The 57,671-nt window shown below is 39.1% G+C and carries 54 protein-coding genes (2 of these 54 cut by a window edge); 30 read left to right on the forward strand and 24 right to left on the reverse strand.

Annotated features, from left to right (window positions below; all coding sequences use genetic code 11):
- From SJ312_RS07335 to SJ312_RS07355, 5 genes are all read left to right on the forward strand, one after another.
- Positions 1–856 carry the 3' portion of a hypothetical protein gene (locus tag SJ312_RS07335; RefSeq protein WP_131680578.1) on the forward strand. It extends 194 nt beyond the left edge of the window, so 856 of the gene's 1,050 nt are visible here — the last part of the coding sequence; the start codon falls outside the window, past its left edge; it ends in the stop codon at positions 854–856.
- A 96-nt stretch (positions 857–952) separates the two neighbouring features.
- Complete coding sequence (locus SJ312_RS07340; protein WP_243154751.1) at positions 953–1,132, forward strand: hypothetical protein; 180 nt, start codon at positions 953–955, stop codon at positions 1,130–1,132.
- Positions 1,133–1,221: 89 nt separating this feature from the next.
- Positions 1,222–1,638 (forward strand): antirestriction protein, encoded by a 417-nt coding sequence (locus SJ312_RS07345; RefSeq protein ID WP_094963071.1) that lies wholly within the window; start codon positions 1,222–1,224, stop codon positions 1,636–1,638.
- Between the two features lie 240 nt (positions 1,639–1,878).
- Entirely contained in the window at positions 1,879–2,313 is a 435-nt protein-coding gene (locus tag SJ312_RS07350) for an antirestriction protein (RefSeq protein ID WP_131680580.1), read from the forward strand.
- A gap of 101 nt (positions 2,314–2,414) precedes the next feature.
- The gene (locus tag SJ312_RS07355) at positions 2,415–3,251 is read left to right on the forward strand and encodes a DUF932 domain-containing protein (RefSeq protein ID WP_131680581.1); all 837 of its coding nucleotides are present in this window, start codon (positions 2,415–2,417) and stop codon (positions 3,249–3,251) included.
- A 512-nt stretch (positions 3,252–3,763) separates the two neighbouring features.
- Here the strand turns inward: SJ312_RS07355 and SJ312_RS07360 are convergent.
- Together SJ312_RS07360 and SJ312_RS07365 are read right to left on the reverse strand one after the other, a co-directional pair.
- The gene (locus SJ312_RS07360) at positions 3,764–4,594 is read right to left on the reverse strand and encodes an IS3 family transposase (protein WP_165879660.1); all 831 of its coding nucleotides are present in this window, start codon (positions 4,592–4,594) and stop codon (positions 3,764–3,766) included.
- 112 nt (positions 4,595–4,706) lie between these two features.
- Positions 4,707–4,904, reverse strand: a complete 198-nt coding sequence (locus SJ312_RS07365; protein WP_243750198.1) for a hypothetical protein — start codon at positions 4,902–4,904, stop codon at positions 4,707–4,709.
- 582 nt (positions 4,905–5,486) lie between these two features.
- On the opposite strand from SJ312_RS07365, the gene SJ312_RS07370 reads away from it, so the two are divergent.
- The 9 genes from SJ312_RS07370 (at position 5,487) to SJ312_RS07410 (ending at position 15,625) form a co-directional block, all read left to right on the forward strand.
- On the forward strand, positions 5,487–6,230 hold the full coding sequence (locus SJ312_RS07370) for a glycosyltransferase family 25 protein (protein WP_115166924.1): 744 nt from the start codon (positions 5,487–5,489) through the stop codon (positions 6,228–6,230).
- A gap of 278 nt (positions 6,231–6,508) precedes the next feature.
- Positions 6,509–7,528 carry a glycosyltransferase gene (locus tag SJ312_RS07375; protein WP_165879619.1) on the forward strand — a complete coding sequence of 340 codons (1,020 nt, stop codon included), beginning with the start codon at positions 6,509–6,511 and terminating at the stop codon, positions 7,526–7,528.
- A 766-nt stretch (positions 7,529–8,294) separates the two neighbouring features.
- On the forward strand, positions 8,295–8,981 hold the full coding sequence (locus tag SJ312_RS07380; RefSeq protein WP_165879621.1) for an outer membrane protein: 687 nt from the start codon (positions 8,295–8,297) through the stop codon (positions 8,979–8,981).
- A gap of 424 nt (positions 8,982–9,405) precedes the next feature.
- Complete coding sequence (locus SJ312_RS07385; RefSeq protein ID WP_165879624.1) at positions 9,406–10,680, forward strand: MASE1 domain-containing protein; 1,275 nt, start codon at positions 9,406–9,408, stop codon at positions 10,678–10,680.
- A 27-nt stretch (positions 10,681–10,707) separates the two neighbouring features.
- Positions 10,708–12,009 carry an HdeD family acid-resistance protein gene (locus SJ312_RS07390; RefSeq protein ID WP_165879626.1) on the forward strand — a complete coding sequence of 434 codons (1,302 nt, stop codon included), beginning with the start codon at positions 10,708–10,710 and terminating at the stop codon, positions 12,007–12,009.
- A gap of 91 nt (positions 12,010–12,100) precedes the next feature.
- Entirely contained in the window at positions 12,101–12,433 is a 333-nt protein-coding gene (locus SJ312_RS07395) for a DMT family transporter (protein ID WP_371021498.1), read from the forward strand.
- Positions 12,434–12,727: 294 nt separating this feature from the next.
- A complete protein-coding gene (locus tag SJ312_RS07400; RefSeq protein WP_110592608.1) occupies positions 12,728–13,093 on the forward strand; it encodes a GtrA family protein in 366 nt (121 codons plus the stop codon).
- Positions 13,090–14,028, forward strand: coding sequence for a glycosyltransferase family 2 protein (locus SJ312_RS07405; RefSeq protein ID WP_319867322.1), 939 nt, complete (start codon positions 13,090–13,092; stop codon positions 14,026–14,028). The genes SJ312_RS07400 and SJ312_RS07405 overlap by 4 nt, the downstream gene beginning before the upstream one ends.
- Positions 14,021–15,625: a DUF6056 family protein gene (locus tag SJ312_RS07410; protein WP_319867323.1), complete on the forward strand. Its 1,605-nt coding sequence runs from the start codon at positions 14,021–14,023 to the stop codon at positions 15,623–15,625. Before SJ312_RS07405 ends, SJ312_RS07410 begins: the two co-directional genes overlap by 8 nt.
- A gap of 182 nt (positions 15,626–15,807) precedes the next feature.
- Here the strand turns inward: SJ312_RS07410 and SJ312_RS07415 are convergent, their stop codons facing one another.
- The 5 genes from SJ312_RS07415 to SJ312_RS07435 are packed head-to-tail and all read right to left on the reverse strand — an operon-like array spanning position 15,808 to position 21,293.
- A complete protein-coding gene (locus SJ312_RS07415; RefSeq protein WP_153673879.1) occupies positions 15,808–16,947 on the reverse strand; it encodes a Gfo/Idh/MocA family protein in 1,140 nt (379 codons plus the stop codon).
- Between the two features lie 11 nt (positions 16,948–16,958).
- Complete coding sequence (locus tag SJ312_RS07420; RefSeq protein ID WP_319867325.1) at positions 16,959–18,023, reverse strand: sugar phosphate isomerase/epimerase family protein; 1,065 nt, start codon at positions 18,021–18,023, stop codon at positions 16,959–16,961.
- Positions 18,020–19,096 carry a Gfo/Idh/MocA family oxidoreductase gene (locus SJ312_RS07425; RefSeq protein ID WP_319867327.1) on the reverse strand — a complete coding sequence of 359 codons (1,077 nt, stop codon included), beginning with the start codon at positions 19,094–19,096 and terminating at the stop codon, positions 18,020–18,022. Before SJ312_RS07425 ends, SJ312_RS07420 begins: the two co-directional genes overlap by 4 nt.
- A 1-nt stretch (position 19,097) precedes the next feature.
- Complete coding sequence (locus SJ312_RS07430; protein WP_004261658.1) at positions 19,098–20,348, reverse strand: MFS transporter; 1,251 nt, start codon at positions 20,346–20,348, stop codon at positions 19,098–19,100.
- Positions 20,349–20,375: 27 nt separating this feature from the next.
- Positions 20,376–21,293 (reverse strand): GNAT family N-acetyltransferase, encoded by a 918-nt coding sequence (locus SJ312_RS07435; RefSeq protein ID WP_153673877.1) that lies wholly within the window; start codon positions 21,291–21,293, stop codon positions 20,376–20,378.
- A gap of 269 nt (positions 21,294–21,562) precedes the next feature.
- On the opposite strand from SJ312_RS07435, the gene SJ312_RS07440 reads away from it, so the two are divergent.
- Positions 21,563–22,543: a LacI family DNA-binding transcriptional regulator gene (locus tag SJ312_RS07440; protein ID WP_004261663.1), complete on the forward strand. Its 981-nt coding sequence runs from the start codon at positions 21,563–21,565 to the stop codon at positions 22,541–22,543.
- A 234-nt stretch (positions 22,544–22,777) separates the two neighbouring features.
- On the opposite strand, the gene fhuB is transcribed toward SJ312_RS07440, so the two are convergent.
- From fhuB to galE, 10 genes are all read right to left on the reverse strand, one after another.
- Positions 22,778–24,748 (reverse strand): Fe(3+)-hydroxamate ABC transporter permease FhuB, encoded by a 1,971-nt coding sequence (gene fhuB, locus SJ312_RS07445; RefSeq protein ID WP_319867328.1) that lies wholly within the window; start codon positions 24,746–24,748, stop codon positions 22,778–22,780.
- The gene (locus SJ312_RS07450; RefSeq protein WP_319867329.1) at positions 24,738–25,664 is read right to left on the reverse strand and encodes an iron-siderophore ABC transporter substrate-binding protein; all 927 of its coding nucleotides are present in this window, start codon (positions 25,662–25,664) and stop codon (positions 24,738–24,740) included. The genes fhuB and SJ312_RS07450 overlap by 11 nt, the downstream gene beginning before the upstream one ends.
- Positions 25,655–26,437 carry an ABC transporter ATP-binding protein gene (locus tag SJ312_RS07455; RefSeq protein ID WP_004261670.1) on the reverse strand — a complete coding sequence of 261 codons (783 nt, stop codon included), beginning with the start codon at positions 26,435–26,437 and terminating at the stop codon, positions 25,655–25,657. Before SJ312_RS07455 ends, SJ312_RS07450 begins: the two co-directional genes overlap by 10 nt.
- 48 nt (positions 26,438–26,485) lie before the next feature.
- Positions 26,486–28,561, reverse strand: coding sequence for a TonB-dependent siderophore receptor (locus SJ312_RS07460; protein ID WP_319867331.1), 2,076 nt, complete (start codon positions 28,559–28,561; stop codon positions 26,486–26,488).
- A 288-nt stretch (positions 28,562–28,849) separates the two neighbouring features.
- On the reverse strand, positions 28,850–30,481 hold the full coding sequence (locus SJ312_RS07465) for a sodium/sugar symporter (protein ID WP_094962103.1): 1,632 nt from the start codon (positions 30,479–30,481) through the stop codon (positions 28,850–28,852).
- Between the two features lie 263 nt (positions 30,482–30,744).
- Positions 30,745–31,749: a substrate-binding domain-containing protein gene (locus SJ312_RS07470; protein WP_004261677.1), complete on the reverse strand. Its 1,005-nt coding sequence runs from the start codon at positions 31,747–31,749 to the stop codon at positions 30,745–30,747.
- A 153-nt stretch (positions 31,750–31,902) separates the two neighbouring features.
- Positions 31,903–32,934 (reverse strand): galactose-1-epimerase, encoded by a 1,032-nt coding sequence (galM, locus tag SJ312_RS07475; RefSeq protein WP_319867334.1) that lies wholly within the window; start codon positions 32,932–32,934, stop codon positions 31,903–31,905.
- Positions 32,935–32,969: 35 nt separating this feature from the next.
- Positions 32,970–34,124 carry a galactokinase gene (gene galK, locus SJ312_RS07480; RefSeq protein ID WP_004261683.1) on the reverse strand — a complete coding sequence of 385 codons (1,155 nt, stop codon included), beginning with the start codon at positions 34,122–34,124 and terminating at the stop codon, positions 32,970–32,972.
- 68 nt (positions 34,125–34,192) lie between these two features.
- Complete coding sequence (locus SJ312_RS07485; RefSeq protein ID WP_110592124.1) at positions 34,193–35,257, reverse strand: UDP-glucose--hexose-1-phosphate uridylyltransferase; 1,065 nt, start codon at positions 35,255–35,257, stop codon at positions 34,193–34,195.
- A 12-nt stretch (positions 35,258–35,269) separates the two neighbouring features.
- On the reverse strand, positions 35,270–36,295 hold the full coding sequence (galE, locus tag SJ312_RS07490) for a UDP-glucose 4-epimerase GalE (protein WP_319867335.1): 1,026 nt from the start codon (positions 36,293–36,295) through the stop codon (positions 35,270–35,272).
- Between the two features lie 493 nt (positions 36,296–36,788).
- On the opposite strand from galE, the gene SJ312_RS07495 reads away from it, so the two are divergent.
- From SJ312_RS07495 to SJ312_RS07515, 5 genes are all read left to right on the forward strand, one after another.
- Positions 36,789–37,502, forward strand: a complete 714-nt coding sequence (locus SJ312_RS07495) for an IclR family transcriptional regulator (RefSeq protein WP_004261689.1) — start codon at positions 36,789–36,791, stop codon at positions 37,500–37,502.
- A gap of 63 nt (positions 37,503–37,565) precedes the next feature.
- Positions 37,566–39,194 carry an OPT/YSL family transporter gene (locus SJ312_RS07500; RefSeq protein WP_319867338.1) on the forward strand — a complete coding sequence of 543 codons (1,629 nt, stop codon included), beginning with the start codon at positions 37,566–37,568 and terminating at the stop codon, positions 39,192–39,194.
- Between the two features lie 17 nt (positions 39,195–39,211).
- Positions 39,212–40,417, forward strand: a complete 1,206-nt coding sequence (locus tag SJ312_RS07505; RefSeq protein WP_319867339.1) for an aminotransferase class V-fold PLP-dependent enzyme — start codon at positions 39,212–39,214, stop codon at positions 40,415–40,417.
- On the forward strand, positions 40,410–41,135 hold the full coding sequence (pepE, locus tag SJ312_RS07510) for a dipeptidase PepE (RefSeq protein ID WP_137018934.1): 726 nt from the start codon (positions 40,410–40,412) through the stop codon (positions 41,133–41,135). The genes SJ312_RS07505 and pepE overlap by 8 nt, the downstream gene beginning before the upstream one ends.
- The gene (locus SJ312_RS07515) at positions 41,135–42,079 is read left to right on the forward strand and encodes a DUF1177 domain-containing protein (RefSeq protein ID WP_004261693.1); all 945 of its coding nucleotides are present in this window, start codon (positions 41,135–41,137) and stop codon (positions 42,077–42,079) included. Before pepE ends, SJ312_RS07515 begins: the two co-directional genes overlap by 1 nt.
- A 201-nt stretch (positions 42,080–42,280) precedes the next feature.
- On the opposite strand, the gene SJ312_RS07520 is transcribed toward SJ312_RS07515, so the two are convergent.
- A complete protein-coding gene (locus SJ312_RS07520; RefSeq protein ID WP_110592128.1) occupies positions 42,281–42,910 on the reverse strand; it encodes an NAD(P)H-binding protein in 630 nt (209 codons plus the stop codon).
- Between the two features lie 209 nt (positions 42,911–43,119).
- Between SJ312_RS07520 and hemP the strand changes: the two genes are divergently transcribed.
- The 8 genes from hemP (at position 43,120) to SJ312_RS07560 (ending at position 50,442) form a co-directional block, all read left to right on the forward strand.
- On the forward strand, positions 43,120–43,293 hold the full coding sequence (hemP, locus tag SJ312_RS07525; RefSeq protein WP_226617232.1) for a hemin uptake protein HemP: 174 nt from the start codon (positions 43,120–43,122) through the stop codon (positions 43,291–43,293).
- A gap of 430 nt (positions 43,294–43,723) precedes the next feature.
- The gene (locus SJ312_RS07530; protein WP_319867342.1) at positions 43,724–45,739 is read left to right on the forward strand and encodes a TonB-dependent hemoglobin/transferrin/lactoferrin family receptor; all 2,016 of its coding nucleotides are present in this window, start codon (positions 43,724–43,726) and stop codon (positions 45,737–45,739) included.
- 25 nt (positions 45,740–45,764) lie between these two features.
- Positions 45,765–46,814, forward strand: a complete 1,050-nt coding sequence (locus tag SJ312_RS07535; RefSeq protein ID WP_094962092.1) for a hemin-degrading factor — start codon at positions 45,765–45,767, stop codon at positions 46,812–46,814.
- 16 nt (positions 46,815–46,830) lie between these two features.
- Positions 46,831–47,652, forward strand: a complete 822-nt coding sequence (locus SJ312_RS07540) for a heme/hemin ABC transporter substrate-binding protein (protein WP_094962091.1) — start codon at positions 46,831–46,833, stop codon at positions 47,650–47,652.
- Positions 47,649–48,650: a FecCD family ABC transporter permease gene (locus SJ312_RS07545; protein ID WP_094962090.1), complete on the forward strand. Its 1,002-nt coding sequence runs from the start codon at positions 47,649–47,651 to the stop codon at positions 48,648–48,650. The genes SJ312_RS07540 and SJ312_RS07545 overlap by 4 nt, the downstream gene beginning before the upstream one ends.
- A 2-nt stretch (positions 48,651–48,652) precedes the next feature.
- Complete coding sequence (locus tag SJ312_RS07550) at positions 48,653–49,441, forward strand: heme ABC transporter ATP-binding protein (RefSeq protein WP_036958448.1); 789 nt, start codon at positions 48,653–48,655, stop codon at positions 49,439–49,441.
- 304 nt (positions 49,442–49,745) lie between these two features.
- The gene (locus SJ312_RS07555) at positions 49,746–49,958 is read left to right on the forward strand and encodes a HEAT repeat domain-containing protein (RefSeq protein WP_004261718.1); all 213 of its coding nucleotides are present in this window, start codon (positions 49,746–49,748) and stop codon (positions 49,956–49,958) included.
- 265 nt (positions 49,959–50,223) lie between these two features.
- Positions 50,224–50,442 carry a HEAT repeat domain-containing protein gene (locus SJ312_RS07560; RefSeq protein ID WP_004261720.1) on the forward strand — a complete coding sequence of 73 codons (219 nt, stop codon included), beginning with the start codon at positions 50,224–50,226 and terminating at the stop codon, positions 50,440–50,442.
- Between the two features lie 104 nt (positions 50,443–50,546).
- Here the strand turns inward: SJ312_RS07560 and fghA are convergent, their stop codons facing one another.
- The 5 genes from fghA to SJ312_RS07585 all read right to left on the reverse strand — a co-directional run bounded on the left by fghA (position 50,547) and on the right by SJ312_RS07585 (position 54,420).
- Complete coding sequence (gene fghA, locus SJ312_RS07565) at positions 50,547–51,383, reverse strand: S-formylglutathione hydrolase (protein ID WP_036958450.1); 837 nt, start codon at positions 51,381–51,383, stop codon at positions 50,547–50,549.
- Between the two features lie 10 nt (positions 51,384–51,393).
- The gene (locus SJ312_RS07570; protein WP_004261726.1) at positions 51,394–52,506 is read right to left on the reverse strand and encodes an S-(hydroxymethyl)glutathione dehydrogenase/class III alcohol dehydrogenase; all 1,113 of its coding nucleotides are present in this window, start codon (positions 52,504–52,506) and stop codon (positions 51,394–51,396) included.
- A 17-nt stretch (positions 52,507–52,523) separates the two neighbouring features.
- The gene (gene frmR / locus SJ312_RS07575) at positions 52,524–52,796 is read right to left on the reverse strand and encodes a formaldehyde-responsive transcriptional repressor FrmR (RefSeq protein WP_004261729.1); all 273 of its coding nucleotides are present in this window, start codon (positions 52,794–52,796) and stop codon (positions 52,524–52,526) included.
- Between the two features lie 192 nt (positions 52,797–52,988).
- Positions 52,989–53,906, reverse strand: a complete 918-nt coding sequence (locus SJ312_RS07580) for a bestrophin family protein (RefSeq protein ID WP_136134908.1) — start codon at positions 53,904–53,906, stop codon at positions 52,989–52,991.
- Positions 53,907–54,093: 187 nt separating this feature from the next.
- The gene (locus SJ312_RS07585) at positions 54,094–54,420 is read right to left on the reverse strand and encodes a DUF1090 family protein (RefSeq protein WP_004261735.1); all 327 of its coding nucleotides are present in this window, start codon (positions 54,418–54,420) and stop codon (positions 54,094–54,096) included.
- Between the two features lie 556 nt (positions 54,421–54,976).
- Here SJ312_RS07585 and SJ312_RS07590 point away from each other — a divergent pair.
- The gene (locus SJ312_RS07590) at positions 54,977–56,074 is read left to right on the forward strand and encodes a fatty acid desaturase family protein (RefSeq protein WP_096863325.1); all 1,098 of its coding nucleotides are present in this window, start codon (positions 54,977–54,979) and stop codon (positions 56,072–56,074) included.
- Positions 56,075–56,447: 373 nt separating this feature from the next.
- Positions 56,448–57,392, forward strand: coding sequence for an ATP-grasp fold amidoligase family protein (locus tag SJ312_RS07595; RefSeq protein ID WP_036958454.1), 945 nt, complete (start codon positions 56,448–56,450; stop codon positions 57,390–57,392).
- Between the two features lie 71 nt (positions 57,393–57,463).
- On the opposite strand, the gene SJ312_RS07600 is transcribed toward SJ312_RS07595, so the two are convergent.
- Positions 57,464–57,671 carry the end of an MFS transporter gene (locus SJ312_RS07600; RefSeq protein ID WP_004261743.1) on the reverse strand. The gene runs 935 nt beyond the window's last position, so the window shows 208 of its 1,143 coding nt (coding positions 936–1,143); the start codon falls outside the window, past its right edge — the gene reads right to left on this strand; the stop codon is at positions 57,464–57,466.

The following is a 57,671-nucleotide window of genomic DNA, read 5'->3' on the forward strand; positions in this document are numbered from 1 at the left end:
AACCTTAACGGATGAACAAGAAAGGCCCTTGGTGGTCTATAAGTGTCAGTTAGCTAAAGGGGCATTACAAAACGCCATTAACCACGATTTAAATAACTGGTATCAAACGGCAATAGACGGTATGACTAAATTCATACCGCGCTTTGCCAATGCGGAAACACCGAAAACAGATTCAACCCTTGAGGAGCAGAGGCTTACACAGGTTTTACAGCTCATCACAACACTGTCCCAACATGACTGGTCATTGCTCAGAGGCAATGTTGACCAGCCCTATGCAATGACGACACCGATTGCATTTAATGCCGGTTATACTCCGTCAGAGGAAGCCGAGCGCCAGCTTAAAGCATGGAATACGTTAACGGAGACATTGAATGACCACGCCCCTGATGTTGGCCTGTATTTATTACCGTGGTTAAACCAAACGGAAAATGTCGAGGCAATGCTCCGGAAAAAGGTCTCTGAGCTTCAGCAACACAATGCCAATGCGTTAACACAATTTAGACACCAGCAAAATGAAGCCATTCAAATCACGGAGCAATACATCACAGACCTAAAACGTGCACAACAAAATGCACACGACTGGTCAATCACCCAAGTTTTTATTTGGAGCCTCGTTAACCCTGAAAAGCCTGTTCTAACGCATGTTCTGTATAACCTAGAGGATAAACAAGGGCAGGAGGATTTTACCCCTATGATGGAAAAAACATTGAGCCGTTTAGCAAGAACAGATGCCGTCGCATGGGCGTATCAAGGTAAACTTGAAACCCCTCAAATTATTAACGGAATAGCAAAAGCGTTATTTTACTACCAAACACAATCCTTTCAAAAACCGGATATCGCCCGATATCAATACTGAGTTTTCACACACTATTCGGCGTTCATATTCAATGAACGCCTGACTAAAGGGTAATCTATGTCCATTTTTAAACTTATCGCCACCTCTGTGAGTGTTGTGACACTGGTGTCTATCACCTACTACGCCCAGAAGACGGTCAATGAACAACTTGCGCTTGAAGGCAAGTATTCCGACACGGAAATTCAAGCGGCTCGACTTGGGGCGACGCTTGCTTGCACAACCTTATTGGGGGGAGCCATTGAACGACTACTCAACGGGCTATTTAGTGACCACTAAAACTCAACTATTTCAATGTAGATTCAACATAACGGCAGACCAATCGGTCTGCCTTTTTTATTTCGTAACATCCACAAAAGGGCTTTTTTATGACACTTAAACCCATCATCTCAACACCCGCTTCCAACCGCCAGCGCACGCATTTTTGGCAAACTCATTTTGGCAACGTTAAAGGCTTTTCAACCTTTGAAGTGGTGATTTTTACTACCATGGGCCAGTTTTGTGAGGACTACCACGGCGGGTATTGGGAATATTGCACTTTATCTAATGGCGGCGCTTTTATTTATCCCGATTTGAATCAAGAGGAGCTTACGCTATTCAACCCGCATAATGGCAATGAAGCGAACGTTAGCTGTGAAGCGGCAGGCATTGCTGTGTGTTTGATGATGTACAGTTTATGGTCATTTCAAACGGAAAGTGACATCCTCGTCGATCGCTTTTATCAATTGCGTGATTATGCGGCGCAACATCCAGAACGTTCCGCCATTTTCCATCTAATCGATTAACCACGTCCTTATTTACGCCTTCGTATTATCTGATTCATTATAAAAGCATCATCAGACTAACCCATTAATTAACTTACATTTATTTTTATATCTATATTATTTTAGTGAATCAATCATCAGAATGCGTCACTAAAAATGATACTCAATATACCTATCATTTCGAGAAAGCTCTGCACCGCAAGGTGTAGGGCTTTTTTGTTTATTACTGTCTATCAATATCGACTGAATTGGAGTTCTATTATGTTTACTTTACAAGAGCAAGAATCAACGGTTATCAAAACCAACCTCGTCAATTCCCGTGGTCGTAGTACCTTCTGGCGTTTTTACTTTGGTACTGTGCCAGACTGGCAACGTATTGAAGGCGATATCTTTAATCTGATGGATAAGATGTGTGAGGTCTATCAAGGTGCTTTCTGGGAGTTCAGTATGCTGACTAATGGCGGCGCATTTATCTGGCCTGATATGCTCGAAACCTCCCTGCAAATGTTTAACCCGCATAACGGAAATGAAGCTGAGTTAAGCCCGGAGGCAGCTGGTATTGCAGTCTGTTTACTGGTGTATAGCATCTGGTCATTTAAAACCGAAAGCCCTGTGCTGGTGGAATATTTTTACCTGTTGCGTGATTACGCTATACAGCATCCGGAGCAAGCTCAAATCTTTCGCCTAATTGACTAAGTTATTGATAACGCATTAATACAGCGTCCACCAGCTTATCACCTCACTTATTTCCTTTATCTTATTTTAATTTATCAGTGTTATCACTGAGGAGAACCCCTATGTCTCGTTTAGCCTCCCGCTTTGGTGCGGCGAATAGCATTCGTCGTGACCGCCCGTTAACGATTGAAGAGTTGTTCCGTACTGTACCCAGTGTTTTCTCTGAAGAAAAACACGAATCCAGAAGTGACCGATATACTTACATCCCAACCATTACCTTACTCGATAGCCTTCAAAAAGAAGGTTTTTATCCATTCTTTGCCTGCCAGACTCGTGTACGTGATGTTAGCCGTCGAGAGCACACCAAGCATATGTTACGGCTACGTCGTCATGACCAAATTACGGGAATACAAGTTCCTGAAATTATTCTTTTAAATAGCCATGATGGTTCAAGTAGTTATCAAATGTTGCCGGGTCTATTTAGAGCTGTATGTTCGAACGGTTTAGTTTGTGGAGATACCTTTGGTGAAGTGCGTGTCCCTCACAAAGGTGATGTTGTTGGTAAGGTGATTGAAGGGGCTTATGAAGTTTTAGAAACGTTTGATACGGTAGCGGAAAAGCGCGAACAAATGCAATCTCTCATGTTACCTCCACCAGCACAGCAAGCCTTAGCACATGCGGCTTTGACTTATCGTTTTGGTGAAGAGCATCAACCTATTACCGAAGCGCAAATATTACAGCCTCGCCGTTGGGAGGATAAGAAAGATGATCTGTGGACGGTATATCAACGTTTACAGGAGAATTTAATCAAGGGAGGATTATCGGGTAGGAACGCTAAAGGCAAGCGAGCTCGCACTCGCTCGGTGAATGGTATTGATGGGGATATTAAATTGAATAAGGCGCTGTGGGTGATGACAGAAAAGATGCATGAACATTTTGCTGGAAGAGAGAGGATGTAAAAATGGGGGCACATTGTTTTTCATAAAATGATGTGCTGCTATTTATTTGTTGATAGCTTTATTTTTTTGTTAAGCCGAGATTATTCTTCCAAAATATGCTGGTGTGTATGATTGTAGTTTTTAGATATGCTGTTTATCTCAACAAGTATTCGAAAAAATGATTTGCTATCAAACAAAAAGAAGATGGAGCTACCTTTTAGTTCTAGCTCCTATTAACACAAGTCACAGAATCAAAAGCAAAGTAGTAATTTCTACATAACATGATAAAATACCAAACAATAGTGAACAACTGCCTCATTAACTCAAAGGCACAAAAATCAATCAAAATATTTTTAGGCACCTTATTAGGCACTTTTGAAAAGTTGAATTGAACATTAGCACTATAAAATCATTTAGTTAAGCGACGAATTCAGACTCCGCCAGCACGTGAAATACCGCGCACTTAAGAGTTACTAAAAGCCCACTTCATTCAGGTCATTCTGAAGTGACCCCATAAAGTTGGACACTTTTAGTTAAGCGGCTTGCAAGGCCTGATTTCGATATTCAACCGGAGTCAGGCCTTTTAATTTGACTTTGATCCGCTTGCTATTGTAGTACTCTATGTATTCGTCAATTTTATCAATGAGTTCATCTGCATTTTGAAAATGATGACCATGATACATTTCTGATTTTAATAACCCGAAAAAATTTTCAGCAACGGCATTATCTAAACAGTTACCCTTATTTGACATACTTTGTTTAATCCCATTATCAGCGAGTTGTTTCTGATAGCTAGGGTTTCGGTATTGCCAACCTTGATCACTGTGTAATAACGGTTTTTGTGCTTTGGCTAATCGAGATAATCCACTTTTTAGCATCTCTATAACCAACGTTAAGCGTGTGTTTTTAGCCACTTTATATGCAATAAACTCTTGATTATATAAGTCAATTATAGGTGAAAGATACACTTTTTGTTCATTCACTTTAAACTCTGTCACATCGGTTACCCATTTTTCATTCGGTTTTGATGCCGTAAAATCTCTTTTAAGATGATTAGGTGCTGTTTTTCCTACGTCGCCATGATATGAACGGTATTTTTTGGGTCTTACTGTCGATTTTAAGTTAAGTCGTTTCATTAACCGCTGTACCATCTTATGGTTGAGCAAAATACCTTCATTTCTCAGTATTAAATGGATGCGGCGGTAACCATAACGCCCTTTGTGTTCATGGTAAATACTCTCAATACGCACAAGTTCTTGCGTATACTGTTTAGGTCTTTTCTGCGCGCAGACATGATAATAAAATACACTTTTTGCAAGCCTTATGGCATGAAGTAAGTGGTCCAATGGGTATTTATCTTTCAGAGCTAAAACAACTAACGTTTTTTCTTTGTTTGTCGTCGTTTCATTTGTTTTAGCTCTCCAACTTTTTTAGGACAGCATTTTCCGCACGCAGATACGCAAGTTCCTCTTTAAGTTACTCAAGTGTTTTTTCATCGTCAGAACAAACAGCTACTGTGCGGGGGAGTTTCAATGGCGGTCTTCCTCTAGGTCCACATTCAAGCCCTTTGAATCCATTTTCATTATATCTATCAAGCCAGATAGAGAGGATGCCAGGCGTAGTTAAGTTCAGAATGGCGCTAGTGTGACCGAGAGACCAATCATTTGTCCACATAAGTTTCAGTGCCTGTAACCTTGTTTTTGCGCAACGTAAATGGGGAGTGGGGAGGAACGCTTTATCACCATGGATGGCAACGACTTGTGCCCAATATCGAATTTGGCAGAGGATATGGAATATATTTTAGAAAGCTTTCGAGATGCTTCTCCTGCTAAGCATTGGTTAGCGATGATAATTTTTAAATCGCGGCTGTATTTTGACATTAAAAGACCCCCAATAATTGGTAGTCCAACTATTGGGGGTTACTTCAAAGTGCGGGTTTTCTTTTTTGTAAAAAAGTGAAATTAGATATCTCATTTCACCTGAATATCAACTTGTATTTTGAAATAGATGATAAGCCACACCATAACGGTAGCTTTTTGCTGTTAGATAGCGTTACTATTTGATAGTATAAATCCTCTATTTTTTCTCGATGGTGTAAATAGCTTACTACTTTTTACATACTGATAGAAAAGCTAAAAAATTAGGCATGTAACTTGAGAGTAATTGTCATTATCGGTTCAGTGATTGCCATTTGTGTAAGTGCCATATTCTCGGCGCTATAATACATCATTAAATCAACCCTACTTAGGTATTCAAGTGATTGTTTTTATTATCAACCTAAAAGAAAGTTCTGAGCGTCGAATGAAAATGCAAGCTCAACTCGATAAAACTAAACTAAAATATGAATTCATCAATGCGGTAAACGGAAAAAATCTATCAGACACTGAACTTAAAAAGGCTACTCATGACTACCCAAATTGCATGCTAACAAAAGGTGAAATTGGGTGCGCACTAAGCCATTTATCGATTTATAAAAAAATGGCAAATGAGAATATCGAACAGGCATTAGTGCTAGAAGACGATGCTATATTACCTCATAACATCGAAGATATAATTTCACAAATAAAATTTTTTGATAAAATCAGAAAGCCTAACATATTTTTATTATCTAAAATAGATAGTTACATAAAAAATCAAAACCTAAATGATAATATTTTTAAAGTCTATCAAGCTATTGGCTCCCATGCATATGTTATAAACGTAAAAGCAGCAAAAAACATCATTAAAATTCAAAGCCCCATCAAATATGAGTCTGATATGTGGAGGTATTTTAGATATTTTAATTGTGCGAATATTTATGGGCATATCCCTACTCTGGTTATCTCTGATGATGAATCAAAACTAAATTCATCCTTGGAGGAAGGTAGAGCTCCTTTATTAAAAGCTAGAGAGCGTTATAGAAGCAATCTAAAAAAAATGTTCAAAAATTATCAATACTATCGAATACGAGATATGCTATTAAAGAAATTCTACTTTACCATTAAAGAGAATATTGAATGATAGGAATGCGTTAAGTTAACTTTGCGCTTTTCATCTTAATTAAGACCTAATCATTCCTTATACTAGCGTAAACTATAATTTTTCATCTGTTAACTATACCACTACATATTAGAGTTTTTCCAATGTAGTACTATATCCATTAATTAAATGTCATTTAAAAACATGAAAAACCTTGACAACCTATGCTAAATCAGTATCTAAACACATAATAAGGGCTATGACACATCTCATTTCAGAGCTATAATTCATGATAAACTAAACATAAATTGGATACATAAATGATTTTTTTTGAAAATGCAGTACAGGGAAAAACGTCATTCACCAACAAAGATGTAAATAAAGATTTATCAAAGAAAAAATTTAATGTTGCATATGGTGCCGATAAAAATTTCTTGTTCGGCACAGGAGTATCCATTGTCTCTGTTCTGCTAAATAATAAAGATATAAATTTCCACTTTCATGTTTTTACTGACTTTTTAAGCGATAAAGATATTCAACTATTTAGTCAAATTAGTAAGCAGTACAAAACTTGCGTCACACTCCATACGTTAAATATGGATATATTAAAAAAACTACCAACAAACCAGGTATGGTCCCATGCTATTTATTTCAGGCTTATTATTGCCGACTATTTTTATAAGAAATGTGACAAAGTTTTGTATTTGGATTCTGATGTAGTTTGCACCGGAAGTATTCAAATTCTTAAATCACTAAATTTATCCTCTATGCCTATCGCTGCTGTTATGGATATCAGTGAGCCTTATTCGGTAGAAATGGCTAACTTATTTAACGTTGAAGGGATTAAAAAAGGATATTTTAACTCGGGCGTTATGCTGATAAACCCTGATGAGTGGAATTATAGGCAGCTAACTGAAAAATCAATGTCAGTATTTACTGATAAGAAATTACAACCAGTTATCAAATATTATGACCAAGATGCTATTAACATCGCTGTTCATGGTGATTGGTTAAAATTAGATAATATTTTTAATCATAGAATAAACTTAAATGATAGATATAAGCATAAGAAAAACAACGATATTTCTAATGCTGTTTTTGTACACTTCATTGGTTCGACTAAACCTTGGCATAATTGGTCTAAGTATTATCATGAAGTTCGTTGCTTCCTAAACGCCAAAGAAAAATCTCCATGGAAAGATATAGATTTAATGACACCTCAAAATATCACACACCACAAGTATGCGTCTAAGCACTTTAGATACAAAGAAAAATATTTATCATCATTTTATCATTATGTTCTATACACGATTTTAAAAATAAAAGGGAAAAAGAGGTAATAATATTTGGCTTTCACAATTAAAAAATAGAAAGCCAAACAATAATGTATCTCTGTAGTTATTAGTTTTAACTAACTCGATACCACCCCATCAGCATGATATAGGCGTTTGTTACTACCAAAGCTGTTCCTAAACCTAAGTTTCCGTATTCCCTGAATAGGTATAAGTGTGCACATTATTGCTCGAAGTTGAACCAGTCCAAGTTTTAGATACATCAAAAACATATTTATGTGAGCTTCTTATTAGAGAAAAAATAGATTTCTACTTTTCAGATATAATGAGAGATAAACGTTTATCTCTGCATAAGAATAGTAAAAATAATGAAATTGATTATAGAGAAATAGCTATTCAGCTAAAAAAAGAATTTATGAATATTTTCTCTATAAATCAAGCCGTATAAACTGAATGTAAAATACCTCCAAAGTACTTACACAATGACCTCCATGTGCACGCCAAGTGCACATGATTGAAGCTTAGTAAAGATATCCTTTAATAATCAATCAACTAAAAAATTACGGACACGGGTTCAACCCCGCCAGCAAAAAAGAACGGCAAGTTTTATATCTTTTAAGGATAAAAATCTTAGCAATATGAAGCATTAATTAGAAGATGAAATGCTAATTTCATGCAGAATGCGATAACCCAGGTAACATCTATAACATCTTGTTGAAATAAATTGAACATTTCAATCAAATAACCCTCCTTTACTAATAACCATGACCTGCAATAATCCCACCTCGATATAGCAAACAAAGGGAATTATAACGTGACTAAATTACACTTATTATTAGTAATTGCTGTATTTGGAAGTGCAGGTGGAAATGCCTTAGCCTCTACGAATAATGAAGGCTATTATGGTGCTGCACGGCTCTCTAAGGTATGGCAAAAAGCAGATAATATGGACACCAGTAGTAGACCAGGCATTGGTCAATTTGTCTCTGGTGATGATAAAGATGATTTTTATAATGGCTCTTTAGCTGCTGGCTATCAATTTGGTAATGGTTGGCGTACAGAAGCGGAATATACTTTTAATAAAAAAGCAGAGTATACTAGTGGATCAACAACTTTCCCGACCAGCTTGAATCACCATAAAACAGAGTCCCAACGATTAATGCTAAATGCTTATCGTGATTATGAAATTTATCAGGGAGTTTCTATTTATGGAACCGCTGGTGTTGGTATCGCAAAAGTTAAATCGTCTGGATGGCAAGGAAATGTTTCACGTCAATACGCAAGTAACACTGATGCAAACTTGGTATATTCTCTCGGTGCTGGCGTCAGCTATGAACCTATTAATAAACTCAATCTTGACTTAGGCTACCGTTATGTGGATCTAGGTAAAATTGAAAGTGGCATGAACCGATTTGCTAATGCTCGAGGCTTACAAGACGAGCAAATGAAAGCACACCTTAAATCTCAAGAAGTTGTATTTGGTGTCAGATACTTATTTTAGTATTTTTATAGTGTTATCTCATTGGTAATGTCTCAAAAATAGCTAACTCTTGTTAGCTATTTTTAATTGTGGTGAACACGTTCAATTTTTGCCATTATTGCTCGAGTATTGCTTTATATGATGTTGGGTATCTTCCACAAATAGCTGTCTATGAAAACAACAAGCCATGTTTTATATTTTAAAAAATTCAGATTTGGGGTGCTATTGGCTTTGACTGGGAGCGTAATGTTCATTGAAGTACCTACAGAGCCGAACTCATACTAAAATAAGAAATAAAAAGTGCCTAAAAATACAGGAGAAAATATAATAATAGCTATACCTCAAGATATCATTTTGATATTTTTTGAAAAGAGAAATGATGTAGACCTTTTTGCGTTAAGATAAGGCCAAACATAACTTTATGATGTATAACCTGAAATAAACTATGAAAACATCCTTGCTATCAAATAAGACCACACTAATCGTAATAATAGGATGGCTATTACTTTATTACGTAACAGGTGAAATCTCCGAAATACTTACACCAGAGAATTCAGATATTTCTGTTGTCTGGTTTCCTGCGGGTGTCGCAACAACCGCTTTTTTATGTATGCACAAGCGCCAATGGTTACCATTACTGATTGGCTTCGTTGTATTAAACTTGATTCTGAATGGCTTCGATAATGAGCAAATCACCCTTTCACTTATATACGCCGCTCTAGCTGTACTTTCTTGTATTGCTATTGCTTGGATTGTCCGTAGGTATGCTCATAGAGGAGATGATCTGCAACTAATATTGTTATGGCTATCGGCAGTAATAATTGTCAGTTTTGCAGATGCAGTTTTATTTTCTATCAGTTTGTATTGGTTTGATAATACATCACTTAATGATATTTTCTGGGATGGTTTTATTGCTGATATTACTGGCAACATATTTGCGACAACAGTGATTATGGGGCTAATTAATACCCATTTCAAAAGGGTGGTGCCTTCTTTCAAAATTAATATAATTTGGGGAAGTATTGTTTTTATTCTTCTTATTATTAGCACAATATTAATATTCAATGATACTGCGATACAGATGTACTATTCCTATTTTCATCAGCATCGTAATACTGCTAAATTATCACTACTCTGCATCCCTATTTTGCTTGCTGTTACCCTGTCTATGCTATGGGGAAACAGAGGAGGATCAATCGCACTATTAATACTTGCCACTATTACAATCTATTACACTCGTAATCAGCAAGGACCTTTTTACCTTCATGGCCTATTTCGCCATGAATCACTGTGGTTAATACAGGGATATTTGACCGTAATATCATTATTAATGGTTTTTTTACGGGTTGTCGCTCGAAGTACTCATAGAATTGATGACACACAAGGGGCTTATAAACCGCAGCACCTAGTATATCAACTTAATCTAGATAATGGTGCTATAGAATGGGGAAATACAGATTGTTCATATCCGAAGGCTGATTTAATAACCCTTTCCGCTCTAAGGCAAATTATGGAATCTATTCACCCTGACGACCGAGAAAAACTCGCTCGACATTGGGAACAAAAGCAAGCTCAGACCACTCTTCCAATAATAACCTTTTGTTTGAAAGATAAAGAAGGTCGTTGGTGGAATATAGAAGATCGTGGAAGTGTTATTTTTAGTCATAACAAGCCAGTAATGATTGTTGGGAATTGGTTTATTTTGGGTGAAGTATCCTAAAATTGATGTAATAACAAAGGATAAGTGATGCTACAAATTGCATTATTACTTTTCGGTGCCGAATTTATCAGAGGAAAAGCACATTACCTCTGGGGGATTGGGCTCCTTTGGTGTTTTATTGGTATCTTTATTTTTATTGATGGTATTGATGGTATTCTTTTTTTTCCAATACATTTGTTTGGTTTTCTATTGTTACTTGAAAGTCTGATCACATTAAGTGTCGCTTCAAGTGGAATTGGGACACAAAAAACGATACTCTTCTTTAAAGGTGGTTTGTTTTTATTCTGTGCATTGGTTATCTTAATTAATCAAACATATAGCAATGTATTATTGTCAGCAATGTTCGGTTTTGTTTTTTTTATTACCGGATTGTTTGTTGTTGCATCAGCTTGGATCGTACGTTTTCCTGGATGGCAATTAATCCTATTATGGGGCGTAATTGAAATGCTGTTTGCCTTTTTTCTGTTTACCCATCACCAAGCAACAATTTCTTTTTTCATCGGCTTTTTGATGATAGGAAGTGGATTTGGATGCCTGAAGTTAGCATTTCGAGCCCGTCATATTCAACGAGGAACATCCATATTTGAACTAATGCGTCCTTTACCTGTGTCGTTTAAGAAAAAAGGGGCAACGCGGCCAATAACAGAGAACCTACAGTCCCCTACTTTAAATAGATCAACTGAACAAGATGCTATTTTGACTGTTCATATCTGGACCCCCGAAGGCTCCGCAAACCAACGCCCTGTACCACGGCCAATTATTAATCGTTATATTGCGGCTGTTGATTCTGAGGGGGTAATCTCTACGGGGCATGCATCTCTAGAACTCTATCCGCACCTCTATATCAGCTTATACCCTGAAGAAGATATTGATCGCTCTCCTTCAGAATTTTTCAGGCTACTAAAAGCAACCGCTGATAATAACGTTCCGGGGCGTTTCTTGCCTAATTATCAAGCTGAAGCATCCGAATGGTGTGAATCTGACAGACAGATTGTTTTCAATGTTTATAACTATGCTTCTTTATTGAGTTTTTGGGAAAAATATCGCCAATATCCTATTTATAACCTAACATACCAAAACTGTTCCAGCAGTGTTGCATATGGTTTGGAAGCTGCGTTGGATGGTGTTTTGTCTATGCAAAAGAGAAGTGATTTTATCGGGATTTTAAATGTACTTTGTATGCCAGAGTTATGGATTGCGGCTCAAATTCGTCGGCGTGCGCTGATGATGGCATGGACCCCAGGATTAATTATGGATTATGCACGTGCTTTGCGGGCTATTGTACACCCTGTTCCTGTCCCTTGGTATAAACGCTTACTTAAGCGTTGAGTTTCATAGCTATGATGACATTTTTATCTCAAACATAGTTTAGAATTGTCATTTTGGAATGTTTGCTAAATAAGTTAAAGAGGTTTTTATGCTGAAAGTGTATGCAATCTTAATGGTGTCTATCATAGCTGAAACAACCGCGACAACCATGATGAAGGCGTCTGATGGGTTTACCAAGTTGGTGCCCAGTATTATTGTCGTTATTGGTTATGCCATTTCTTTTTATGGCTTATCCCAAGTTGTAAAAAGTATGAATATTGGTATCGCCTATGCGATATGGGCTGGAGCAGGAATATTTCTTGTTTCAGCATTATCGTTTTTTGTTTATAAACAGAAACTTGATTTTCCAGCATTAATTGGTCTGGCATGCATTGCGCTGGGAATTGTTATTATCCAGCTGTTCTCTAAATCAATTACTCATTGAGTTAATAAATTTAATACTCTTTTTCTTTTTAACCGGTCGAAATTATTCAACAAGAGTGGATATAGGAAACTTCGCTACCGGTTAACCGCTTACTCACCACTGACGCTTGAGGTAAAAATCCTAATTCAACTAATATATTGGTGGCAATTTTCTGATCGAGCCCAGAAAAATAGTGTTTCGAAGAGTAAGATTAATACAGCGTTCCACATAAACTCTTCTTATTGGTATGCTGCATCAATAAGTATATTCAGGTATACTAAATTACTTATTCTCTTCTCAATACGAATGATTGAAATGATTAAGTTATTTACTAAATACTTTTCGGTTGGAATTTTAAACACTCTTATACATTGGTCTATTTTTGGACTACTGACAGTATTTCTTTCAACCTCTCAAGCTATAGCTAACTTAATAGGCTTTATCGCCGCGGTCAGTTTTTCCTTTTTTGCTAATGCAAAATTCACTTTTAAAGCCAAAGCTACAGCAACACGGTACATATCATTTACCTTATTTATGGGGCTTCTAAGCTACCTAACAGGCTATGCCGCTGACCAACTACGATTACCACCTATCGCAACCTTAATAATTTTTTCTTCCATTAGCCTCGTATTAGGTTTCCTTTACTCCAAAATCTTTGTTTTCAGAGATACTCCACAATGAAAATATCATTAGTAGTACCAGTTTATAACGAAGAAGAAGCTATCCCTATATTTTATAAGTCAGTAAGAGAACACCCGATTCTTAATCAATATGATATCGAAATAGTCTTCATAAATGATGGAAGTAAAGACAACACTGGAAATATTATCAATGCATTAGCTATTGCCGATCCTTTAGTGCTCCCTTTAAACTTCACGCGAAATTTTGGTAAGGAACCCGCTTTATTTGCGGGCCTTGAGCATGCAACTGGAGAAGCTGTAATTCCCATTGATGTAGATCTTCAAGATCCTATCGATGTGATTCCATTACTTATAGAAAAATGGCAACAAGGCGCAGATATTGTTCTCGCAAAAAGAGCTGATCGTTCTAGCGATACATGGTTAAAACGCAAAACAGCCGAGTGGTTTTACAAGCTACATAATAAGATTAGCTCACCTGAGATTGAAGAAAATGTCGGCGATTTTAGATTAATATCTCGCCAGAGCGTCGAATATATAAAATTATTACCTGAGCGTAATTTATTTATGAAAGGGATTCTTTCATGGGTAGGTGGAAAAATTGATGTTGTTGAATATAACAGAGCTGAGAGATCTGCTGGCGAAAGTAAATTTAATGGCTGGAAATTATGGAATTTAGCGTTAGAAGGTGTCACTAGCTTTTCTACTTTTCCATTACGCGTTTGGACTTATATTGGTTTATTTGTCGCTCTTGTATCTTTTATCTATGGTGGTTGGATGATGGTAGATAAATTAATTTGGGGCAACCCTGTTCCTGGGTATCCTTCTTTACTTGTTTCTATTCTATTTTTAGGTGGTGTACAGCTTATTGGTATTGGTGTATTAGGTGAATACATCGGGCGTATCTATATTGAAAGTAAACAACGACCTAAATATATATTGAAAAACATAAAAAAAATGGAAAATTCTGATGAATAATCGTATTTTTAACTTAAGTAATTTAATTATACTAATACCTTTTATATTTATTTTTATAATTGAATACCTAACTCCAATGCAGTCAGATGACTTTGTTTATTATATCAAAGGGAATTCAATCGCCGTTCATTTAAACCATTACTTTTCATGGAGTGGCCGTTTTGTCTCTGATTATTTTAGTACCTTACTACTTAGTACGGATTCTCAAATACTAAAATCAACAACCATTGCAATTATTGTAACTATTCTTTTATTTTTAATTACAAAAATTGGCAATAGTCTCAATAAGTCAAATCGATATTTCAACCTCCAGTTTTTAACTTTATTCTTTATTTACTGGATTACAATTCCAAATATTGGACAAATTGTTTTCTGGATTGTTGGCGCTGCTAACTATCTTTTAACCAATCTATTTGTTGTTACTTTCATTTATGCATTAATAAGATACTTTAAAGAAAGAAAAGGCATTACTTTACTTCTTCTCGTCTCATTCTTTGCAGGCTGTAGCAATGAAAATACTACTTGGATTGTACTACTTACATCCTTAATAACCTCTTCATTTCTTTATTATAAAGAAAAAAATAAAATATTATTTTTATCTACATTACTTGTTTTTATAGGGTTCTCAGTGCTAATTTTTAGTCCTGGTAATCTCAATAGAGCGGCTTTATCTACTGAATTTTATGAATTAAGCTTGGTGAGTAAAATATGGTTATTTTTATCTGATAAATTGCCATATGCATTAAGTAAAACATGGATACCTATACTAGTTTCCTTAGTACTATTAACCTCATATATTAAAAACAAAAAATGCAATAACTTTTATCTTTCTTTACTTTTCATTATATTAGGATTGTTAAGTACGTTATCGATGGTGGTGTCGCCAACATTTCCGACTAGAGCACTTAGTGGCCCACATCTTTTTTATATTATTTCTTGCTCTTTCTCTATTAGCCATATCCTAAATACAAAAAATAAAAGTATAATATCTCTATCAACCCTATCAGTAATAAGTACATTATCTTTAGTTAGCTTTATTTATTCATATTCACAAATTGTCTTTTCGTACAACTCAGTTAATGCTCAACAAAAAATAAGAAAATATCAAATATCTAAAAGTATAATTGAAAATCAAAAAATAGATAAAATACCTAATTTCTATTATCCTAAGTCTTTAAGAGCAGGTGACTCAATAGACCTTTATAATGACCCCAATGCAACAGGAAAATATTATAACTTATCAAATTCAGTTAACGTATACCCTATTAATTACAATTACTCTGTAATTATTAATGGTAAAAAAATCCCATTACCTGATAGTGAAAATACTGGTATTAGTAATATTTACATAGGAAAAGACACCTTATTAAGGGATACATCTATAGCAATAGAATTTGATAGTGTAAATAAATTTACTCCTGACACAAAATTTATAATCAAGACAAAAAACGGTAAATACTATGAATATAAAAACTTAAAAGTTGATACACTGTACGGTATGAATGTTGTAGGATTTATCATTCCGGTAGTGCCATCCGATATATATTCGATTTCTTACAAAAGATATAACGAGACTGATGTAACTATCAAAATATAATTATTACAGCCTCTGTGTGGTAATATATTACACAGAGGTTATAACTGTAATTAACGGGATTCTACCAACTCATTAATATGATAATATGTCAGCAAATTTCATATTTTCTGGCTGGGTTTCTTTTTTAACTCGGTGATAGTACTCTCAATTTCACATTAGCCTCATACCATCCATCACAGAGATTATGATGAGCAACGATATTGCGTAAAATCAATCCATTGACCACAGTTATCATCGCTACGTTTTGCAGCATCAATAAAAGCCATCCCCTGTAGGCCAATTTCAATACCCGGTAATAGCGGTGATGCGCCACCTCCCTCGCGTATACGAGTTGCTGCCTCACGGTAAATCTGTGCAAAACCTTCTAAATATCCTTCGGGATGCCCGGCTGGAACCCTTGTCATCGCACGGTTTTCCTCCCATTGAGACATTGATCCCCGAGACACACAGTACATGGGCGAATCAAATGGTTTTAACCATAATTGATTAGGATTTTCTTGGGAAAATGAAAGACTCCCTTGGCTGCCATATATGCGTAGTCGCAACCCATTTTCTTCACCACAAGCCACTTGGCTCGCCCATAGACGCCCTTTTGCTCCGTTGTGATAACGCATTTGCACACGCACATCGTCATCTAGCACTCTTCCTGGGATCATTGATGTGAGTTCAGCACGAATGGACTCTGGTAACATCCCTGTGACGAATGAAGCTAACTGCCACGCATGAGTACCGATATCGCCGATACAGCCCGTCCCCGCTTTTTTTGGATCGGTACGCCAATTCGCCTGCTTGTTTTCAGTTTCCTCTAATCGTGTTGCTAACCACTGCTGCAAATACTCCACTTCAATATAACGAATTTCTCCTAGTTCCCCTGCTAATATCCGGCTGCGCGCTTCACGAATTAACGGATAAGCACTGTAATTATGCGTGAGAATCAGTTGCCTACCCGTTTCTCGCACAACATCAGCAAGCTGCAAAGCTTCTGAGTATGATGTACACAATGGTTTATCACAGATAACGTCAATACTTGAGCGCAAAAATTCAACGGCAATAGGGGCATGCAAGTGATTAGGCGTGACAATCGCAACAACATCAATGCCATCATCACGTGCGGCTTCACTTTGCGCCATTTGCTGATAACTGGCGTAACAACGTTCAGGAGCAAGATGCAGCCGTTGCCCTGTGCGTTGACAATTTTGCTCGTCTGAAGAAAATGCACCTGCAACTAACTCAAACTCATCATCCATACGAGCCGCTAATCGATGCACTGCACCAATAAATGCACCTTCCCCGCCCCCAACCATTCCCAGCTTTAGTCTCATCGCCTTATCCTTTATTTATCACTTACGATCCCAAGTAATGCTCTGATTTGTTGAAGATTAGTATCTACCACTGCAAAATCATCAAAGGCATGATCAACCACTGGAATAATATGATTGGCGATAAAATCGGCTCCCTCTTTCGCCCCGGCATCTGGGGATTTAAGGCAACACTCCCATTCCATTGTAGCGACACCGGAAAAACCGTACTGAGTTAATTTGCTGAAAATAGATACAAAATCAATCTGACCATCCCCTAATGAGCGAAAACGCCCTGCACGCTCAACCCATGATTGATAACCGCCATAGATACCGCTACAGCCATTTGGTGAATATTCCGCATCTTTGACATGAAATGCGCGAATGCGTTGATGATAGCAATCAATAAACGCAAGATAATCCATTTGCTGGAGCAATAAATGACTTGGATCGTAGAGAATATGGCAACGCGGGTGGTTATCCACAAGCCCAAGAAAACGCTCAAATGTCACGCCGTCGTGTAAGTCCTCCCCTGGATGCAACTCGTAACATACATCGACGCCACACTCGTCAAACACATTCAGAATAGGCAACCAACGCAGCGCAAGTTCAGCAAATGCTTCGTTAAATAGTTGCGCATTGTGAGGGGGCCAAGGGTAAAAATAAGGCCACGCCAGTGCGCCTGAGAAAGTTACATGCGTAACTAACCCTAGGCGCTGCGAGGCTTTTGCCGCTTTGATGAGTTGCTCCACCGCCCACTGTTGGCGCTTTAGAGGATTACCTCTGACACTCACTGGGGAAAAACCATCAAAAACAGTGTCATACGCTGGATGTACCGCAATCAATTGGCCTTGTATATGAGTCGATAACTCACTGATCTGAATACCATATTGCTGTAACATGGCAACCAACTCATCGCAATAAGTTTGGCTTGTGGCTGCCAAGTCTAAATCAAAGATACGTGGGTCGATCGTTGGCACTTGAATATATGTAAAACCTAGGCTTGATGCCCATTCAGCAAGGCTTTCTAATGAGTTAAAAGGGGCTTTCTCACCAATAAATTGTGCTAGAAAAATACCTGGACCTTGGATTGTTTTCATGACTCACTCCCTAAAATCACAGTGCGCTGTGTACGCACAGCTTCATCCGCAGCAAGAACAATTCGCAAGCTATTGAGTGCATCTTGTAAATGCTGTTCTAATGAAAATTGTTCCGTAATCGCTTGAATAAAATAACGTTGTTCACTTAGGCACAGCGCCAAATGGTCTGGCTCATATTGGCAGTCAACCCAACGGTCAGGATGTTTAAAAGCATTGTTTTTATCAAGCTCTGCATAATGGATACGTAAAGAGTCAGTGCGTGTGTGCCCATCAACATTGTCGCTATTTCCTTCTCCATGCCGAGCCATTATCGAAACCGCACCGCGAGGGCCTATAACATCTTTGATAAAATACGCCGTTTCGCTGATCATTGGTCCCCAACCCGCCTCATACCAACCTACTGAGCCATCATCAAAACGAACCTGTAATTGACCATAGTTATACATATTGTCTGGTAATTCATCGGTCAATCTTGCGCCAATAGCGCTGACACTCACTGGCTGAGCTTGGGTCATTTGGCACATCACATCTAAATAATGAACGCCACAGTCAACTATCGGTGACAGTGATTGCATCAGGTTACGGTGTACATTCCACATCTGCCCATGGCTTTGTTGATTCAAATTCATTCTCATCACTAATGGCTTACCCAGCTCATGCGCTAGATGAATGAATTGTTGCCATGATGGGTGATGACGCAAGATATAACCCACCACCACTTGTCGATGGGCTTGTTTAGCAGCAGCAATGACGCGCTTAGCCCCTTCAACCGTAGTGGCTAACGGCTTTTCAATAAACACATGACAGCCAGCCTTGAGTGCTAACAATGCATAAGCTTCATGCGTATCAGGGTATGTCGTTAAGCAAACCGCATCTGGTTGCGTTGCTTTTAATGCCTGTTCGTAATTATCAAACGTGGCATATTCACCACCTAAATGTTCATTGAGAGCATCTTTTGAATGACCACGAGCCACCAGCCCGCATATATCAACGCCCTCCATTCGGTGGTAAGCCTCTGCATGAGAGGCTCCCATATTGCCGCAACCAACGACTAAGACGCGTAAATTTGCCATCTTATTTCTCCTCCACTGGCTTTTCTTTATAGTTGAACGTGAAGAAGAACAATGCGGCAATCAGTAACGCACCAATCGCTGGGTACCACCAAAAACTTTGCCATTGTGGCAGAGCCGCTGCGCCTTCCGTTGTGACAATGCTATTGAACAGCATTCCACTGATTTGTGAACCAATTAACATCCCCACGCCATAGGTAAACAAGACCAGCAAGCTCTGCGCCTGCCCTTTTACTTTCTCGCCAGCAACTTTGTCTGTATAGATAAAACCAATAACAAAGAAGAAGTCATAACACATACCATGTAAGAAAATACCTATATAAATCATCCAGCGCAGTTCTTCAGCAATCCCTAAGGCAAACATGACATAACGTAAGCACCAAGATAGCATCCCAATCAGCAACATCACTTTAATACCAAGACGAGCAAAGAAGAATGGTATCAATAACATAAAGAACAGTTCTGACATCTGCCCTAAAGACATCACGCCACCAACGTTAGTAAATCCTGTCGCCGCAACAAATGGCGCCGCATAGGCATAGTAAGCCGCCAATGGGATAGAGATCAGCATTGCACAAATGATGAAAACTAAGAAATGACGTTGCTTGAGCATGGCAAACGCATCTGCGCATAACAAGTCGCGCATCGCAACAGGTTTACCACGCTCTGGTGCTGGCGTGTGTGGTAATGTAAAGCTGTAAATCGCTAGTACCAACGAAGCTACTGCCGCCAAGGTGAAAATTTCTGTACTATCTGATAACCCTGTTGAACCGACAATCAGCCCCGCAACAATCCAACCAAATGTACCGAATGCACGCACAACTGGGAACGCTTTCTCACTGTTCGGTAAACTATAAAAGGCAACGTTGTTACTAAGAGCAATAGTTGGCATATAGCAAAGCATATAACCAAAGATTATCCATAACAGACCGCTATGGTCTCCCGTAAAGTAACTTGGGATCATCCATAACAAACCGGCACCGATGAGATGCAGCACGCCAAGCACTTTTTGTGATGCAAAAAAACGGTCAACCACCATCCCTAGTACAAAAGGAGATAAAATAGAGGCGATGGGTCCTGTCGAATAGGCATCACCAATAATTGCTGATAAACCATATTTCCCCATAACAACCCCTAGCGTGACATACCATGCCCCCCACACAAAAAATTGAAGGAACATCATTAACGCCAATCGCGGTACTACCCATACATGGGCAGTATTTTTACCACCTTGAGCAAGACTATTCGTACCCATAAGACCCCCAATAATTTCTATTTTTTATTAGCCACTTTCAGGTAAAAAGGACGGCATAACCACGCCGCTTGGTTTCTGCGCAGCACCTTTGACTTGCGCAAGATGCAATTCACAAATTCTACCGCCCCATCGTAATAGCGCTTGGCACAGTGCGCTTCGCTCTGTGGGAACTAAAACGACTGGCATCGCACCACGATGATGTTTGTCTAGCATCCAACCGAGTAAATCCAGCGCTACCTCATCACGATAGCTGCAGCCGGGCCCTAACATCCTCGATGCGGGGTGTGCGATAGAGGCAAGATAACCTTCGATGCGCTGGTTATGTTCCCAGACTGCAATTTGCCATAACCCGCTGGTGTCATTTAAAAAATATTCAATATCCCGCTGACGACTAATACCTAATAAATCCGCTTCCAATTGTAAAATAGCCGGTAAGTCTTCGGTTCGAGCATCTCGCACAATTCCTTCGGTCAAGCGAGGGAGATTCACGCCTTGCTCTGGTACTGAAATCACCATGTCTTGGTAAATTGCATAAGGTGTAAAACCGCCGCGGCGATAAAGAGAATAAGAGTCTAAATTCAGGGCACTTGAAATTAAACGAATGGGTAAATTTCCGGCTAATTCATCCGCTTTGGATAGTAATTTCTTTGCAATACCCTGTCCAAATGCGTCGGGATGGACATTCATAATCCCAAGGCCCAAATGTGTTTCTCGTGGGTGAAAAAAACACGAGCCAAGAATATTGAGTTGTGAATCACGGGCTACCCAGTGGTAGTCAGGATCAAGTTGTTGGTATACATCAACAAATAAATGGCACTCTTCAGGCGCAGACTGAAATATTGCGCCTAAACCATGTTGTTGATACCAGGCATTCGTTGAGTGATAAATCAAATACGCGACTTCACTCCGATCAGTGCATTTCGCAAGCTGTAGTTGTATATCCATTCATTACCTCTCATGTTTTATTGTTTATAAAATGAGGCTTTTCACTAAATGGCAGCTAAATCCAAAAATGAAATCGATTACATTTTTACTGAAATCGATTTCATTTATAAAATATAGCCAAATTGTTTCTTTCAGCAACTAGCTGAATGGTTCAATAATGATCTAAAAGATAAATTTGCAATCTGCATCACAAGTTGATTGTATCAATCGTACTTTTCATCACGATGTTGCATACTGTGCATGGCAATAGACAAAAGGAAAAGTGAACAATGTCGATAGAAAAAGTGGCGAAAATTGCAGGAGTCTCTGCCGCAACGGTTTCACGGGTATTGAATGATCAACATATTGTAAAACCCGCAACTCGAGATAAAGTTCTTGCCGCCATCGCTCAGTGTAATTATCAACCTAATTTATTAGCGCGCCAGCTACGTACCTCGCGTAGTCGCATGCTATTGGTGCTGGTGTCTAATATCACTAACCCCTTTTGTTCATTGGTTGTACGTGGTATTGAAGAAGAAGCGGAACGCCACGGCTATCATATTTTGTTATGTAATTCTGAATCCAATCCAACGCGTGAATCCGCTTATCTAAGTTTACTCAGAGGTAAGGTTGTTGATGGCGTCATCACTATGGATGCTGTGAGTTGTTTACCGGGGCTTACTGATATGATTGGGGATTTTCCGTGGGTGCAGTGTGGTGAAGGGGATCCAGAATTTCGTGCTTCTTCTGTTACTATTGATAATTCACAAGCCGCTAGCGCAGGCGTTTATCATTTAGCAGCGAAAAATCGCCAACGCATTGCATTAATTAACAGTGATATGCGTTACCTCTATTCGCAACAACGGGAACAAGGGTACCGAAAAGCACTCGCTGAACTTGGCTTTGAATATTGTAAAATCGAGTATGTAGAAGAATTAGATTACACCGCGGGGGCGAAGGCCATGGAAAAGTTACTGCAAAATGCGCCCAAACCCGATGCTGTATTCGCGATTTCTGATGTCATCGCAGGCGGTGCAATGAGTGTTTTGCATCAGCAGGGATTGCATATTCCGAATGATATTGCTGTGTTAGGGTTTGATGGTGTGCCCTTCGGTGAAGTAACCACACCGCCATTAAGTACCATTGTGCAGCCGATGCATCAATTTGGCATCCGTAGCGTTCAACTACTACTCAATAAAATTAAGCACCCGCAACTCGATGACAGCCATGAAATCCTCGAATGGCAATTAATTGAACGCGGCTCAACTTAACTCACTTTTTTACCTCCATTCTGGGGCTGTGATATTGAAATAATACGGATAAGAAACGACGCTATAATTTTTCTAGTGAAGCGGTTTTGTCTCCTGTATCAACCCATATTTTGATCAATACAGAAGTCGTACCTTCGTTAACAACCTTCAATGCAACACTACCCAAAATTCATTGTTTAGTGTTAGTTAGCTCGCCTTGAGTAAGGCTTTAACTAACCACATTTACACCATAAATTATGACTTGATTTTATTCATCGCCATCAGCAATAAAAAATATCCACCACCTAAAATAGCGACAAAAATTCCAGCCGCAATCTGTGTTGGATAAATAATAATTTGGCCTAGCCAATCTGCCCAAACCATTAATATACTGCCGATCAACCCACTAATAATAAGTTGTTGTTTCGCCTTTTTAGCGCCAACTAAAAAAGCCATATGGGGTGCAACTAAACCAAGAAATGCAATGGGGCCAACAGTGGAAGTGACAAAGGCACACAATAATGCAACTAAGATTAATAGCAATATAGTCGCTAATTGTGAATTTAGTCCTCTTCCCTGTGCAAATGTTCGACTAATTGATAATAAAACTAGCCAACGATTTAACGTGATCGCTAATATCGTTAACACAACAACACTGATTGAAAAAATAATGGCCTGTTGCCCTTCCACACGATAAGTTGAGCCTGAAAGCCATAATAATATCCGATAGCTACTCAATGTCCCTTGAGCTAAAAAGAACTGAACAAAAGCTTCTAACGTTGCCGTTAGGCAGATCCCTGTCAAAATTAAACTTGCTGGTGCGTATTGGTGCCGTTTACCTAGATATAACAATATTCCTAATACAATCAGGCTCCCGATTAAAGCAACACCCCAAAATGAGGTTTGAATAGCCGTGCCTAATAGTAGGCTAAATAGAACGAGTGCCGCTGTAGCCCCTGAAGAAACCCCTAAAATATCTGGGCTTGCCAACGGGTTATAAATAATCCTTTGTAATAAAACCCCCGCAATACTCAAGGCTAATCCAGCAAATGTCGCCGCTAATAAACGAGGCCATTTAATATCCCATTGAAAACTTGACGGCAGTTGCCAATAATATTGTTCACCATTCGTTTGTAAGCAAAGGGAAAATACAACTCCACTTACTAACAATAAAATAAGAATAGATACCGTGGTTTTAGAAAGTATTATTTTTGTTGGTAATAACCCTATCGATAATTGATCTTGGGCTGTCATTGTTCGGCGGCTAAACCAGATCAATAAAGGAGCACCAATAGCAGCTGTCATTACCCCCGTAGGAACCACAATATTAAGGTAATTTGTTAGTGCGATTGCCCCGCTGTCTGCAAGAAGCAATAAAATAGCCCCTACAACTGCACTATTTAATAACTCTTGCCTTGTACTCATATTACCCATTCGCCGTACTATATTTGGAGCTAATAAACCAATAAAACTAATAACCCCTACAGTTGAAATAGTCGCCGCCACTAACCAAGATGCTAAAACAATAAAAAGTAAAAAAATCGGTAAAACGGATAAGCCACGAGCTTTAGCCCCCTCATGGCCTAATTTCAATAATGTCAAAATACGTGGGGCGAAACAGATAATAATAATAACAGGGAACAATAAAGGTAATAAACCAACCACTTTTTGCCAGCCATCTTGCGCTAAATTTCCTGCTCCCCACATAAAAATATTTTGTGCAAATTGCGAATTTAATGTAATTAATGCAGTCGCTATAGCACCAAACAAAATATTTATGACCATTCCTGAAACAACTAACGGAATGCCTGTCATATTACGAATACCTGCAATTAATATTACTAAACCAAATGCGAGTAATGCTCCCACCATCGCAGCTAGCGTTTGATATAACCCAATCTCGTTACTAAACCAAATATTGACTACCACTAATGCTAACCAAGCACCGGATGATGAACCTAACGTTAGTGGTGAAGTAAGATTATTTTGTGTTAATTGCTGCATCAAACTGCCCAATAAACCAAAAGTTGCTCCCACTAATAATGCCATAGCAAGGCGTGGTAATTGGCCATATAAATAAAAATAATCAGCAAATGTATCGGCTGAAGCTGGATGGATAACTAAAAATAATTGCTGACTGAGTGTAATCCCAGGTTCGAGCTGAAGGTTAATCAGCGCGATCACCATTAATACAAAAAATAGTATTGAGTGCTGTTTAGTTGTCATTATGAGGAGCAACCTGTAATAAGCTTTCTGTTAATGCTTCCGCCATTAATTGCAAGGAAAAGACACCACCATAATTCCAAACGGGACGAACACTATTTATCCGCCCTTGTTTAACAAAAGGCATCGACTGCCATAATATGGAGTCATTCAGTTTTTTTTCTTCTACAAATGGTTTGATGTATAACACGTACCCATCATTTATAAACTGCAATGAATTTATTCGTCTCTGCTCTATTCCCCAAGGACGTGCGGGGACTAAAATAGCAGGCTTTAATGCAAGCTGTTCAAGAACATAATTGAGTGTTGAATTCTCAGTATAAAGAAAAATAGTGCTTAAACTTGAAAACCGGATAACAGCAACACTTGGTTTCGTTGTAAAAGCACGTTCAAGTTGTGATCTTAATTCAGCAAAACGTTTATCCATTTTCACTAAATATTCATCGGCAAAAGACGTCTTCTCAAATAAGCGAGCCAACGTTTTAAAATGAGCAATGGCTACAAGCCCTGAATCATCTTGGCGTGCAAAATTTGATAAATAAACGACTGGCGCTATTTTTTCCAATAAAGGCAGTAAATCTTCTTGCGCGCTACTTGCAATAATAACATCAGGTTTCAATGCGGCAATTTGCTCTAAATTAGGCTCAGCTCGCGTACCCACCTCTTTGACCGAAGAAGGAACAGCTGGGTCAACAACCCATTGCTGGTAACTCTCTAATTCCGTGGCACCAACAGGTGTAATTTCAAGCGTTAATAGTTGTTCCAGCAAATCCCAATCTAAAACCACAACGCGCTGAGGCGGCGAATTGAACTCGACAATACCACGACTGTCCGTAACAGAATAAGCCCGTGTATAAAATGAGCATAATAATGTACTTGTTAATAAAATAAGGCCAAGCAAATTGATTCTTAAGCGCATACGATAGCAACCCTATGATGTTCTGACTCTGGAAAACTAGGGTGTGGTATTAATTTAATCGGAGTATCGTAGAGTGACGATAGCCTTGCTTCATCATGGAGAAGAACGCTTTTTCCCTCAAATTCTATTTTCCCTTTTTTTAATGCCACGATGTGTGTTGCATACCGTAAAGAAAGGTTGAGGTCATGAAGGATCACAATCACACCAATCCCATGAACTTTATTAAGCTCACTCAATAAATTCATTAACTGGTATTGATGGTGAATATCTAATGCAGAAGTCGGTTCATCCAGTATTAAAACTGGTGATTGTTGAGCAAGTAACATGGCAACCCATGCGCGCTGGCGCTCTCCACCAGACAAGTTGTCCGCTAAGTTCGCGGAAAACCCCTCAACCCCAGCTTTCTCCATCGCTTGTTGGATAATAATTTCATCGTCAGCTTGCCAGCGACCAAGTGCACCTCGCCACGGAAAACGCCCTAACCGCACAAGTTCTTTCACAGACAGCCCCGCTGAGGCTGGCAGTTTTTGTGGTAAATATGCGATTTTCTGCGCTAATTCTTTCGTTTTATATTGAGAAAGACTCGTGCCATTTAAATCAATTTGCCCGCTATCCGGTGCCATCTGCCCAGAAAGGAGATTAACCAGTGTAGATTTTCCTGAACCATTATGACCAAGAACCACTGTGAGTTCTGTTGTGGGTATATTTAACGAATCTATAGATAAAATAGAACGATGATCGCGAACGATATTAATATTTGCTAATCGAAACATAGAAAGGACTCAAGGCATGCCAACATTATTAGCATGCCTTTTTTAAAATTACCAAGTGTACTTTGTTTGTAACACAAATGAGCGCGATTGGCCGTAATAGCACCAGGTATCACAGGATGAAACATACTCTTTATTGAGGATGTTATTCATATTGAACTGGAACTGCCAATTGTTCGATAATTGATATATCGCGGCCATATCCCAGAGTGTCGCACTAGGAACAGAAAGGTTGCTGCTTGCTGGGTTATCCTTTGATTGACCATAATAGCGAATACCAGTTCCGAGTTTTAACGACTGGTTACTCACGATTGGCATTTCGTAGTCAGTCCAGACAGTCGCCATATGTTTGGGGATCATACCAGCCTGTTTACGTCCCTTACCACCTGTTTGATCTGTTTTCGCATTGGTATAAGTGTATGTCGCTTTAATATCCCAATTATCAGTAACACTTGCAAATAGTTCTGTTTCTATACCTTGTGAAGTGACTTTACCTGTTTGTGTTGCAACAGGGTGTTCAGGAGTTGTGACTAACGCATTTTTTTGTTCGATATCGAACCAAGCAATATTCCAATAACCATCCATAAAATAAGGTGTATATTTGATACCTGCTTCAAATTGCTCACCTTTAAGTGGTTTATATAGTTTTTGGGTTGTTGGGTCGATTGTCGATTGAACTTCAAAAGATTGAGAGTAATTTAAATAAGGTGAAATGCCATTGTCAGCAATATACATTAAACCCGCATTTAAACTCATCTGCCCATCATTTCTAGACTCATCTTCTGCTTTTTTATGTGCTTTATTTTCAGTTTTTACCCAATCATAACGTGCACCAACGACCCCAATCCATTTGCTATCAAGCTTTGTTTGGTATTGTGAATAAATACTAGCTTGTGTTTTATCAATAGTGCGATGAATGTTATTTGATGGGTCAAGTGGGGTATAGTGCCCATAAACTGGCTTCCACGGGTTAATTTTACCAAAAGCATAATTATCCTGTTCATCGCCTTTGGTTTGATGATATTGGAATTCAATGCCCGCAAGTAAGGTATTTTCAAACCGTTCACTATCCCATTCACCGACGATATTGTTATCAAAACTAAAACTTTGGTTTTTACCATCGCGAAAAACAATACCTTGCCCCAATTCCTGCACGGTAGGGTCTGCATTAAAGAAAGCATAAACACTTCTGAGTGTTAGGTCGTTGTAACCATAATTTACACGCTGCGCAAAACGCCACTCATCATTAAATTGATGTTCTAATAAATAACCCACTGAGAACTGAGTCCGCTTGTATTTATCGTAATCAGGCTCACCTAAATTGGTTGATGGCTTAATTTTACCGTAATTAGAGTGAATTAATGTTCCCGCCGCTGGGAAAAAAGGATTCGTGGGCGTACCATCATCGTGCAGATACGTCCCCATTAACGTAAGTACAGTCTGATCAGACAAGTCAAATGCCGCACTTGGCGCCAGATAAATACGTTTATTATCCGTGCCTTTGAGTTCCCCATCCGATTTTTTCATCGTTCCCACTAAACGGTAGCGGGCACCTGCATCGGCTGATGCTGTAGAAAGATCAAAGCCTAGCGCTTGATGATCGTTATTACCCGCTTCTAAAAATATTTCATTTTTAGCATTAATAGATGGCTTTTTCGTTACTAAGTTAACAGCGCCTCCAGGAGTGGATTCGCCAAAGAGAACGGCTGATGCCCCCTTCACGACTTCAATACTTTCCAATCCATAAGGTTCAAGTAGCCAAGTGTAGTAGCCATCTCGATATAACCGGCTATTATCTAAATAAGTTGCGGCATCAAAACCGCGAACTTTGAACCAATCCGTATCATTATCAGCCCCATAAGGTTGTGCAACAACCCCCGAGGTATAACGAAGTGCTTCATCAATTTTTTGCGGAGCATGTATGGTCAAATCTTGTTCCGTAATGATCGAAACAGATTTTGGCGTTTCTTGCAGCGCAGTATTCACTTTGAGTGCTTGTGCACTAACAACGAAAGAGTCTTTTTTGTCGCTATTTTGTTCATTTGCCATGGATTGGTTTTGAACAGCCAGCGCTAACAGAGTGAAAATGGCAACCTGATGTAAACGAAATAAACCTAAATTTTTCACAAAATAGTTCCAATGATAATAATAATAAGTCTCAGTATTATTCCTAAAAATAAGTCAAATTAAAATCAATTTGGCATATTTGCTTATAACAAATAGTTATTAAAAAAATAAAATTAAACACAATTAACCATACATAAGGAAGGGAGATTATTAGTCAAGAATAACGAAAATGATCTCGATGCGAATATTAGGTCATTATTTAAGTTAACAAACGCAAAAAATAAGGCGGGAATGACCTTTCCCGCCTCGTGCTATCATTTTACTTATCAGCTTGTTAGAAGTTTTGGATTACCAGAACAGCGCATATAGCACACATAAGATAACCATAATTGCGTATGATGCGATATTGAAGCCTGTCGATGTTTTAAAGGTCTCCGACGTTAGGATAATAGCCCCTTCACAGTCATCTTCTTTTGCCGTTGTCAGGCTAATTAAACCAATCACCACCGCAGTAAAGAAGAAGGTGTACATCATTTGGTCAAGGAATGGCATACCTAACGGCATTAGTTTTAAGAATAATGCAAACGGAATTGAGAGCAGCACACCGATAATCGCGCCTTTCGCATTGGTTTTCTTCCAAAATAGACCTAATAAGAATACCGCTAAGATACCTGGGCTAACTAACCCGGTATATTCCTGAATATATTGGAAAGCTTGTCCAATGTTACCCAGTAATGGGGCGATGAAGCATGCGACGATTAACGCAACAACTGCACTAATCCGCCCGACATTCACTAATTTATGGTCCGCGGTTGATGGAGCAATGTATTCTTTGTAGATATCCATGGTGAAAATAGTTGCCACTGAGTTCAACATGGAAGCTAAAGAAGAAACGATAGCCGCAGCTAATGCCGCAAACACAACCCCTTTAGCGCCTACGGGTAAGAATTGTGTTAACCATGGGTAAGCTTTGTCCGCTTGGGCCAATGTTGGCATATGTTCTTGTGCCATCGTTCCTAATCCCGCCAGTAATGCAGGGTCAGAAACTATCACAAATGCCGCAATACCCGGTACGACAACAAGGATTGGGACAATAAGTTTGAGAAATGCTGCGAAAACCAAGCCTTTTTGCGCTTCATTAATAGACTTAGCGGCTAATGCACGTTGAATAATATATTGGTTGAAGCCCCAGTAATATAAATTAGCAACCCATAAACCGCCAATTAACACGGCAATACCGGGTAAATTACTAAACTGTGGGTTGTCTTGGCTTAAAATCATTTCAAAATGCGCAGGCGCTTCACTTGCCATACGGCTCATACCTGCGAATAACCCCGCATCACCGCCAATATAGCTCACCGCCATTATCGTGGTTAAAAAGCCGCCTAAAATTAAGAAGAAAACTTGTACAACATCCGTCCACGCAACCGCAGATAGCCCGCCATAAAGAGAGTAAATCACTGCAAATAATGCTAAGCCGAAAATAGCATAATGCATTGGAATACCTAGGATTGTTTGTAATGCTAACGACCCTAAATAGAGAACTGAAGTTAAATTAACAAAGATAAATAATGCCAACCAGAACACGGCTAAGATCGTTTTTAACGTTTTATTGAAACGTTTTTCAACAAACTCTGGAATGGTAAAAATACCTTTATCAATAAACACGGGCATGAAGTATTTTGCGACAATGATCAGTGTTAGTGCTGCCATCCATTCATAGGATGCGATAGCCAAACCTATTGAAAAACCAGAGCCCGACATACCAATAAATTGCTCTGCTGATATATTTGCCGCAATCAGTGAAGAACCAATAGCCCACCAAGGTAATGTTTTTCCTGCTAGAAAATAGTCTTTTGTGCCTTTCTTTTGTCCTTTTTTATCTCGAGAAACCCAAAGACCAACACTAATAATGACAAGCACATACAGAATGAATATTCCGTAATCTAATGTGCTTAACCCAACCCCTTCAGTTTGCATAATCAAATTCCTTCGCCAAGTGATAACAAAGCAAGTGTAAACGTTACCACAAAATATCACCGTTAGATGAATCACATATTTTCACAATATCCTCTAAAGAATTAACTTAATGGACTAAATAGCAGAAATTAATGTAAATTTTCATAGGTGATAGAAGAGAAGGTACCAGGAAGTAATCTAGATTTTAATAAATTCGTGAAGTTCATCAAATATTAATGAAAACGTTTACACTTATTTTCGTAACGCTATGGCCTATAAAATACTTAGGCGTGCAAAGGTCTAACTGAATTACGTTGAACCAATGTCGGAGAGTAAATCAAACTTTCACCTGTCGTTTTTTCCCCTCTCGCTAAAGAAAGTGCTAGTTGTGTGGCTTTTTCTGCCATCATTTGGATAGGATAACGAATTGTTGTTAAGCGTGGATGGATGTAGCGGGCAATCAACACATCATCAAAACCAATAACCGAGACCTGTTCTGGTGAGTGAATTTCATTTTCATCTAATACCGCGATGGCTCCCGCGGCCATAAAATCGTTGTAACCCACGACCGCTGTGATTTCGAGTGATTTTATCAGTAAGTTAGTCATCGCTTGCTCCCCACCTTCCCCATAAGGAGCGCCATATTCAATATAACTATCAGACAGTTGAATACCATTATTTTTTAACGCATCTCGATAACCCTGTAAACGCTGTACCGCATCCTCAATTTGGTGATTTGATGAAATGTACGCAATTTTAGTATGCCCATGTCGAATAAGATGTTCTGTCGCTAAATATGCGCCCTTGTAGTTATTTAAAGAAATACAACGGGTTGCAATTTCATCAATATGGCGGTTGATCAGTACCATACTTGGGACTTCTTTTGCATATTGAAGCAGTTCAGCATCATCCAGGGCTTTAGAGTGGATAACCAAAGCATCACAGCGGTTGTTAATCAACAACTCAATCGATTGGCGCTCTTCCTTGGCATTATGGTAACCATTACAAATCAGAATATGTTTACCATTTTTATGCGCTACGGCATCAACGGCTTTGACCATAACACCAAAAAAAGGGTCGGAAACATCGTTAACTAACACCCCAATGGTATTTGAACTTTGGTTCACAAGAGCTCGCGCAGCGGCATTGGGACGATAACCTAGCTTATTCATTGCACTCTTTACTGATGCAATAGAAGCTTGGCTTGCCTTCGGTGATTGGTTAATCACTCGAGAAACAGTTGCAACCGAAACACCTGCTTCTTTTGCCACATCTTTGATTGTCGCCATTGTGCACCTCTACAATTAGGATGGCTTATTAAACAATGAGCTAGAATTAAAAACAATGGCATAACGCATATTAAAATTATTTAAAGTAAAATAATGGATTTATCGTGCAAAAAAGAAAACACCGCTTAGATGCGGTGTTAATCATATATAGATTTAGAAAATAAATTGATAGCAGGTTTCACTACAATAAATTTGATTAGGCTGTGAAATCGGGCTGTATCGTTCTCCCCATTCAGGGTGATTAACAGCATCAGGTGGAAACTGTGTTTCAAATGCAACCCCAGAAAAAGGCGTATAAGATTTTGTTTTACCCGCAACTGAAATTAAATAATTCCCTGTATACAACTGCATAGAGGGCATCGTTGTAGAAATATTCATCTTTACGTCTCCCTCAGGAGCACTCAACGATGCCACCGTTTGCCGCCCATCAATACGGGCTGCATCTAGCATAAAAGTGTGGTCATATCCCCCAGCAGAAATTTGGTCGTGATCTTGTAGAAAGTCACGGCCAATGAGTTTGCTTTGGCGAAAATCAAAATAACTACCAGTGACATTACGCCACTCTCCGCTAGGGATCCCTGCTTTATCTGTGGGTAAATAACAGTCACTGTAAATCGTAAGAGCATGATCTAGCGCTGTCTTTTCACTACCTTCACCCGCCAAATTAAAATAAGTATGGTTGGTTAGGTTTACAGGACAGGCCTTTGTAGCTTGGTGCTTATAACGGATAATCACTTGATTTTCATCCGTTAATTCATAACTTACCTCAACTTTCAATTCCCCGGGAAAACCTTGGTCACCGTCGGGTGAAATGAGTGAAAAAATAGCCTGTTGAGTACTAGGCTGTGATATGGCCCAAATCCGATAACTAAAATTGTCCTGCCCACCATGTAAACAATGCGGCTCTTGATTGGCTGACACTGAATAATTTTCACCATGAATAGAAAAACGTGCATTCGCTATACGGTTAGCTACGCGCCCGACTGTCGCGCCCAAATACACGTCTTGTTCCTTTTGTTTATCCATATTTGGTGAACCTAGAACAACATCTCGTCTCCCATGTATTAGCGGCAAAATACAACTTACCCAGCTTGCCCCTAAACTTGTCAGGACAATTTTCATGTCATTTTTATTGGTTAACTCTACGACTTTGGGCGTCTGATTTTTTTCTTGATTAAACAGCATGTTATATCAACTTTTTTCAATTTATTAATTTGGTTTTAACTTACCACACTTGCACCTGAGCTTGGCTGGCAAACATAAATATCGGCTTGTAGGCCTGTCATTTTCTGGTATTGCGCTTCTACCGCGTCAATCACCGGTTGAACACATTGCTGCTGCATCAGTGCAACCACACAGCCACCAAAGCCTCCTCCTGTCATTCGTACACCGCCCTGAACACCTAAAACGGACTTAACGATATCCACTAAGGTATCAATTTCTTTGACGGTGATTTCGAAATCATCACGCATAGAAATATGGGATTGCGCCATTAACTCACTTAACTGCAATAAATCATTTTGTGTTAATGCTTTTGCTGCCGCTAAAGTACGTTCGTTTTCACTGATCACGTGTTTGGCTCGCTTAGCAACGATAGGCGATAATAGATGTTGCTTCTGTAAAAACTCATCAAATGTGATGTCACGTAACGCTTTCACCCCAAACAAATTAGCAGCTTCTTCACATTGTTGGCGGCGTGTATTGTATTCACTTCCAACCAAACCCCGTTGCTTATTTGAGTTGATTATCATCACAACCAGATCATCAGGTATGGAAATAGGAAATAGCGCCAAACTGCGGCAATCAATCAATAGAGCATGGCCTTCATCACCACACGCTGAAATCAGTTGGTCCATAATACCGCAGTTACAACCAACAAATTGGTTCTCAGCTTGTTGGCCATTAAGCGCGATATCTTGCTGGCTAATATCTAATTGATACAAAGCCTTAAGTGTTTGTCCAATCACAACTTCGAGTGAGGCTGAAGAACTTAACCCCGCGCCTTGCGGCACATTACCACTGACTGCAATATCGCAACCATTGAATAAAAGCCCTCTTTGTAAGAGAAACTTCACGACACCGCGAATATAGTTTGCCCACATTTTTTCAGGCAAAAATGCAATTTCGCTATCCAAACTGAATTCGTCACATTCATTATGGTAGTCAGCCGCAACGACTCGGATGATACGATCATCACGTTTAGCCGCCGCGGTCATCGTTTGGTAATCAATCGCACAAGGCAAAACAAAGCCATCATTATAATCCGTATGTTCACCGATAATATTCACTCGCCCCGGCGCTTGAACATAAATTTCAGGTTGATAACCAAAGGTTTTTTCAAACGACGAGGCAACAGTTTGCTTTAACGTTTCCATTTTTAATTATCCTTAATGCGTAATTTGGTTAACCCAGCAAACAGCTAAGTTAATTATAATTTGATGAATTATTTAGTAGTTTGACTTTGTTTATAATGGCAGTCACTCACATCACGTAAACGTTGTGCGGCCTGTTCTGGTGTCAGGTCTCGCTGAGTTTCAGCTAACATTTCATACCCCACCATGAATTTTTTCACCGTCGCTGAGCGCAGTAATGGCGGATAAAATAAGGCATGTAGTTGCCAGTGATCGATACTTTGGCTTTCATTAATAAAAGGTGCAAAGTGCCATCCCATTGAATATGGGAAAGAGCAATGAAATAGATTATCGTAACGGCTTGTGAGTTTTTTTAGCGCAACAGCAAGGTCTGCACGAATGGCTTCATTCATTTCATCCATACGGCGAATATGCTGTTTTGGCAATAACAGGGTTTCAAATGGCCAAGCTGCCCAATAAGGAACAAGTGCAATCCATTCTTCAGTTTCAACAACAATTCGTGAGCCATCTTGTTGCTCAGCTTTAATATAGTCAATTAATAAGTTGCTGCCATGACGTTGATAATATTGCGTGAGAAAATGGTCCTTACGTGCAATTTCATTAGGTAAAAAATCACTTGCCCAAATTTGTCCATGAGGATGCGGTTGAGAACACCCCATTATTTCCCCTTTATTTTCAAAAACCTGAACCCAAGCATAACGTTCACTTAACTCAGCAACTTGTTGCTGCCATGTTTCGATAACACCTTCAATTTCAGGCACAGACAACTCTGGCAGTGTTTTACTGTGATCAGGCGAAAAGCAAATCACTCGACTAACCCCACTCACCGATTGTGATTGAAACAATTCAGATTGATTATCAGGTTGGGCGCAGGGTTGTGCTAATAACGCACCATGGTCATTTTGGAATACATAAGTCCCTTGGTAGTTAGGATTCACTTCCCCGGAGACCCTTGTATTGCCAGGGCACAAGAAGCAATGCTCATCATATTGAGGTAAATTTTCTATTGATGGTTTTTCATCTTTACCGCTCCACGGGCGTTTTGCTCGATGAGGGGACACTAACACCCACTGGCCTGTTAATGGGTTATAGCGACGATGAGGGCAATCCGAAGGGTTAAAAGGCAAAATATTCATCTCATGCATCTCCTAAACTTCATAACCATTGGGATTATTTGATTGCCAACGCCAACTGTCAGTCGCCATATCCTCAAGAGTTCGCTCCGCTTGCCATCCTAGTTCATGGTGCGCTTTTTCTGGTGTTGACCAGTATTCCGCAATATCCCCAGCACGACGTAGTTCAATCACATAAGGAATGGCTTTTCCAACTGCTTTTTCAAATGCATGTAACATTTGCAAAACACTGGTGCCGTTACCCGTACCCAAATTGTAGCAATGTAACCCTGCTTGATTACCAACCTTTTGTAGAGCAGCTACATGGCCATCAGCTAAATCCATGACATGAATATAATCCCGAACCCCCGTCCCATCCACCGTAGGGTAATCGTTTCCATAAATCACCAATTTTTCTCTTTTCCCTACTGCAACTTGGGTAATATAAGGTGTTAAATTATTTGGGATCCCTTGTGGGTCTTCTCCCATCAAACCCGATGGATGAGCACCTACTGGGTTGAAATAACGTAATAATGTTAATGACCATGACGGGTCTGAGTGAAATAAATCAGATAAACAACGCTCAACCATATACTTGCTGGTGCCATAAGGGCTTTGCGTATTACCCGTTGGGAACTCTTCGGTGATAGGTAAACTACTGGGCTCGCCATATACCGTTGCTGACGAACTAAAAATCAAACTTTTCACGTTCGCTTCCTGCATACAGCGCATTAATACCAATGTCCCATTGAAATTAACATCATAGTATTTAAGGGGGTTTTCTACTGATTCACCAACCGCTTTTAGCCCTGCAAAATGAATAACTGAATGAAATTGATGAGAAGAAAAAATGTGGGCTAGCTGTTGCTCATTTCGAACATCACACTGATAAAATACTGGGCGCACACCGGTTAATCTTTCAATACGATTAAGCACTTCTAGCTTTGCATTACACAAATTATCAATAACAACTGGTGATAGCCCAGCCTTTATCAATTGAACACAAGTATGACTACCGATATACCCGAGCCCGCCTGTAACGAGAATTTCAACCTGTTGCATCTCTCTTCCCCCAATACTGCTTAAATTGCATTCTGTCTTCCAACTTGTCATTGCTACCGAGTATAACAACGAGTTTATATAAGATTCTGTGATCAATCTCGACTTAGTGTAAACGTTTACACAAAAATATAAAATAATCTATTTCTCACATAAATAAATCGCATCAGGAAAAGATCATTCAAGGTAAACAAATTCTCCTGTTTTCACCAATAACTCATTTATCCATTTGCGTCTTTTTGATTGTTTCGCTAGTAGGAACAGCTAAAGAATAAAAAAATAGATTAATTTCAAATAGTTATAGAGAAAGCAAGAAAAAAAAGATAAATGATAAGAACTGTTTTAGTGACCTACTTAACACAGATGCAACAAACCATTTACTTTGCATATTGTTTCATCTAAATATGTTTGTATTACCAAACGGCACACTGTTCCCGTATAAGGAACAAAAATATAACAATAGTGCTAATTCAATTAATTATAAACAGGGGAAGCTATGAATAACCGACTACAATCTGCTGGTTTCGTATTAACCTTGTTAGATTACTTTTCAATCAACAAGCCCATATGGGGAGTACGTGAGTTAGCTCGTCATCTTGATAAGAGCCCTTCCGTCGTACAGCGGGGTTTTAATATTCTAGAAGAGCAAGGTTTCTTACAAAAAAATAAAAATAAAGAATATTTATTAGGCTTGCGGTGTATTGAAATCGGTCATTTAGCCAATAACACACGCCAGTTTTCACAATTAGCGAGTGACTACTTACGCCCTCTCGCTGATAAAACACATGAAACCATATTTATTTATCGCCGTTACAATGATATCGCTATTTGTAATTTCATTTTAGAAAGTGACCATCTTATCCGCTTTACATCTAAAGAAGGAGAAGCGTTGAGCTTGCATGAAGCCCCATTTACACAAATCATTTTAAGCTCAATGGATATTTCATATATTGATGAATATCTTTCTAAACATAATTTGCAAAATAACACCTTATTAAAAAAGCAATTAAGTCTCTATGCTGAAGAAGGATATGCATATTCAAAAGAAGCTTATTTAGCAGGAACACAAGGGTTATCCGTTCCTATATTTTCTTTTGAAAAAGGGGTATTAGGCTCGTTATGCATTGCAGCATCAAGCCAAAGTAAAAATTTAACCGAGTATTATCCATTATTAAAATCCACAGCCAGTAAATTATCTACCATATTTTAAATCCATGGTGAAATAATAAGATAAAAAGCAGTTATTAATTATTAAAATAAAATAGGTAACTCTATGAATATATCTCATGATAAAAATGATACTGAGGTACGTGTATCTATTTTTTCTCCAGCACTACTCATCGCAATAATTATATTATCTTTTGTTGGTGCTATTATTGGTATTCAGATTATTGTCACACTAGGTATCTCCGCAAACACATCAATTATCGGTGCTGTTCTCGCCATTTTATTATCTCGTGTCCCACTTTCTATTTTCGCATCATTTAAATTTATCGATGCGCAAAATTTAATTCAAACTAGCATCTCTGCAGCAACCTTTGCTGCAGCAAATGGTTTAATAGTAGCCATTGGTGTGCCTTGGGTGTTGGGTATGCCTGAATTAATTTATCCGATGATGGCTGGAGCTTTCGTTGCGATTATCATTGATGGCACGATTTTATATGGCTTGTTTAATACCCGCGCCTATCCTGCCAGTGCATCTTGGCCTGCCGGTGTTGCCACCGCAGAAACTTTGTGGGCAGGAAATAAAGGTGGAAAGCGGCTTGGCGCATTGCTGACAGGCTTTGCTGCTGGAGCCATCGGTGCAGGTTTTGGTATCCCAATGGCATCCGCAGGGATCGCGTTGATTGGCAGTATTTTCGCGTTATTCATGTTTGCTGTTGGACTTCTCATTCGCGGTTTTTCTGAGTCAGGGCTAATTACTTATAATTTATATGAAAACTATGTCCCACACGGTGTGATGATTGGTGCAGGTATCGTCGCATTAATCCAAATCGGAGCCATTGTATTTCGCAACAAGAAAGATAGTCAGCAACAAAGCGAAGATAGTGATGAATTACGCCAAAGTAGCAAACGTATCAAGTCAACCTTAATCAAAGGGGCAACGTTCTACTTTTTAACCGCATTAGCACTCACATTTATTAGCCAAATATTTGTCACAATGACATTGCCACAACTTATTGGATTCCTCATTTTTGCGACCTTAGCCGCTTTAATCCAAGAGATGATTGTAGGTATGGCTGCGATGCATTCTGGCTGGTTTCCTGCAACTGCAGCAGCTCTTATCTCATTGATGATTAGTATTTTACTGGGGTTTCCCCCCGAAGCATTGGCCGTTTTAGTTGGGTTTTGTGCCGCGACAGGCCCTGCTTTTGCCGATATGGGTTTTGACCTAAAAACGGGGTTTATGATCCGCGGTTATGGTAAAAACCAATCTGCAGAACATTATGGGAGAAAACAACAATATTTTGCCGCTATTATCGGTTTTTGCTGCGCCTTGGTGGTGGTTGCACTTACCTACGATTTTTATTTCGAACAAGACAAAATCGTTCCTGCATCAAGGCTTTATGCCGCTACGATCCAAGCAGGAAGCTCCTCAAATGTGGCAATGATGTTGTTATTGTGGGCCATACCGGGTGCCATCATTCAGTTAATTGGCGGTGCTAAAAACCAGATTGGCGTACTCTTCTCAACTGGCTTGATGATTAACTACCCTATTGCAGGTTGGACGGTTCTTACTGCACTCGCGGTTCGAATTATCATTGAGCGTTTCTTCAATATCAGTTCCGATAAAATTTCAACTTTCGCTGGTGGGCTTATTGCTGGCGATGCTCTTTACTCCACGGCTAAAGCATTCCTGCCAACCCTCAAAGCGAAACTGCTTTCCTTCTGGGCTAAATAACTTTATAGGGAATAATAATGACGAATATCTGGTCGCAAGTGCAAAAAGACACTCTAGTTTCACAACATTACGCTTATTTTGATACGGGAGCCGCTGCGCCACCGCCAAAACCGATAATAGACGCAGTAAAGCGCTATCTTGATAAAACCGCAGAGCAAGGGACTTATTTACCTAGCTTCCGCAAGCAAACCTATGAGCAAGTTGAAATTTGTCGACAAAAATTGGCCGCATTTATCGGTGCAAAGCCCAGTGAAATTGCATTTACCAAAAATGGCACAGAATCTATCAGCTTGATTGCTAGAGGTATTTCTTGGCAAGCTGGCGATGAAGTGATAATTCCTGATACTGAGATGCTCAGCAATATTGCAATTTGGCAACTGTTAGCGCATGAAAAAGGAATAAAAATTATTAAGGTGAGTGCGGATAGCTATGGTGTCCTTTCACCTGAATCTATCGAGCAAGCGATAACCTCCAAGACAAAGCTCATCAGTTTCGTTGCGCTATCTAACATAACTGGGGTAATTCAACCTGTGCAGGCTATTTGTGAGATAGCCAGAAAGCATGGTGTACTTAGCCATATTAGTGCTTCACAAGCCATTGGAATGTATAACGTTAATGTTCAAAAATGGCAATGTGACTTTATGTCATCATGTGGCCGAAAAGGGTTAAGAGCGATAGAAGGCAGTGGCATTCTGTTTGTTCGTGAATCATTGGTACCATCATTAACCCCCACACTGGTCGGTTGGTGGAATAGCTCAATTGACCCACAAACAGGAGACGTTATTCTGCCTCAAACAGCAAAACGCTTTGAAGCGGGCTGCCCAAATGTTCCGGCCATTATTAGTTTAGATTCGGCTTTAGACTATGCTGTAAATATCGGTATTGAACAAATTGAGAATCGCAACCAAACACTCACTCAATATGCGATGCAGCAATTATCTCAACTTTCTGGTGTCGAAATTTATGGCCCTAATAATAGCCACCAGCGAATAGGAATAATTCCATTTAATATTAACGGAATCCCCTCTGATGTATTAATGCAAAAATTAGAAACTAAAAATATCATTATTGAATCAGGTCACTTTATGGCAACCGCTATTTTAAAGTTCTATCAAATAGAAAAAATGGCCCGCTTATCACTTCATTATTTTAATAGTGAAAAAGAAATCGATTTATTAATTAATTCAATAAAAAAAATCAAAAAGGAATATAGCAATGACTAATGCGTTATTAATGAGTAGTTCACGTATGGGGAATATGAATTATTTACAACATGCGGGCGAACAAATCCATCGTTTATTACAACATAAAAAACAAAATATTCTATTTATTCCTTATGCCGCAGTTACATTCAGTTTTGATGATTTTGAAGCAATTGTAAAACCGGTATTTAATGCTTTAGGTTATGAATTAACATCAATTCATCACTTTAGCGACCCTGTTGCGGCAGTTAAACAAGCACAAGCGATTGCTATTGGCGGCGGAAATACCTTTGCCTTATTAAAACGCCTATATGATGCCAACATAGTGGAGCTGATTTCACAACGAGTTAAATATGAAAGCATTCCCTATATGGGATGGAGTGCAGGCAGTAATGTTGCAACACCGAGTATTCGCACCACCAATGATATGCCAATTGTCCAACCCCCTACATTTAGTGCGCTGAATATTTGCCCATTTCAAATTAACCCGCATTTTATTTCTGGTAAACCAATTGGCCATAATGGGGAAAGTCGTGAAGAGAGATTAAATGAGTTTTTAACGATTAACCCCATGGAAGAATTGATCGCACTATATGAAGGAACTGCATTATTTATTGAAAACCACCATGGCACCATTTTAGGTGAGCAAAATGCCCTATGGTTACGGGGACCTAATAAGATTGAAGAAATTGCTACCAACAAGCCATTCAAATTAAATATTATTAAAGGAGTGCAATAATGTCTTTGAATTATCTAAGCCAAGTTTATGACTTATTAGACACCCCTGATGTTGATGGCGAAAAAATGGCAGCGCTACTTCATTCTGTTGGCTCAAATGATGCCATCATCACTGTTACTTCTATTCCTTATGAATCCCCAGAGGATACAAGTCAGTTATGCCATTTTATAAAAGTATTAATCCCAGGCTCTGAGGGCAAACACCGTGGAGGCACTTACCCGACTTTAGGCATTATCGGTCGTTTAGGTGCACAACAGGCACAACCGAATCGTATTGGAATAGTTTCTGATGCTGATGGGTCAATTGTCGCTTTTGCCAGCGCGATGAAGTTGTTGGATATGGCGGCAAAGGGGCAGAGCCTCAAAGGGGACGTAATAATTAGCTCTCATATCGCCACGCATGTTTCGATTACTCCTCATGACCCTGTCGATTTTATGGGGATGCCAGTTTCATCTAATACCATGAACCAATATGAAGTCGATAAACAGATGGATGCTATTTTATCCATCGATACATCAAAGGGAAACAGCATCATTAAGCACCGAGGGATTGCGATTTCTCCCACGGCTATGCAAGGCTATATTTTACGCGTCGCACCTGATTTAGTTCGCTTACTGGAGTATGCAACAGGAGATGTGGCAAAGACGTTTCCTATCACCACACAAGACATTTCTCCTTATGATAACGGTGTTTATCACTTTAATTCTATAATGCAACCGCATATTGCAACACAGGCACCTGTTGTTGGCCTTGCCATTACGGCTAAATCGATTGTCCCCGGTAGTGAAACAGGTGCAAGTTATGAAAGTGAATTAATCGATGCAACACGCTTTACCGTGGAAGTCGCTAAGCAATTTTGTTGGGATAAAATTCGATTTTATCAGCAAGATGAATATGAAACACTTTATGATTTATACGGTTCATTAGCACAGATTCAGGGGTAACCTTCGAAGAGTAAAAGCCCACATTTGTGGGCTTTAGGTTGATGACAAACATAATATGTTTGTCATCAATCAGTATGTTTACCAACCCTATATTAACTTTTGTAATTCCTAAATCGGTTAGCATTTCAGGCATCATAAAATTGAAGCTTTTGTGTGTGAAACAAAAAAACAACATAACCAACAAAAATGAACTAGCCAGTGTTATATAAGCTGTTTAGATGAAATAACACGAACCCCTTTCGTGGGATTTATTGCAGCCTCAAATAATGCCTTCGCAATATTTGTTGCGGGGCTAACTTGGCAGCTCGCGGGCAATATAGATGATAGACAGGAAATAATACGAATCACAACAACTTCACCCAAACGCACTTTTTGGCGGTCACCACGAATCACATTCGGGCGAACTAAAGTTAAAGAATCAAAACCCAGTAATCTTAAATCTTGTTCAAGCTGCCCTTTTACTCGGCTATAAAAAAAAGGTGACTTAGCGTTTGACCCCAAAGCAGAAGTCAATACAAATGTCGGGCAGCCCCATTTTTTGGCTAGCCTTGCACAGGTTAAAGGATAGGTGTAGTCCACTTGACGAAATGCCGCCTTTGAACCAGCAGCTTTGAGGGTTGAGCCGAGCGCGCAAATCACAGCATCGACTTCCCATAACGCAGCCTCGTCAGGTAAATGGTTAAAATCAACAATAGGTGCTTGTAATTTCTCATGTTCTGCTAATGCATGTCGTGTTGGCGCTATCACCTGAGTCACACGAGAGTCTGCAAGTGCCAATGATAAAACATGACTTCCCACAAGCCCTGTCGCTCCTAACAGTAATATTTTCATTTTATTCACCCATGCAATGAATAGAGAAACTCAATTATAGCCTTGTAAGTGGGGAACCACTAGATTAATGCTGTTTTTTCGTACGAACTTAGTTTTTTGTGGCTCTTTTGTTGTTTGATTGTGAAAATTACTTGATATTGGCAATCATTCTAAAGATAATCATTCTCAATATCATTTCGATTATCAACAAACTTAGTATGGTAAATAATATGACAGCCCCAGTTGCAGAAAATACCGTCGAAACGGCGAAACAACCCGTTAAAACTGACGTGATAGAAAGCCAACAATTATTGGGCCCTGCCGGTAAGGTCTCAATTCAACATAATGGCGAGCTTTATCAATTGAGACAAACACGTACAGGTAAGTTGATCTTAACTAAGTAAGCCATACCCAAAGTAAGTCGTACCAAAACTTAATTCGCAAGCCACCTAGGTTAATTATCCAGGCAGCCAGCTTAATCTAAACATAGGAAAAGGTTTCTTATGGAGTTTAAACTGACGTCTGTATTTCACATTTGTGCCACTAAATATCGAATCAGCAAGGATAGCCACTCGATACCTGACTATCGCGCAGCGGTAGCGTTAATGTGCCACATCCCAAATAGTCCTGCTGAACACCAACCAGTTACTGACTATTACCTCAGCTTTATACCTTCATTAGTTGTTTACTCCTCTTGCTATGTTCAGACACCGCTTACATGCAATTTTTCCTGTGTCATACCGAATTCAGGTCCTCCAGACCAATACATCGCTATCAATTAATACGAATTCACTCTGCTTAATACAGATAAAAACTATATGGAGTATCACAATTATGTCCCCTGTTTTGCGAATGTCAGTCCTAACCAGTGCCATCTTAGGCGTGATAGCAAGTGCTCAAGCACAAACAACAGAACCATCACCAAAAAAAAATCATCATGATGTGATGACTGTCTATGCGACAGGTAGCGAACGTGACAGCTTCGAAACCCCGATGATGGTCACGGTGATCAAAAATAATTCACCTGAAACGCAAACGGCCAGCACCGTCAATGACATTTTACGTAAAGTTCCCGGGATTGGTGTCACCGGTACCAGCCGTGCAAATGGGCAAGATATTTATATGCGCGGGTTTGATCGACGCGGCATTTTGACCTTAGTGGATGGTATTCGCCAAGGCACAGATACAGGCCATGTCAATGGCACCTTTATCGACCCTGCTCTGATTAAGCAAGTTGAAATTATCCGTGGCCCTTCTGCCCTACTCTACGGCAGTGGTGCCATGGGTGGTGTGATTGCTTGGGAAACCGTTGATGCCAAAGACTTATTGCGTGAAGGCCAAGACAACGGTTTCCGTGTCTTTACCGAAGCCGCTACTGGCGATCATAGCTTCGGTTTCGGCGGCACTGCGTTTGGCCGTAGTGATAACCTTGATGGGCTATTCAGCTTTGTCACGAAAGAAACCGGTAATGTCCGCATGAGTAATGGCGATGACATGAAAAACAAGGAAACCATTGGTAACCTGCTGGCAAAAGGAACATGGCAAATCGATGATGCACAAAAGCTTTCTGGCCAAATGCGTTATTATAATAATGATGCCAATGAGCCGAAAAACCCGCAAGAAATTAATGTAGGGAGTGACAATCTAAAAGTTAACCGTACCACTCGCCAACGTGATGCACAGATAACTTATCAAATTAAACCGGGCTCACAGGAATGGCTAAATTTTAAAGTCACGCCTTATTACTCCGATATTAATATCACGGCAAAAGGCCAAGGAACCCCCTATGAAGGTCGTACACAAAAAACTTATGGCATAAAAGCGGATAACCGCTCTAACTTTTATGACTTGCCATTAGCATCACATAACCTGACTTACGGCAGTGAAGCTTATAAGCAAAAACAAACTCCTTATGCAAATACCACCCAATTCCCCGATGCGGACATCACCTTTGCATCCGGCTTTTTACAAGATGAAATTAGCCTAAAAGATTTGCCTGTTTCCTTTATTGTCGGTACGCGCTATGACCACTATAAAGCGACATCTGATGGCAATGAAGATGTGAAAAAAGGTAAATGGTCATCTAAAGGTGCCGTTAGCATCACACCAACAGAGTGGTCAATGCTATTTGCGTCATATTCAGAAGCCTTCCGAGCCCCTTCTATGATGGAAATGTATAACGACGAGGTCCACTTCCAAATGGGGCCAATCGTTAATAGATGGAAACCAAACCCTAATCTGAAACCTGAATCAACCCGTACCGCAGAATATGGTTTTGGTCTGCGTTTCGATGACCTATTGATGGAAAGAGATAACCTACAATTTAAAGCCAGCTATTTTGATACCAAAGCTAAAGACTATATCAATACTTACGTAACAACCCCTGATTTTAGAAATCCTCAAAATAACTACACCACATCAATCAATACTAAACGTGCCAAAATTTGGGGATGGGATGCCTCAATGGATTATAAAACAGACTATTTCAATTGGAGTTTGGCTTATAACCATACTGAAGGAAAAGATGAATCTAATGGAAAATCAATAACATCAATTAAACCTGATTCTGTCACCAGTAATCTGGCCGTACCTATTGCAGACAGCGGTTTTTCAGTGGGCTGGCTAGGGGAGTTTACGCGCCATACAGAATTCAATAAAGCCTCTAAAGCAGAACAACAAGCCGGCTATGCCGTACATGACTTCTATGTGAGTTATCAAGGTGAAGGACAACTCAAAGGGTTAGGAACCAGTGTCGTGTTAGGCAATGCATTTGATAAAGAATACTACTCATCACAAGGTATTCCTCAAGATGGACGTAATGCCAAGCTGCTTGTCAGCTTCCAATGGTAATTCACACAATATTAAGGAGATAAACGTGAATTCAGCACTTTACGAGCGTTACCAACAAGCAAAAACAGATAACAAAGCCAAATACGCTCGCGATCTCGCCGCCTATTTAAATGTATCTGAAGCTCAGCTACTGCATAGTCGTGTTGGTCACGACAAAGCTGTTCGTTTAAATGTCGATGCCCCCACTTTGTTGACAGAATTAGCCACTGTTGGGAAAGTGAAAGCGATTACCCGTAACGAATATGTGGTTCATGAGCAAGTTGGTCGTTATGACAATGCAACCTTTAGCCCACACGGTGGGTTAATTTTAAACCCTCGCGCCCTTGATTTACGGATGTTTTTCAGCCATTGGGACACTATCTTTGCTTTGACGGAAGACAGCAAACACGGTGAGCGTCATAGTATCCAATTTTTTGATAAACAAGGTGACGCACTACATAAAGTTTACACCACCGATGAAACGGATATGGCGGCATGGCAGGCATTGATTGAAAAATATGCTACCCAAGATAACCCGGAGCTCATCCATGAAACAGCAACTGCATTTACCAATCAGCCCGTTAGTGAAGAGCTAAAACAACAATTAGAACAAGAATGGCGCAACATGACAGACGTTCACCAATTTTTTGTTCTACTCAAGAAAAACAACCTCAGCCGCCAGCAAGTTTTCGCTGCGGTTAGCGATGATTTGGCTTGGAAAGTGCCTAATGATTCCTTCAATCAGCTGATTAACACTGCGTTCAAAGATCAAAACGAAATTATGATTTTTGTGGGCAACCGCGGATGTGTGCAAATTTTTACTGGTGAAATCAAAAAAATCATGCCATATCAAAGTGAAGGTTCAGACTTAAAGTGGCTAAATATTTTCAATCCTGATTTCACCTTGCACATGATTGAAAATGGTATTGCCGAATGCTGGGTCACACGCAAGCCAACACAAGATGGCCATGTGACTAGCCTTGAAGTCTTCGATAACCAAGGAAATCAAATCGCACAAATGTATGGGCAGCGTACGGAAGGGACTCCAGAGCAAGAGCAATGGCGCCAACAAGTCACCGCATTACCACGCATTTAAAATTAGGTAACTTATTATGAAACAATGGCTTCTAATCTTATCAACGCTGTTTATCTCTTTTTGTTCTTATGCAACAGAACGCATCGTCACCTTAGGGGGTGATGTGACTGAAATTGTGTATGAACTTGGAGCACAGGAACAGCTCGTCGCCCGTGACAGCACCAGCCTTCATCCAGAGCAAGCCACCAAGCTCCCAGATGTGGGCTATATGCGTATGCTTAACGCAGAAGGCGTGTTGTCAATGCGCCCGACTTTAGTACTTGCGAGTGAGTTAGCAAAACCCTCAATGGCTCTTTCGCAAATCGAAAAAAGCGGCGTAAAAATTATTAAGGTGACAGGGAAACCGAGTTTAGAAGCCATTCCAGAAAAAATTACCACCATCGCTAATGTGGTCGGTAAAACAGAGCAAGGAAAGCAATTAGTTAATCAATTTAACCAACAGCTCAGCCAAGTAAATACGGCTCCTATTGACAAAAAAGTCTTATTTATCATGAGTCACGGTGGTGTTATGCCTTTAGCGGCAGGACGGCACACTGCGGCAGACAGTGTCATTAACGCGGTTGGGGCAAAAAATGCCATGAGCAGCTTCGACAGCTATCGTCCTCTATCCCAAGAAGGCTTGCTATCAAGCCAACCTGACTTAATCATTTTTACCAAAGAAGGTATTAAATCATTAGGTGGAATAGAAAAAGTGTGGAAATTACAAGGAATGTCAATGACCCCCGCAGGGAAAAATAAAGCGCTTCTGGTTGTCGATGACGTCGGTATGCTCACTTTCAGTTTAGGTACGCCTAAAGTCATGCAACAACTACGTGAGGCATTAGAAAAATCCCAATGAGTCGCTTTAAAAACCCATTTTTGGTGATTATCGTATTATTGTTAGCACTTGGCGGTTTAGTTCTCATCGCGTCGAATGCCGGCGCAATGAACTTCTCATTAAAAGCACTGTGGCAGGCATCTGCCACAGACTCGGATTGGCAAATATGGCTAAATATCCGCCTTCCTCGCGTGTTAATTGCCATCTTAGTTGGCCTTGCCTTAGCAGTATCTGGCGCCATTATGCAAGGGTTATTCCGTAACCCCCTCGCTGATCCTAGCTTACTCGGTATCAGTAGTGGCGCGGCTTTATCCGTTGCCGCATTTATTGTTTTCTCTGTTTCATTACCCACCGTGATGCAAGGTTATGGCCATGTCGCGGCTGCTTTTATTGGTAGCCTAGCCGTATCTTTTATTATTTTTAGCTTAAATCGTTCATCAAATGGTAACCTCGCAAAACTACTTCTCGCGGGTATCGCTATCAATGCGCTGTGTATGTCATTCATCGGTGTTCTTAGTTATATCAGCAATGACCAACAACTCAGAACATTTAGCTTATGGATGATGGGCACGCTCGGTAATGTTGACTGGGCATCATTGGCCATCGCCGCTTCAGTTATTCTTCCTATTTGTATTATCTGTTTAACACAAGGAAGTAAGCTTAATATCCTACAATTAGGGGACGAAGACGCCCATTACCTTGGGCTCAATGTTGAGCGTACCAAGTTTATTTTATTATTCCTTAGCGCCATGTTAGTTGGTTGTGCGGTTGCCATGAGCGGTGTTATTGGTTTTGTCGGTCTCGTTGTTCCCCATCTCATTCGCATGACTCTCGGGCCAGACCATCGTTGGTTAATTCCTGGTTCCGCTATCGTAGGTGCGGGCTTATTACTTATTGCCGATACTGTAGCAAGGACTGCGGTTGCACCTGCTGAAATTCCTGTTGGCTTACTGACAGGGTTAATTGGTGGCCCCTACTTCTTATGGCTAATTTTACGGCAGCCTTCGGGGAGGATCTAAAAATGCAAACAAAATCGCTCTTGTTAGAAGCACAAAATTTATCATATAAAATCAGTGAAAAGACGCTTATAGATAATGTGAGTTTATCGATTGATCAAGGGGAATTTGTGGTGATCATTGGGCCAAATGGCGCAGGGAAATCCAGTCTATTAAAATTACTAACAGGCTATAATACCCCGACTCATGGCACATGCTTTATTGAAGGCCGAGCAATGACTGACTGGGACCATAATGCGTTAGCCCGAAAACGTGCTGTGATGAAACAGCATAGCCATTTGCAATTTGCTTTTACTGTTGAAGATGTGGTTGCAATGGGCAGAACCCCCTATGGTTCAGAATATAAACACACCGCCATCAATGAAGCGTTAGCACAAACCAGTTGCCAATCATTACGGCAGCGGGATTACCGCCAACTTTCAGGGGGTGAGCAGCAACGCGTTCAATTAGCTCGAGTATTAGCACAATTATGGCAACCAACAGCTCAACCCGCATGCTTGTTTCTCGATGAACCCACTTCTGCGCTTGACCTATATCATCAACAGCATAGCTTACGGTTACTACATCAACTTACACGTCAACGACCGTTAGGTGTTTGCTGTGTATTACATGACCTTAATCTAACCGCATTATATGCAGATAAAGTGTTATTAATTCATAATGGAAAGCTTGTCGCTCAAGGTTCCCCTACCGATGTTTTAACGACTGAAAACTTAACTCGTTGGTATCAAGCTGACTTAGGTGTTACTCAACACCCTGAAAATAACACGCCTCACGTTTATTTACGTCACTAACTCAGGCTTAATAAGCACTTTATTTAACTCATTTTAAAGGTAAAGTGCTTTATTATTTTTACCTTAATAAAGAATTATTTAGTCATATCTATTTTAATAGATAACTAATGTCTTTTAATATTTTAAATTTTTTATATCAATAATCCTTACTCTCTTAATGCACCCTAGTTAATAAGATAGTTAATAGCCTGAAAATGCGTAAAATCTATATAATGTATTAATAAAGCATTAAATTTCAAAAATAAATCTCAAGTAAATTCACTTAGAATACCTTGGTATCGCATAGGTATTTCAAAGGGTTTACATGGAAAATAACATAATTGAAACATTAATTGAATTAACACATCGTGGAAATGATGATGTTAAAATTGCAGCTATTTCCGCATTAGGTGATTATAAAGCGACCGTTGAACAACAAAATGCGATCAACCGTTTAATTGAACTCTGTAGAGATCCCAATAAGGATGTTGCGGTGTCTGCAATAAAGGCACTGAGTAAACTCTCCCACCATTTTTAGTATACAAATAATATTTTTATATCAATCCGTTAAAGCACAGGTTTTTTAATTAATCTTATTTAATCTTTCTAATCCCTATATATGAATAGGTATGATTTTTGCTACCTATTCATACACAAACCTAATCATACTATATCCATATTAGTTGTGTTTTTTGATATTAACAAATTCTTTCATTTAGTAGCATCTCTACATTGAAATTAATATTTTGAAACAAATGGATTTTAATTAACTTTATTTCTTAATACCCTGATTAGGATAAAAGATGGATAACAAAGTCATAAATACATTACTTGATTTAACGAAAAGAAAAAATGATGATGTAAAAATAGCTGCCATATCCGCTTTAGGTGATTGTAAAATACGACTGAAACAACATAATACGATTAATCGACTACTTGAATTATGTAATGACCCAAATAAAGATGTCGCAATCAGTGCGATTAAAGCAATCAGCAAGCTCTCCCATGGAGGGTTAGAGTAGCGATTTAGGCATGATTAAAACGTTAAGGAATAGCAAGGTGAAACCAACTATTGGCCTCACCCTACAATATATCTAACACTACAATATACCTAACACTACCATACTCAGCTATTATCATTTAAATAGCGTGCATGAAATGCAATATGTTCACCAATAAAGCTACTAATAAAATAGTAACTGTGGTCATATCCATCACGTAAATTCAAACGATATTCAAATTGCTTTTTGTCACAAATATCTACAAATAACTCGGGTTTTAATTGTTCTTGATAGAAAGGATCCGCAGTGCCTACATCCACTAAAATAGGTGGAATAGCCTCCGCTTTTCCGATTAATTCAACAGTGTCATATTGAGACCAGCTAGCTGTTTCTTCCCCCAGATAAGCCATAAAGGCTTTGCGCCCCCAAGGAACTTGGGTTGGAGCAACAATAGGAGAAAATGCAGATAAACTAGAATATCGGCCTGCATTTCGTAAGCCAATCATTAAAGCCCCGTGTCCACCCATAGAATGGCCAAAAATAGAACGTTTATCAGATACAGGCAAATGTGTTTCGATTAAATCAGGTAGTTCAGACACAATATAATCATACATTCTGTAATGATGACTCCACGGAGCTTGCAGAGCATTCACATAAAAACCTGCGCCTTGCCCTAAATCATAAGCCTCGTCATCAGCAACCTCAGCACCGCGAGGGCTAGTATCTGGTGCGATTATAACCACGCCATGTTCTGCCGCAAATTGTTGGGCTCCCGCCTTAGTAATAAAATTTTGTTCATTACAGGTTAACCCTGATAACCAATAAATCACTGGGCAGACGGTTGTTCTCGCTTGTGGTGGTAGAAAAGCTGCAAACTTCATTTCACAGCCGAGCACGGTGGATTGATGTTGATAAACATCCTGCCAGCCCCCAAAACACGCATGGCGTTCAATTCTCTCCATCAAAGACTCCTTAATCATAGTGAATAACGGTGCGGATTGATTTGCCTTCATGCATTAAATCAAATGCGTCATTAATACGCTCTAATGGCAATGTGTGCGTCACAAATGGAGACAGCTCAATATCACCCTTCATGGCATCTTCAACCATTTTTGGCAACTGGCTACGGCCTTTCACACCACCAAAAGCCGTACCACGCCATGACCGCCCTGTTACTAATTGGAATGGACGAGTTGAAATTTCTTGCCCTGCCCCTGCGACACCAATGATAATTGATTGGCCCCATCCTCGGTGTGCACTTTCAAGTGCTGCACGCATAACATTAACATTACCAATACATTCAAAGGTATGATCAACTCCCCACTGGGTTTTCTCAATCAACACTTGCTGAATCGGCTTATCAAAATCATTAGGATTCAAACATTCTGTCGCACCAAATTGGCGCGCTAGTTCAAACTTAGACGGGTTAGTATCAATGGCAATAATACGGCCAGCCTTTGCTTGCCTTGCCCCTTGAATAACCGCAAGACCAATCCCACCGAGGCCAAAAACTGCAACTGAGTCACCTTCTTGTACTTTAGCCGTATTATGTACAGCACCAATACCCGTGGTCACGCCACAACCTAATAAACACACTTCTTCATGGTTGGCTTGAGGGTTAATTTTAGCCAAAGAGACTTCGGCAACAACAGTATATTCACTGAATGTTGAACAGCCCATATAATGGTAAACAGGCTGGCCATTGTAAGAAAAACGTGTGGTCCCATCAGGCATCACACCTTTACCTTGTGTTTCCCTAACAGAGACACATAAGTTTGTTTTGCCTGACTCACAAAAAACACATTTTCCACATTCTGCCGTATAAAGTGGGATGACATGGTCACCAACGCTAACGCTAGTTACACCTTCGCCGACTTCAACAACAACGCCCGCCCCTTCATGCCCTAATACCACAGGAAATAACCCTTCAGGGTCATCACCTGACAAGGTAAATGCATCAGTATGGCAAACACCCGTATGGCTAATTTTGACTAACACTTCCCCAGCCTTTGGTGGCATGACATCAATTTCGACAATTTTTAATGGCTCACCAGGACCAAATGCAACTGCTGCACGTGATTTCATCGTTATTCCTTCTTTATTTACCGCAAATAGGTACGAATTAATGAGATGGCATCGTCTACTGAGTCTTTTTGCAACTGTGTTGTTGCTGACTCTTGAAGCCCTTCCCGCAAATGACTCTCTAATACCCCGGCCATCAAACCATTAACTGCCCCACGAATAGCAGCAATTTGTTGTAAAATGGCGGCGCATTCAACCTCATCTTCCAAGGCTGACTCTAAGGCAAGCAATTGCCCTTTCAACTTTCTGACTCGTGTAAGAACTGCTTTTTTTTCTTTTGGGGAATGTGGCATATTTAAGCCCCTTTAGTATACATAGGGGGAGTATAGTATTGATAAGATTATCTGTACAGAATTCCTGATTTGTATGACCCAAAAAGACAAAATAATATTCGATAGAAAAGAAAAAAGAGGAAAGATAAATAAGGAGAAACAGTAAAACGTGAATATCACGCTCTACTGTCTTCAAGAATGAATAGATTAGCACTACAACAAGTTAAAATATTTATCTGGCTGGTACTGAGGGGGAAGTGGTTGAATATCCAACATATCCAATGCATTGCGTTCAATACTATTACAAATGGCATTCAGCGGTAAATCATTTGCAGCAGTCCCAAAAGGATCTTCAAGTTCCTCGGCTAGTGCATCCCACGCTAAAAAAGTGTAAGAAATAAAAACAGAAACAAATGGCGTCATATAATGTAGGTCAACAACCAATGCAAATGGAAGTAACGAACAAAATAAGTAAACAGTTCGCTGCAAAATTAGTGTATAAGCAAACGGGATCGGCGTGTTCGCAATACGTTCGCAGCCACCAAGAACTTCCGATAGCGCATTAATATCTTTATTAATAGCTTGAAAGAGTACATCACTGATGACTTTTTTATCGCGTAATTCCCCCACCTTTAGGCCAATCTGCAATAATATTCGGCTAGTGGGAAACGAACTTCGGATAACCTCATCAAAAATAGTACGGGGTAATAGCCTATACATATCAATGATTGGGCTGGTTTTCCTTAATTCATGTTTAAGGCTCCAACCAAAAGCAATCAGCAAATTAGCAAATTCCTTTTGGGCTGCCTGATCATTAGGCAATAACCCTTTAATATTTCTTAGAATATTTCTTTGGTTAATTAATAACGAAGCCCAGAGTGTGCGAGCCTCAATCAAGCGGCTGTAACATGCATTATTGCGAAAACCTAGGAATATTGCGATGGCAATCCCTAGTAAGCTAAAGGGGGCTATTGTTAAGTGTATACCTAATCGCTCATACCATTGGAAACTTAGTACTGCTACGATTGATATCATTATATTTAGAGAAAGCCGAAATGTTATTTTTGACAGTACAGAGCCATGCCAGTCGAATAACCGAAAAAACCAGTGTTGATGAGGACGAATAACCATAATAAAAAGTATACAATATTAAAAAACGACGTTAACTTATTATTTCACTGATTAATTCAATGCGCTATAGCTAGACAAAAATTAAAGTGAATATGACAATAATTACGACAAGCAGCTATAGCGCTAAATTCATCCAACACGGTTTTTAGCTTATAAATAATATTTGATTTTAATATTACGTATTGAGTTAATTTTTAGCCGCTTTTAAGCGTTCTATTTCATCTTGTAATGCTTCTATCTGCTGCTCTAAACGATCTGCTTCAGTAAAGCTATAACGATGATTTAATTTTGTTGGCCCAGTCGCCCCCGAATAATGGTCGTAACAGTTATTTTGTACATTTGAAATAGCGCGCTCTAACCCCGCAACTCTATTTCGGTTACCATGCATTTTGGCGTATTTTAGCTGTTTCTCTAGTTGATAGATTTTTTTATCACAACCATAATATTGATAACCCGCTTGAGCGGACACAGGAATAATCAGTGTTGATAAAATTATTAACAGTATTTTTTTCATATAACATTCCTTATTCGAAAAATAATTTATCTGTGGCTATTTCATCATGTTGACGCATTATTCATATAGGCAAGCTCCTAATTTAGCTTAGGTAAAACAAATATAATGGATAATTAAAACAAACCCATCTAAAATGATAACTATATTTTATTATTAACAACTTAAATTAGATTGAGTATTTTTTTCACATAATTTATTACAGACAGACACATTTTTCCCTGATACCTTAATATTAAAGGATCACTCTACAAGGATGTAGCTAGTTTTTATATTTCAGAAAATTAATAAGTACGTGTTTTGACCAAATACTTTATAGAATATATATCAGTTTAATTAATGGTTAACTCGTATTTAATTGTTTACTTTGCACAAATCCTCAATTTATATCGATATTTCTCAAAAATATTCATCCAAAATACCAAAAATTATTATTCTTGATAAAAATTGATTCAGAATAAGTCGAAATATTTCTCCCCCTTCATATTTATTTTGCGACGCTTTACTTAGTGAAGATATACTCTTTAATTAAAAGAAGATAACCTCAAATGAGAGTAGCATGCATCACACTGACTTCGAACTCACGTTCGCAAATGCTAACGAACAACAATTTCATGCTGCATTAAAACAAGCTAGTCAAGAATATCTGCAAACTAAGCAAGATCACGTATTTGCCAGCCGATATGATCTTACTGCAATTGCTATCTTGTTTATTTTTGCTCTTCTGAGTTACCTGCCAACACTCATAACAACATCTACCTCAATTTACATATTATCCTATTTTGTATTTGTTTTACTCATCATGCTATTGAATGTGATTGGCCAGCACGATGCCTGTCATAATACCTTATTTAAATCAAGCTGGAAAAATCGGTTATTTGGCCGTTTAGTGACATTACCTTTAGGTTTAGAGCCAGAGTTTTGGCGTACACGCCATGTTCATTATCACCATCACTATGCCAACATTGAGCATTATGATTTAGATACTGAAGAAAATGGTATATTCCGCCAAACGCCATTTCAACGCTGGCGACCTTTCATGAAATATCAACATATTTATTGGCCTTTCGTTGCATCATTATCACTCACATGGATTGCACTGGTTTTTGATTGGTCGGACAGAACTGGGAAAACACGCTTAAAAACACAGAAAGTTTTACAGGGTAAACTGGGTTGGACGCTATTTTTAGGTAGCAAAGTATGTCACTTAATATTAATGATTGGCACCCCACTGCTAGTGGCTCACAGCCATGGGATCAGCTTAACAACAATACTTATCACTTACTTATTGAGCCAAATGATTGCATCCATTTTTGTCATTTATTTATTACTCGGTACACATTGGGCAGAGACGCAGTTTTTCACTGCTCCTGAAGATAAACAGATCAAGCATGGTTGGTACCATCATAATTTTGTCACGGCTTGTGACTGGCTACCGACCCCCCATTATTTATGGCGTTTAACTGGGGGACTAAACTACCACCTTACACATCATATTTTTCCTCATTGGCATCACCGCCATTACCCTGCTTTAGCTCACATCTTAGCCCAATTGGCGCAGCAATATGATATGCCATATCGTTGTATTGATTACAAACAACTCGTTGCGGCTCAAATACGATTCCTAAAAAAGATGGGGCAGCCGCCATTAAAATAGTTATCTTAGTAAGTTATAAATAACAATTCTCTCAAATGTCCCCTCTATTCCCTTATTTTAGGAGGGACATTATCTAAATAAATCCTTAAGGTCTATCTTCTTTACTTTTGTTACACTTTAAATAAACAATACCCTTATTATTAATGACGAATAATTAAAACGATCGATTGAATTATTGATATAAAAGTGTACGGATATCCGGCTATTATTAACAAAATGAACATTATTTACCTTTTGTTTAATATTTATTTATTAAGAAATTATTAAATTGACCGTTACATTTATTGATGCTTTATTTAAGTTATAAAAAATATAATCAAATAAAAATTAGATTTTAATTACACACTACAATTTTAGAATGGTTGGTGCTCGCATGAAAAAAGCAGAGTATTTTATAAAAAAATTACGTACACTCATAGTGAGTGACAAAACATATCTCACTAATAAATTTACTAAAAAACTCAATTACCGCCCTGATTTTAAAGCCCCAAAAAGTTTTAATGAGAAAGTAAATTTCAGAATGTTGCGAGATAAAAATCCATTATATTCACAATTTGCAGATAAACTCGCGGTAAGGGAATATATCTCACGAACAATAGGAAATGAATATTTAGTACCTATCATCGCCACTTATAAAAGTGTCGATGAAATTGATCTAAACAAACTGCCAGAGCGTTTCGTTTTAAAATGCAATCACGACAGTGGTAGTAGCATTATTTGTCGCGATAAAGCACACTTTGACTGGCTAAAAGCTAAAAATAAATTAGATTTTCATTTAACTAAAAACCTTTACTATATTACTCGAGAACGTCATTATAAAACTATTCCCGCACAAATTATGTGTGAAGAATATATTGATTTATTCGCTAATAAAAACCGGAAGTTAGTACCAGAAACATGCAGGATCCATTGCTTCTCTGGTAAGCCTGCCTATGCAGAGATTGATTACTCAGACGAATTTGGCAATGAATTTATTAATATTTATGATATCAACTGGCAGTTACAACCCGTGACTTTTGGTTATCCAAACATGCTGGAACCCGTATCTGAGCCGCCACTATTCAAAGAAATGTTACGGTTAGCAGAAATACTCGTCACACCTTTTGATTATTGCCGTGCGGATTTTTTGATGTCTGATGAAAATACCTTGTATTTCAGCGAACTTACATTTGCCCCAAATGCAGGTAGAACAGAAATATCACCGCTATCATGGGATTTCAAATTAGGGGAGCTTTGGGAGCAACGCATTGTACGTAATACAAAGCATTCACCCATTGAAGCACAACTGTCACCTTCAACCGTCAATAAAAAGAAATAATTAGAACGACAAAAAGGCCCTGTAAGTAATTCACAGAGCCTTTTATTTAGCAGTTTTATTTGTCGATAAAATTAATTTGCTAACACACTGGCTTTACGACGTAAGCTCGCAATTAACATATAAATCGCAGTCACTAACAGCACAATAAAGAAGAAATTCACTAAACCATTATGTTGGCCTAAAAACGTCCCTGCTGCGATAGGCCCCATTGCTGAACCTATACTGTAACTAAACAGCATCACTTGTGTTGCTGCGACGATATAGGAGGAATCTAAGTTA

It is taken from the genome of Providencia sp. CIM-Carb-044, from assembly GCF_033901115.1.
Classification (GTDB): Bacteria; Pseudomonadota; Gammaproteobacteria; order Enterobacterales; family Enterobacteriaceae; genus Providencia; species Providencia hangzhouensis.

Excerpts from the sequence above, each read along its gene's own strand:
- SJ312_RS07345 (WP_094963071.1), top strand. The coding sequence starts at position 1,222 with ATGACACTTAAACCCATCATCTCAACACCCGCTTCCAACCGCCAGCGC.
- SJ312_RS07350 (WP_131680580.1), top strand. The coding sequence starts at position 1,879 with ATGTTTACTTTACAAGAGCAAGAATCAACGGTTATCAAAACCAACCTC.
- SJ312_RS07355 (WP_131680581.1), top strand. The coding sequence starts at position 2,415 with ATGTCTCGTTTAGCCTCCCGCTTTGGTGCGGCGAATAGCATTCGTCGT.
- SJ312_RS07365 (WP_243750198.1), bottom strand. The coding sequence starts at position 4,904 with ATGTGGACAAATGATTGGTCTCTCGGTCACACTAGCGCCATTCTGAAC.
- SJ312_RS07375 (WP_165879619.1), top strand. The coding sequence starts at position 6,509 with ATGATTTTTTTTGAAAATGCAGTACAGGGAAAAACGTCATTCACCAAC.
- SJ312_RS07385 (WP_165879624.1), top strand. The coding sequence starts at position 9,406 with ATGAAAACATCCTTGCTATCAAATAAGACCACACTAATCGTAATAATA.
- SJ312_RS07390 (WP_165879626.1), top strand. The coding sequence starts at position 10,708 with ATGCTACAAATTGCATTATTACTTTTCGGTGCCGAATTTATCAGAGGA.
- SJ312_RS07400 (WP_110592608.1), top strand. The coding sequence starts at position 12,728 with ATGATTAAGTTATTTACTAAATACTTTTCGGTTGGAATTTTAAACACT.
- SJ312_RS07405 (WP_319867322.1), top strand. The coding sequence starts at position 13,090 with ATGAAAATATCATTAGTAGTACCAGTTTATAACGAAGAAGAAGCTATC.
- SJ312_RS07410 (WP_319867323.1), top strand. The coding sequence starts at position 14,021 with ATGAATAATCGTATTTTTAACTTAAGTAATTTAATTATACTAATACCT.
- SJ312_RS07415 (WP_153673879.1), bottom strand. The coding sequence starts at position 16,947 with ATGAGACTAAAGCTGGGAATGGTTGGGGGCGGGGAAGGTGCATTTATT.
- SJ312_RS07420 (WP_319867325.1), bottom strand. The coding sequence starts at position 18,023 with ATGAAAACAATCCAAGGTCCAGGTATTTTTCTAGCACAATTTATTGGT.
- SJ312_RS07425 (WP_319867327.1), bottom strand. The coding sequence starts at position 19,096 with ATGGCAAATTTACGCGTCTTAGTCGTTGGTTGCGGCAATATGGGAGCC.
- SJ312_RS07430 (WP_004261658.1), bottom strand. The coding sequence starts at position 20,348 with ATGGGTACGAATAGTCTTGCTCAAGGTGGTAAAAATACTGCCCATGTA.
- SJ312_RS07435 (WP_153673877.1), bottom strand. The coding sequence starts at position 21,293 with ATGGATATACAACTACAGCTTGCGAAATGCACTGATCGGAGTGAAGTC.
- SJ312_RS07440 (WP_004261663.1), top strand. The coding sequence starts at position 21,563 with ATGTCGATAGAAAAAGTGGCGAAAATTGCAGGAGTCTCTGCCGCAACG.
- fhuB (WP_319867328.1), bottom strand. The coding sequence starts at position 24,748 with ATGACAACTAAACAGCACTCAATACTATTTTTTGTATTAATGGTGATC.
- SJ312_RS07450 (WP_319867329.1), bottom strand. The coding sequence starts at position 25,664 with ATGCGCTTAAGAATCAATTTGCTTGGCCTTATTTTATTAACAAGTACA.
- SJ312_RS07455 (WP_004261670.1), bottom strand. The coding sequence starts at position 26,437 with ATGTTTCGATTAGCAAATATTAATATCGTTCGCGATCATCGTTCTATT.
- SJ312_RS07465 (WP_094962103.1), bottom strand. The coding sequence starts at position 30,481 with ATGCAAACTGAAGGGGTTGGGTTAAGCACATTAGATTACGGAATATTC.
- SJ312_RS07470 (WP_004261677.1), bottom strand. The coding sequence starts at position 31,749 with ATGGCGACAATCAAAGATGTGGCAAAAGAAGCAGGTGTTTCGGTTGCA.
- galM (WP_319867334.1), bottom strand. The coding sequence starts at position 32,934 with ATGCTGTTTAATCAAGAAAAAAATCAGACGCCCAAAGTCGTAGAGTTA.
- galK (WP_004261683.1), bottom strand. The coding sequence starts at position 34,124 with ATGGAAACGTTAAAGCAAACTGTTGCCTCGTCGTTTGAAAAAACCTTT.
- SJ312_RS07485 (WP_110592124.1), bottom strand. The coding sequence starts at position 35,257 with ATGAATATTTTGCCTTTTAACCCTTCGGATTGCCCTCATCGTCGCTAT.
- galE (WP_319867335.1), bottom strand. The coding sequence starts at position 36,295 with ATGCAACAGGTTGAAATTCTCGTTACAGGCGGGCTCGGGTATATCGGT.
- SJ312_RS07495 (WP_004261689.1), top strand. The coding sequence starts at position 36,789 with ATGAATAACCGACTACAATCTGCTGGTTTCGTATTAACCTTGTTAGAT.
- SJ312_RS07500 (WP_319867338.1), top strand. The coding sequence starts at position 37,566 with ATGAATATATCTCATGATAAAAATGATACTGAGGTACGTGTATCTATT.
- SJ312_RS07505 (WP_319867339.1), top strand. The coding sequence starts at position 39,212 with ATGACGAATATCTGGTCGCAAGTGCAAAAAGACACTCTAGTTTCACAA.
- pepE (WP_137018934.1), top strand. The coding sequence starts at position 40,410 with ATGACTAATGCGTTATTAATGAGTAGTTCACGTATGGGGAATATGAAT.
- SJ312_RS07515 (WP_004261693.1), top strand. The coding sequence starts at position 41,135 with ATGTCTTTGAATTATCTAAGCCAAGTTTATGACTTATTAGACACCCCT.
- SJ312_RS07520 (WP_110592128.1), bottom strand. The coding sequence starts at position 42,910 with ATGAAAATATTACTGTTAGGAGCGACAGGGCTTGTGGGAAGTCATGTT.
- hemP (WP_226617232.1), top strand. The coding sequence starts at position 43,120 with ATGACAGCCCCAGTTGCAGAAAATACCGTCGAAACGGCGAAACAACCC.
- SJ312_RS07530 (WP_319867342.1), top strand. The coding sequence starts at position 43,724 with ATGTCCCCTGTTTTGCGAATGTCAGTCCTAACCAGTGCCATCTTAGGC.
- SJ312_RS07540 (WP_094962091.1), top strand. The coding sequence starts at position 46,831 with ATGAAACAATGGCTTCTAATCTTATCAACGCTGTTTATCTCTTTTTGT.
- SJ312_RS07545 (WP_094962090.1), top strand. The coding sequence starts at position 47,649 with ATGAGTCGCTTTAAAAACCCATTTTTGGTGATTATCGTATTATTGTTA.
- SJ312_RS07550 (WP_036958448.1), top strand. The coding sequence starts at position 48,653 with ATGCAAACAAAATCGCTCTTGTTAGAAGCACAAAATTTATCATATAAA.
- SJ312_RS07555 (WP_004261718.1), top strand. The coding sequence starts at position 49,746 with ATGGAAAATAACATAATTGAAACATTAATTGAATTAACACATCGTGGA.
- SJ312_RS07560 (WP_004261720.1), top strand. The coding sequence starts at position 50,224 with ATGGATAACAAAGTCATAAATACATTACTTGATTTAACGAAAAGAAAA.
- fghA (WP_036958450.1), bottom strand. The coding sequence starts at position 51,383 with ATGGAGAGAATTGAACGCCATGCGTGTTTTGGGGGCTGGCAGGATGTT.
- SJ312_RS07570 (WP_004261726.1), bottom strand. The coding sequence starts at position 52,506 with ATGAAATCACGTGCAGCAGTTGCATTTGGTCCTGGTGAGCCATTAAAA.
- frmR (WP_004261729.1), bottom strand. The coding sequence starts at position 52,796 with ATGCCACATTCCCCAAAAGAAAAAAAAGCAGTTCTTACACGAGTCAGA.
- SJ312_RS07580 (WP_136134908.1), bottom strand. The coding sequence starts at position 53,906 with ATGGTTATTCGTCCTCATCAACACTGGTTTTTTCGGTTATTCGACTGG.
- SJ312_RS07585 (WP_004261735.1), bottom strand. The coding sequence starts at position 54,420 with ATGAAAAAAATACTGTTAATAATTTTATCAACACTGATTATTCCTGTG.
- SJ312_RS07590 (WP_096863325.1), top strand. The coding sequence starts at position 54,977 with ATGCATCACACTGACTTCGAACTCACGTTCGCAAATGCTAACGAACAA.
- SJ312_RS07595 (WP_036958454.1), top strand. The coding sequence starts at position 56,448 with ATGAAAAAAGCAGAGTATTTTATAAAAAAATTACGTACACTCATAGTG.